57 protein-coding genes and 2 pseudogenes (1 of these 59 running past the window's edge) are annotated in these 57044 nt (G+C 52.4%); 12 read left to right on the top strand and 47 right to left on the bottom strand.

Annotation, left to right across the window (positions count from 1 at the left end):
* Window positions 1-141: 141 nt before the first annotated feature.
* Entirely contained in the window at window positions 142-1389 is a 1248-nt protein-coding gene (locus tag KI367_RS22320; RefSeq protein ID WP_212952205.1) for a DUF4073 domain-containing protein, read from the bottom strand.
* Window positions 1390-1650: 261 nt separating this feature from the next.
* Between KI367_RS22320 and KI367_RS22325 the strand changes: the two genes are divergently transcribed.
* Both KI367_RS22325 and KI367_RS22330 read left to right on the top strand, forming a co-directional pair.
* Window positions 1651-2061: a hypothetical protein gene (locus KI367_RS22325; RefSeq protein WP_212952206.1), complete on the top strand. Its 411-nt coding sequence runs from the start codon at window positions 1651-1653 to the stop codon at window positions 2059-2061.
* A gap of 1 nt (window position 2062) precedes the next feature.
* Window positions 2063-2209 carry an FAD-dependent oxidoreductase gene (locus KI367_RS22330; RefSeq protein ID WP_212952207.1) on the top strand — a complete coding sequence of 49 codons (147 nt, stop codon included), beginning with the start codon at window positions 2063-2065 and terminating at the stop codon, window positions 2207-2209.
* An 829-nt stretch (window positions 2210-3038) separates the two neighbouring features.
* On the opposite strand, the gene KI367_RS22335 is transcribed toward KI367_RS22330, so the two are convergent.
* From KI367_RS22335 to KI367_RS22375, 9 genes are all read right to left on the bottom strand, one after another.
* Window positions 3039-3659 carry a TVP38/TMEM64 family protein gene (locus KI367_RS22335; protein ID WP_212952208.1) on the bottom strand — a complete coding sequence of 207 codons (621 nt, stop codon included), beginning with the start codon at window positions 3657-3659 and terminating at the stop codon, window positions 3039-3041.
* 148 nt (window positions 3660-3807) lie between these two features.
* Window positions 3808-4311 (bottom strand): DUF3600 domain-containing protein, encoded by a 504-nt coding sequence (locus KI367_RS22340; RefSeq protein WP_036714803.1) that lies wholly within the window; start codon window positions 4309-4311, stop codon window positions 3808-3810.
* A complete protein-coding gene (locus tag KI367_RS22345) occupies window positions 4301-4864 on the bottom strand; it encodes a sigma-70 family RNA polymerase sigma factor (RefSeq protein ID WP_036714805.1) in 564 nt (187 codons plus the stop codon). The genes KI367_RS22340 and KI367_RS22345 overlap by 11 nt, the downstream gene beginning before the upstream one ends.
* A 210-nt stretch (window positions 4865-5074) precedes the next feature.
* Window positions 5075-5836, bottom strand: coding sequence for an ABC transporter permease (locus KI367_RS22350; RefSeq protein WP_212952209.1), 762 nt, complete (start codon window positions 5834-5836; stop codon window positions 5075-5077).
* 3 nt (window positions 5837-5839) lie between these two features.
* Window positions 5840-6598: an ABC transporter ATP-binding protein gene (locus tag KI367_RS22355; protein WP_212952210.1), complete on the bottom strand. Its 759-nt coding sequence runs from the start codon at window positions 6596-6598 to the stop codon at window positions 5840-5842.
* Window positions 6599-6613: 15 nt separating this feature from the next.
* Window positions 6614-6964, bottom strand: coding sequence for a DUF1048 domain-containing protein (locus KI367_RS22360; protein WP_212952211.1), 351 nt, complete (start codon window positions 6962-6964; stop codon window positions 6614-6616).
* Between the two features lie 9 nt (window positions 6965-6973).
* The gene (locus KI367_RS22365) at window positions 6974-7321 is read right to left on the bottom strand and encodes a DUF1048 domain-containing protein (RefSeq protein ID WP_036714812.1); all 348 of its coding nucleotides are present in this window, start codon (window positions 7319-7321) and stop codon (window positions 6974-6976) included.
* Window positions 7318-7626: a PadR family transcriptional regulator gene (locus tag KI367_RS22370; RefSeq protein ID WP_281422527.1), complete on the bottom strand. Its 309-nt coding sequence runs from the start codon at window positions 7624-7626 to the stop codon at window positions 7318-7320. The genes KI367_RS22365 and KI367_RS22370 overlap by 4 nt, the downstream gene beginning before the upstream one ends.
* Window positions 7627-7870: 244 nt before the next feature.
* The gene (locus KI367_RS22375; RefSeq protein ID WP_036714827.1) at window positions 7871-8203 is read right to left on the bottom strand and encodes an iron-sulfur cluster biosynthesis family protein; all 333 of its coding nucleotides are present in this window, start codon (window positions 8201-8203) and stop codon (window positions 7871-7873) included.
* A 168-nt stretch (window positions 8204-8371) separates the two neighbouring features.
* Between KI367_RS22375 and KI367_RS22380 the strand changes: the two genes are divergently transcribed.
* Window positions 8372-8974 carry a TetR/AcrR family transcriptional regulator gene (locus tag KI367_RS22380; protein ID WP_212952212.1) on the top strand — a complete coding sequence of 201 codons (603 nt, stop codon included), beginning with the start codon at window positions 8372-8374 and terminating at the stop codon, window positions 8972-8974.
* A 5-nt stretch (window positions 8975-8979) separates the two neighbouring features.
* Window positions 8980-9726, top strand: a complete 747-nt coding sequence (gene map / locus KI367_RS22385; RefSeq protein ID WP_036714817.1) for a type I methionyl aminopeptidase — start codon at window positions 8980-8982, stop codon at window positions 9724-9726.
* A 244-nt stretch (window positions 9727-9970) separates the two neighbouring features.
* On the opposite strand, the gene KI367_RS22390 is transcribed toward map, so the two are convergent.
* From KI367_RS22390 to KI367_RS22415, 7 genes are all read right to left on the bottom strand, one after another.
* Window positions 9971-10834: a pentapeptide repeat-containing protein gene (locus KI367_RS22390; RefSeq protein WP_212952213.1), complete on the bottom strand. Its 864-nt coding sequence runs from the start codon at window positions 10832-10834 to the stop codon at window positions 9971-9973.
* A 14-nt stretch (window positions 10835-10848) separates the two neighbouring features.
* On the bottom strand, window positions 10849-11178 hold the full coding sequence (locus tag KI367_RS22395) for a PadR family transcriptional regulator (protein WP_036714822.1): 330 nt from the start codon (window positions 11176-11178) through the stop codon (window positions 10849-10851).
* A gap of 252 nt (window positions 11179-11430) precedes the next feature.
* Entirely contained in the window at window positions 11431-12009 is a 579-nt protein-coding gene (locus KI367_RS22400; RefSeq protein WP_212952214.1) for an MBL fold metallo-hydrolase, read from the bottom strand.
* A gap of 15 nt (window positions 12010-12024) precedes the next feature.
* Window positions 12025-12549 carry a DUF5946 family protein gene (locus tag KI367_RS22405; protein WP_212952215.1) on the bottom strand — a complete coding sequence of 175 codons (525 nt, stop codon included), beginning with the start codon at window positions 12547-12549 and terminating at the stop codon, window positions 12025-12027.
* A 379-nt stretch (window positions 12550-12928) separates the two neighbouring features.
* Window positions 12929-13222, bottom strand: a complete 294-nt coding sequence (locus KI367_RS27305; RefSeq protein ID WP_246537188.1) for a hypothetical protein — start codon at window positions 13220-13222, stop codon at window positions 12929-12931.
* Window positions 13192-14151 carry an MFS transporter gene (locus tag KI367_RS22410; RefSeq protein ID WP_246537191.1) on the bottom strand — a complete coding sequence of 320 codons (960 nt, stop codon included), beginning with the start codon at window positions 14149-14151 and terminating at the stop codon, window positions 13192-13194. The genes KI367_RS27305 and KI367_RS22410 overlap by 31 nt, the downstream gene beginning before the upstream one ends.
* A 514-nt stretch (window positions 14152-14665) precedes the next feature.
* Entirely contained in the window at window positions 14666-15103 is a 438-nt protein-coding gene (locus KI367_RS22415) for an Rrf2 family transcriptional regulator (protein WP_212952216.1), read from the bottom strand.
* A gap of 242 nt (window positions 15104-15345) precedes the next feature.
* On the opposite strand from KI367_RS22415, the gene KI367_RS22420 reads away from it, so the two are divergent.
* Complete coding sequence (locus tag KI367_RS22420) at window positions 15346-17520, top strand: catalase (protein WP_212952217.1); 2175 nt, start codon at window positions 15346-15348, stop codon at window positions 17518-17520.
* Window positions 17521-18110: 590 nt separating this feature from the next.
* Here the strand turns inward: KI367_RS22420 and KI367_RS22425 are convergent.
* From KI367_RS22425 to KI367_RS22475, 11 genes are all read right to left on the bottom strand, one after another.
* Window positions 18111-19610, bottom strand: coding sequence for a DHA2 family efflux MFS transporter permease subunit (locus KI367_RS22425; RefSeq protein WP_246537197.1), 1500 nt, complete (start codon window positions 19608-19610; stop codon window positions 18111-18113).
* Between the two features lie 34 nt (window positions 19611-19644).
* Window positions 19645-21840, bottom strand: coding sequence for an ABC transporter ATP-binding protein (locus KI367_RS22430; protein WP_212952218.1), 2196 nt, complete (start codon window positions 21838-21840; stop codon window positions 19645-19647).
* A 15-nt stretch (window positions 21841-21855) separates the two neighbouring features.
* On the bottom strand, window positions 21856-22752 hold the full coding sequence (locus KI367_RS22435) for an ABC transporter permease (RefSeq protein WP_212952219.1): 897 nt from the start codon (window positions 22750-22752) through the stop codon (window positions 21856-21858).
* A 19-nt stretch (window positions 22753-22771) separates the two neighbouring features.
* Window positions 22772-23698 (bottom strand): ABC transporter permease, encoded by a 927-nt coding sequence (locus KI367_RS22440; protein ID WP_076174964.1) that lies wholly within the window; start codon window positions 23696-23698, stop codon window positions 22772-22774.
* A gap of 19 nt (window positions 23699-23717) precedes the next feature.
* Entirely contained in the window at window positions 23718-25373 is a 1656-nt protein-coding gene (locus tag KI367_RS22445; RefSeq protein ID WP_212952220.1) for an ABC transporter substrate-binding protein, read from the bottom strand.
* A gap of 83 nt (window positions 25374-25456) precedes the next feature.
* Complete coding sequence (locus KI367_RS22450) at window positions 25457-26785, bottom strand: LLM class flavin-dependent oxidoreductase (RefSeq protein WP_212952221.1); 1329 nt, start codon at window positions 26783-26785, stop codon at window positions 25457-25459.
* Between the two features lie 391 nt (window positions 26786-27176).
* Window positions 27177-27377 (bottom strand): DUF2188 domain-containing protein, encoded by a 201-nt coding sequence (locus KI367_RS22455; RefSeq protein ID WP_212952222.1) that lies wholly within the window; start codon window positions 27375-27377, stop codon window positions 27177-27179.
* A 328-nt stretch (window positions 27378-27705) separates the two neighbouring features.
* On the bottom strand, window positions 27706-30885 hold the full coding sequence (locus KI367_RS22460; RefSeq protein ID WP_212952223.1) for a bifunctional cytochrome P450/NADPH--P450 reductase: 3180 nt from the start codon (window positions 30883-30885) through the stop codon (window positions 27706-27708).
* Between the two features lie 504 nt (window positions 30886-31389).
* The gene (locus KI367_RS22465; protein WP_212952224.1) at window positions 31390-33255 is read right to left on the bottom strand and encodes a M56 family metallopeptidase; all 1866 of its coding nucleotides are present in this window, start codon (window positions 33253-33255) and stop codon (window positions 31390-31392) included.
* Between the two features lie 3 nt (window positions 33256-33258).
* Window positions 33259-33666, bottom strand: a complete 408-nt coding sequence (locus KI367_RS22470; RefSeq protein WP_212952225.1) for a BlaI/MecI/CopY family transcriptional regulator — start codon at window positions 33664-33666, stop codon at window positions 33259-33261.
* 146 nt (window positions 33667-33812) lie between these two features.
* Window positions 33813-34550 (bottom strand): hypothetical protein, encoded by a 738-nt coding sequence (locus KI367_RS22475; protein ID WP_212952226.1) that lies wholly within the window; start codon window positions 34548-34550, stop codon window positions 33813-33815.
* A gap of 342 nt (window positions 34551-34892) precedes the next feature.
* Between KI367_RS22475 and KI367_RS27310 the strand changes: the two are divergent.
* Window positions 34893-35056 (top strand): annotated as a pseudogene (locus KI367_RS27310) (class I SAM-dependent methyltransferase); the annotation flags it as partial.
* A 94-nt stretch (window positions 35057-35150) separates the two neighbouring features.
* Here KI367_RS27310 and KI367_RS22480 read toward each other — a convergent pair.
* The 3 genes and pseudogenes from KI367_RS22480 to KI367_RS27320 form a co-directional block, all read right to left on the bottom strand.
* Window positions 35151-35435, bottom strand: a pseudogene (locus KI367_RS22480) (CD3324 family protein).
* A 71-nt stretch (window positions 35436-35506) separates the two neighbouring features.
* Window positions 35507-35764, bottom strand: a complete 258-nt coding sequence (locus tag KI367_RS27315) for an MmyB family transcriptional regulator (RefSeq protein WP_246537201.1) — start codon at window positions 35762-35764, stop codon at window positions 35507-35509.
* A complete protein-coding gene (locus KI367_RS27320; RefSeq protein ID WP_246537198.1) occupies window positions 35692-35991 on the bottom strand; it encodes a helix-turn-helix domain-containing protein in 300 nt (99 codons plus the stop codon). Before KI367_RS27320 ends, KI367_RS27315 begins: the two co-directional genes overlap by 73 nt.
* Before the next feature lie 211 nt (window positions 35992-36202).
* On the opposite strand from KI367_RS27320, the gene KI367_RS22490 reads away from it, so the two are divergent.
* Both KI367_RS22490 and KI367_RS22495 read left to right on the top strand, forming a co-directional pair.
* Entirely contained in the window at window positions 36203-37621 is a 1419-nt protein-coding gene (locus KI367_RS22490) for an MFS transporter (RefSeq protein ID WP_246537202.1), read from the top strand.
* 6 nt (window positions 37622-37627) lie between these two features.
* Window positions 37628-38002, top strand: coding sequence for a VOC family protein (locus KI367_RS22495; RefSeq protein WP_212952228.1), 375 nt, complete (start codon window positions 37628-37630; stop codon window positions 38000-38002).
* Window positions 38003-38167: 165 nt separating this feature from the next.
* Here KI367_RS22495 and KI367_RS22500 read toward each other — a convergent pair whose 3' ends face one another.
* Window positions 38168-39559 carry a family 4 glycosyl hydrolase gene (locus KI367_RS22500; RefSeq protein WP_246537199.1) on the bottom strand — a complete coding sequence of 464 codons (1392 nt, stop codon included), beginning with the start codon at window positions 39557-39559 and terminating at the stop codon, window positions 38168-38170.
* A gap of 175 nt (window positions 39560-39734) precedes the next feature.
* Between KI367_RS22500 and KI367_RS22505 the strand changes: the two genes are divergently transcribed.
* A complete protein-coding gene (locus KI367_RS22505) occupies window positions 39735-40586 on the top strand; it encodes an AraC family transcriptional regulator (RefSeq protein WP_212952230.1) in 852 nt (283 codons plus the stop codon).
* A 138-nt stretch (window positions 40587-40724) separates the two neighbouring features.
* Here KI367_RS22505 and KI367_RS22510 read toward each other — a convergent pair whose 3' ends face one another.
* From KI367_RS22510 to KI367_RS22540, 7 genes are all read right to left on the bottom strand, one after another.
* Window positions 40725-41108, bottom strand: coding sequence for a cupredoxin domain-containing protein (locus KI367_RS22510; protein ID WP_212952231.1), 384 nt, complete (start codon window positions 41106-41108; stop codon window positions 40725-40727).
* A gap of 57 nt (window positions 41109-41165) precedes the next feature.
* The gene (tatA, locus tag KI367_RS22515) at window positions 41166-41360 is read right to left on the bottom strand and encodes a twin-arginine translocase TatA/TatE family subunit (RefSeq protein ID WP_212952232.1); all 195 of its coding nucleotides are present in this window, start codon (window positions 41358-41360) and stop codon (window positions 41166-41168) included.
* Between the two features lie 71 nt (window positions 41361-41431).
* Window positions 41432-43111: a GMC family oxidoreductase gene (locus tag KI367_RS22520; protein ID WP_212952252.1), complete on the bottom strand. Its 1680-nt coding sequence runs from the start codon at window positions 43109-43111 to the stop codon at window positions 41432-41434.
* 67 nt (window positions 43112-43178) lie between these two features.
* Window positions 43179-43964 (bottom strand): gluconate 2-dehydrogenase subunit 3 family protein, encoded by a 786-nt coding sequence (locus KI367_RS22525; RefSeq protein WP_246537200.1) that lies wholly within the window; start codon window positions 43962-43964, stop codon window positions 43179-43181.
* A gap of 434 nt (window positions 43965-44398) precedes the next feature.
* Entirely contained in the window at window positions 44399-45667 is a 1269-nt protein-coding gene (locus tag KI367_RS22530) for a cytosine deaminase (protein ID WP_212952234.1), read from the bottom strand.
* Window positions 45636-46913 carry a cytosine permease gene (codB, locus tag KI367_RS22535; RefSeq protein WP_212952235.1) on the bottom strand — a complete coding sequence of 426 codons (1278 nt, stop codon included), beginning with the start codon at window positions 46911-46913 and terminating at the stop codon, window positions 45636-45638. The genes KI367_RS22530 and codB overlap by 32 nt, the downstream gene beginning before the upstream one ends.
* A gap of 406 nt (window positions 46914-47319) precedes the next feature.
* Window positions 47320-48036: a MerR family DNA-binding transcriptional regulator gene (locus KI367_RS22540; RefSeq protein WP_212952236.1), complete on the bottom strand. Its 717-nt coding sequence runs from the start codon at window positions 48034-48036 to the stop codon at window positions 47320-47322.
* Window positions 48037-48189: 153 nt separating this feature from the next.
* Here KI367_RS22540 and KI367_RS22545 point away from each other — a divergent pair, with 153 nt between their 5' ends.
* Together KI367_RS22545 and KI367_RS22550 are read left to right on the top strand one after the other, a co-directional pair.
* A complete protein-coding gene (locus KI367_RS22545) occupies window positions 48190-48873 on the top strand; it encodes a DUF6273 domain-containing protein (RefSeq protein ID WP_212952237.1) in 684 nt (227 codons plus the stop codon).
* Window positions 48874-48928: 55 nt separating this feature from the next.
* Complete coding sequence (locus tag KI367_RS22550) at window positions 48929-49126, top strand: RCC1-like domain-containing protein (RefSeq protein WP_212952238.1); 198 nt, start codon at window positions 48929-48931, stop codon at window positions 49124-49126.
* 60 nt (window positions 49127-49186) lie between these two features.
* Here KI367_RS22550 and KI367_RS22555 read toward each other — a convergent pair whose 3' ends face one another.
* The 3 genes from KI367_RS22555 to KI367_RS22565 are packed head-to-tail and all read right to left on the bottom strand — an operon-like array spanning window position 49187 to window position 50373.
* Window positions 49187-49531: a hypothetical protein gene (locus KI367_RS22555; RefSeq protein ID WP_212952239.1), complete on the bottom strand. Its 345-nt coding sequence runs from the start codon at window positions 49529-49531 to the stop codon at window positions 49187-49189.
* A gap of 6 nt (window positions 49532-49537) precedes the next feature.
* Window positions 49538-49969 (bottom strand): SHOCT-like domain-containing protein, encoded by a 432-nt coding sequence (locus KI367_RS22560; RefSeq protein WP_212952240.1) that lies wholly within the window; start codon window positions 49967-49969, stop codon window positions 49538-49540.
* Between the two features lie 38 nt (window positions 49970-50007).
* The gene (locus KI367_RS22565; protein WP_212952241.1) at window positions 50008-50373 is read right to left on the bottom strand and encodes a DUF2089 domain-containing protein; all 366 of its coding nucleotides are present in this window, start codon (window positions 50371-50373) and stop codon (window positions 50008-50010) included.
* A 970-nt stretch (window positions 50374-51343) separates the two neighbouring features.
* On the opposite strand from KI367_RS22565, the gene KI367_RS22570 reads away from it, so the two are divergent.
* Complete coding sequence (locus tag KI367_RS22570; RefSeq protein ID WP_212952242.1) at window positions 51344-52138, top strand: SDR family NAD(P)-dependent oxidoreductase; 795 nt, start codon at window positions 51344-51346, stop codon at window positions 52136-52138.
* A gap of 178 nt (window positions 52139-52316) precedes the next feature.
* On the opposite strand, the gene KI367_RS22575 is transcribed toward KI367_RS22570, so the two are convergent.
* The 5 genes from KI367_RS22575 to KI367_RS22595 all read right to left on the bottom strand — a co-directional run.
* Window positions 52317-53897: a DUF4179 domain-containing protein gene (locus KI367_RS22575; protein WP_212952243.1), complete on the bottom strand. Its 1581-nt coding sequence runs from the start codon at window positions 53895-53897 to the stop codon at window positions 52317-52319.
* The gene (locus KI367_RS22580) at window positions 53878-54450 is read right to left on the bottom strand and encodes an RNA polymerase sigma factor (protein ID WP_212952244.1); all 573 of its coding nucleotides are present in this window, start codon (window positions 54448-54450) and stop codon (window positions 53878-53880) included. The genes KI367_RS22575 and KI367_RS22580 overlap by 20 nt, the downstream gene beginning before the upstream one ends.
* Window positions 54451-54666: 216 nt before the next feature.
* Entirely contained in the window at window positions 54667-55521 is an 855-nt protein-coding gene (locus KI367_RS22585) for a stalk domain-containing protein (RefSeq protein ID WP_212952245.1), read from the bottom strand.
* A gap of 247 nt (window positions 55522-55768) precedes the next feature.
* Window positions 55769-56536, bottom strand: a complete 768-nt coding sequence (locus KI367_RS22590; RefSeq protein ID WP_212952246.1) for an ABC transporter permease — start codon at window positions 56534-56536, stop codon at window positions 55769-55771.
* Window positions 56536-57044 carry the 3' portion of an ABC transporter ATP-binding protein gene (locus KI367_RS22595; protein WP_212952247.1) on the bottom strand. The gene runs 262 nt beyond the window's last position, so the window shows 509 of its 771 coding nt (coding positions 263-771); its start codon lies off the right edge, out of view; its stop codon occupies window positions 56536-56538. The genes KI367_RS22590 and KI367_RS22595 overlap by 1 nt, the downstream gene beginning before the upstream one ends.

Raw genomic sequence — 57044 nt, forward strand, 5'->3', positions numbered from 1 at the left:
CTACTGAAGGTGGCAGGCATCCGCCTCGCTACTTTCCTGCAAAAGCGACAGAACAAAAAAAGTTGGACGGAAAACATGACGTTTTTCCGACCAACTTTTTATTTTGGGGACTTATTGGACAGCCCCTGCTCTAATCAGGCATTATTTTTTGAAAGTCACCTTTTTAGACAGTCCATCCTCCAGATTCATTTCACCCTTGTGGCGAACGAATACCGTTTGGTTCCCTTCAAATTTTGGCGGGTTCTTCGGATCATAGTCCACCCAGCGGCTATTCCCATTTCCATTTACAGAATATTCCATGTATTGCGTAGCGCCAATGAGCTCGTTTTTTTCATCGTCAGCTTCAACATTGGGCGGTAATTGGACAATCGTACCATGATGCACGCCCAGTTCTTTTATGACCTTGTCCGTTTTGTAGTCATACGCTTTGATTTTCACGTCATTTCCGTTCACTTCAACCTGAAGACCCTGTTTAAAATCAAGGCCTGTCGGCACTTCGCCCCCATGAGGACCTGCCGATGCCCAGCCCATTTGAATACCAGCCGTGTTCACGACAGTAAAACCGCGCCGGTCGTCCCCTCCTTTTACCACCTTTTTGCCGGCCCAATCCGGAAGATTGAGATCCCAGTGACTGTGGCTTGTAAAAAGAATGACTTGCGGATAATCCTTCAAGATGGCTTCCAATTTTTCTTGCTCTAAGTAATCACCGGTATAAGGGGATTGATTGGAGCCTGAAATACTGTCCTTGAGGATATGATGGCTAAACAGGAAAATGGGTTTATTGGGATCTTTTTTATCATATTCTTCAAGATTTTGCTTTAACCAATCAAGCTGCTCAACGCTAAGGTAAACCTCATCCCACAAGGATTTGTCATGGTAGTGCATGTATTTTTCGGTTCCTAAGAACAGGAACGGATATCCGTCTAATTCTTTTTTGTGATAGACTTTCTCCTCACCCGTGAAGTTATAAAAATTTTGGAACATTTCGGATTCCGGCGTCTGATTCGGCCACGTATTTTGCGCTAATTGGGCAGGGGATGCCCATTTCGGTTTATAAAACTCATGATTTCCGATGCTGTACCAAACATGTTCCGGATGGGGGTTGCGATCCAACACTTGTTGTACGGCTTGGTATTCAAAATCCCACCCTCGGTCTGTAATGTCGCCATTCACGATTAATGCTTTGGAAGCAGGGTTTACCTGTCTCATATCTTGAAGCACATGCCTAAAGTCGTCGATATCCCCTTGAATGTCACTAATAACATCAAAAGCAAGGCCTGGATTTTGGGAAAATGCATGTTCATCCGGTTGTGCCTGAGCTGATCCTGAAAATGCACCTATGCTGCAAATAATAGATGTTGCCATGATGCTTGTTAGTAACTTCTTCACAATGATTCCTCCTAGTTATTGTCATTTTCAGAATATAATCTGCAAACGTTGCAAGCTTCTATAAGAATAAACCGGAAATATGAAGGTAATATTCTCCCGGAGTAAATCATGAACGAAAAAATGTAAACAAACCCAAAACCGGGACATCGATTTATTGACACTTAAGGGGAATTCGGCTAGGCTTGCGGGATCGCCAAGGGAACGTTTTATGATTATTTTCCGAGAAAAGATACGATTTTGCTTGAATTAGGAAGCTACCAGATGGAAACTGTCCATCAAGTGATCAGCCTGACGTCGGGTTTCCCGGGAATGAAGGAACGGTTGCAAGCCATATTTAAAGAACTGATCGGCTTCGAAAAAAATCGCGATTTGGCAAAGGTCGTTTACTTTGAGCTCTTCCACTCGCCCGTGCTTATGGAACAGGAAGGCAAGCAAGTCAAAGACTTTCAAGCTGCGCTGGTACCGATCATGGAGGAAGGCATGGCTAAAAAAGAATTAAAAGGACACATGAAACCGGAAAGCTTGTCGTCCCTCCTGATTTCCGTTTATTTTCAAACCGTTATAAGCTGGCTCTCTTTCCCTGATCAAGTGGAGAACCCGCTTTCGGTTTTCTTGGATCGGTTCGAAATGATTTGGGAAGGAATTGGCGTTCAGCAGAGGGGAGAACGATGAAATGGCAAAAGTCGTCATTATAGGAGGCGGAATCGGAGGGCTATGTACAGCTTACGCCCTGCAGCAAAGAGGGCATGACGTCACGCTGTATGAAGGTGCAAGCACTTATCAATCCCCGGGAGCGGGCCTCGGGATCGGGACAAAATAGGGTTTAAAGAACAAGTGATGGAACACAGTAAAATCCTGAGCAAAATGATCATTCTGTCCGAAACAGGAAAGCCCATTACCGAAACGGATTCGCTGATGATCAGCGAACGGTTCGGCACGGACAATGTCACGATTCATCGAGCAGACCTTCTGCATGTCCTAAGAAATGCATTAAAACCTGGAACGATCGTCTTAAATAAGCGGTGCGTGGATTTCGTGCAGGATCAAGGCAGAGTGACGCTTTCATTCGAAGATGGAGAAACGATACAATCGGATGCCGTAGTAGCCGCGGATGGGATCAATTCCATTTTCCGCAGAAAGTTAGTCCCGGGCTCCACGCCTCAGATATGCCGGCTATACATGCTGGCGCGGTGTGATATGTGACCCTGGTATCGAGATCAATGAACTGGCGGCCATGGAGACTTGGGGACCGTCAGGCCGATTTGGCATTGTGCCGCTTGCCGGCGGTCGAATCTATTGGTTCGCCTGCGTGAAAGCGAAGCCGCTCATGCAACCACCCCCAATCTGGGGCAAGGCGCCGGGCAAGCGATGGAGGACGCCTATGTCTTGGCGAGAAGCTTGGAGACAGCCGGTGACACGGTTAAGGCATTTAAGGATTTTGAAAGCAAAAGAATAAGCCGAACGACGAAAATTATAAAAATGTCTAAACAAGTCGGTCAAATCGCCCAACTAGAGAACAAAGCGCTTGTCCAGTTAAGGAACTTCGTTCTCAGGAAACTTCCTCCATCTGCGAACATGAAACGGTTTGAGTTTCTATACGCAATAGATTGGGATTGAGTCCGGTTGATGAATATGCTCGCTCCCCGGCTTTATTCCATGGGATCCGCGGCCGCCGCGGACATAAAATAGGCCTGCAACTTCCGGTTCAACCATAGGGAAGCCGCAACAAACAACGCTACTCCGATGAACTTAACGGGCTGGTCGATAAAGTCGGACAGATGCGTTCCGATATAGGAAACGCAATATACCATGACGCCCTTCCCTAAAGCGACGGCTGCCGCAAAAGAAACCGTCGGCATTCGCGTTAATCCCGCTGCCATGTTAATGACGACGAACGGACCGATCGGGAGCAGGCTTAAGAGAAAAACGAAGCTGAACCCGTTCCTTTGCGCCCACACCATGGCTTTTTGTACTTTCGGCTTGGCCGCCCAGCGACGAATAAAGGGTGTATCCGCTGCTTTGCGAATCAGCCCGAAGGTAAGCAAGCTGCCCATAACGAGGCCGATCCAGGAATATAAAAAACCCAGCCACAACCCATAGATGGCGGCGTTCGCCCCAACGATCACGATGGTAGGCAGCGGCGGTACAAACGATTTCAGAAAAGTTAACAGCACGCCGGGCAGCGGTCCCAGCGAGCGGAAACGCTCCAAAAAGAGTTCGATGTTTTGCTCCGTAAAATACTCCATGATGCTCAACTCGGCGCCTAACATAAAATGCGATCCCTCCTATAACTTGCAAGTGAATTCATTATACTACAGGATCGCCTGGTTTCCTGATGCATAAATTCGATGATTTCAAAAATCACGTTTAAAGCTGGAGGGACCTCATCCACCTCGGACGGGTCCCCGCTTCATTTGATTACGGCTTGGCGTTTCCGTTGATCTTCTCGAAGAACGGAGCCAGCTTGGAGACAAGCTGCTCAAACCGCTGCTTCTCTTCCTGGGTCAGCTTTTCCTCCAGTTTGATTCCTTTTTCATCGGTCATCTTCAGCTTTAATTGCACCATCTCCTTGAACAGCTCCATAAACTCCTTGAATTCGGCTTCCGAGAGCTTGCTTTTTGCTGTTTGAAGCATTCCCTCAATCTCTTGGTAACTTTCCTGCGAACCGCCGTGCTGTTCAATGGTTTTGACGGAACCGAATATTTCATCGGCTAGATAAGAAGAAGCAAATACGGCAGACGGAATCAGGATTGCTACTGCGGCAATGCCTGCAAGCAATCGTTTTTTCATAGGGGATCTACCTCTCTTTTCGTTAACATATTGTTGATAGGACTGCTGGACACGTCCGTACAAATCGGGTGGACAGTGCATCGAATCTGCAACCTGGCGAAGCTCTTCGCGCAATTCCTGGTCAATAGACATACTCGTTTCCTCCCGTCATTTCGATTCTTTTCCGGAGCTCATGAAGTGCCCGATGATGCCTGGATTTCACTGTGCCAACGGGGATTTGCAGAATGTCCGCGATTTCTTCCAGATCATAGTCGTGAAAATAGCGCAGGATGACGACCACACGCAGTTTGTAGGACAGCTGGCGGACTAAGCCGAACAGCTCGTGCTGCATTTCGGACTGCAGGAAAGCTTTGTCCGTCCAGTTGAACGGTTCGCAAGCCATCTGGCGGTTTCGTTCAAAAAGGCGAATTCGCCGCCATGCTTTTCTTTTCCAATCCTGGACAAGATGGATCGTGATCCCATGCAACCAAAACCGGAACGGCCTGTTCGCGTCGTATTGATGAAACGACCGCCACATGCGCATGTAAACTTCATTCACGATATCCTCAACGTCCTGTTTGTCGTAGACGAGAAAAGCAACCGTCCGATAGACGTCTTGATGAGTCGCCTCATAGACCAGCTGAAAGGCCGACTCGTCGCCGAGCGTCGCTTGTTCAAGCCACGATCGTAACTCTTTATCATTCATGGGGGCCCCTCCTGAACGTGTTACACCCCTTAATTCGCTCCAATGGGGAAAAAGGTTCCGTAAGAGAAAAAACGTATTTGAATAAAAATATACATCACCTGTGGCACGCCTGGATATAAACCAAAAAAACCTTGGTCGGCAGAAAGGCCGAACCAAGGTTTTTTGAGTGTTGAATAGCGACAGTGGATTGATATCCGAATTGTCGGGTGGTTAAACGGCTCTCCGTTTATACGCCCGCATCGCAAAGACATAAGCGACGAGCATAATTCCGACGCACCATGCAAGCGCGATCCAGATGTCATTGCCTACCGGTTGACTTGACAACAGGGCACGGATGGTTTCGACGATCGAGGTGACCGGCTGGTTTTCGGCAAAAGCGCGAATGACTTTGGGCATGGAATCGGTCGGCACAAAGGCCGAGCTGATGAACGGCAGGAAGATCAGCGGATAGGAAAATGCGCTTGCCCCTTCGACCGATTTTCCTGACAATCCGGCAATCGCCGCGACCCAAGTCAACGCCAGCGTAAACAGCACGAGAATACCGGTTACGGCGAGCCATGGCAGAATCCCTGCGGTCGAGCGGAAACCCATGATGAGCGCTACGAGAATGATGACGACGAGGGAAATCATATTGGATACCAGCGAAGTTAGGACATGCCCCCACAGCAGTGCTGAACGCGAAATCGGCATGGAGTTGAACCGCTCAATGATCCCCCGCTGCTTATCCATAAACAGGCGGTAAGCCGTATAAGATATCCCGCTTGCGATCGCAATCAGCAAAATGCCGGGCAACAGGTAGTTCACATAGTTGTCCGTACCGGTTTGGATGGCGCCGCCAAACACATAAACAAACAGCAGCATCATCGCAATCGGGGTGATACAGACCGTGATGATGGTGTCCATGCTGCGGAAAATATGGCGCATGGAACGTCCGAGCATAACGCTCATATCGCTGAAAAAGTATCGATTCATCGATTATTTCCCCTCCTTATTACCGATGATGGCGAGGAAGATCTCCTCCAATGAAGGTTGTTTCTCCACATACTCCACCTTTGCGGGCGGGAACAGCTGTTTCAGTTCCTCAAGCGTGCCGTTGGTTATGATCCGGCCCTCATGCAAAATGGCAATCCGATCGGCAAGCTGTTCGGCCTCATCCAAATACTGAGTGGTGAGAAATATCGTCGTGCCGCCGTCGGCCAGCTCCTTGACGGTCTTCCAAACCTCGATGCGAGCCTCGGGGTCCAGCCCGGTGGTCGGCTCGTCGAGGAAAATGATCTGCGGATTTCCCACAAGGCTTAGGGCGATGTCCAGCCTGCGGCGCATGCCGCCCGAATAGGCAGATGCCTTGCGGTCCGCAGCTTCTGTCAGGCCGAAGCGTTCAAGCATATGATCCGCAACCTGGCGCGGGTTTTTGAGGTGCCGCAGTTTGGCGATCAGGATCACATTTTCCCGTCCCGTCAAAATCTCGTCCACGGCGGCAAATTGTCCGGTCAAACTGATGGATTGCCGTACTTGGTCGGGCCTTGCAGCGACGTCAAAACCGTTGACGGTGGCGGTGCCTCCGTCCGGATTAAGCAGCGTGGTGAGGATTCGGACCATCGTCGTCTTGCCCGCCCCATTCGAGCCTAGCAAGGCGAAAATCTCGCCTCGCTTCACTTCAAGATCGACACCCTTTAGGACATCCGTGTCCTTGAAAGATTTTCGCAGACCGTTGACTACAATTGCTTTTTCCATCCGGACATCCCTCCTTTACTTTGTTTTATCCTTAGCCTTTTTTGGTATCTTGTTCACTTCCTTTCCGATGGACTCTTGATAAATATCAGCGTAAGTTTTGGAATCTTTGATGAGATCGTCGCAGAATGCCGCTACGTTCCGCCCCGTCACTTCGAGCACGCCTTTCCCCATGGCAGCGCCCTCCTCAAAAAGATCGACAATCCCCGAGAGCACCCTCGTCCCTTCGGTCAGCTCAACAGGGCCGACCTTAAAGAGATATTTTTGGATCTCTTTATAAACGATCTGGTAATCTCGCGGGAGCGCTTTGACACGCGCCACGTGCGCCCGCCATTCTTTTTTGCCTTCGATGATATCCCGTATTCTCATGTTCTCCTCCTACTTGCCTAATTTTTTGGCGATGTTATGGTTGAGTTGCTCGCGCCACTTGTCGCGAAAAGACTTTGCCCCATCGATGCCGGCCAGCGCTAAACAAAAACCTTGGATATCATCACCCAGCACCTCTTCGACACGCTGACCGTCCGCCGCCGTTTCTTCGAGGAGACCAAGCACGCCGTCAAGAATCGGCATCAGATTGCGGCCGGAGAAGTCGGAGTGCGGCCAAAGATAGGCATTAATTTGTTTCCAAGCCGCCTGATAATCGGCCGGCAGTTTTGCGGCTCGCGATTCAAAACTTTTCATTTCTTTGGTCAAGTCGCTGCCGGTGATTTTTTCCCAAAAATTCATTGGTTTTTCTCCTTTAACTCGTTTATTTTTGAGGATACGAACTCCCATTTGTCCCAGAACCTCCGCAGCTCTTCGCGCCCCGCGTCGTTGATCGCGAGAAACTTCCGCGGCGGTCCCATGTCGGAGGGTTTCTTCGTGATCGTCACCAACTTGTTTTTTTCAAGACGGATCAGGATCGTGTATACCGTTCCCTCCACAACGTCTGTGAATCCGAGGGCATTCAGCTGCCGCGTGATTTCGTAGCCGTAGGTTTCTTGGCGACTTATAATTTCAAGGACGCAGCCCTCAAGCACGCCTTTGAGCATTTCCGTTAAGTTTTCCAACACAATCGCTCCCTGCTATTCTGTGAGACTGGTATGAAGTATTACTAAGTACTGCTATAAAGTAACACGTAGTAGTTGGAAAGTCAATGCCATTTCCTCATCAACGTTAAAAATAGGCTTCATTTTGGCTCTCGATATCAATAGTTGCACACAAAAAGCCGCAACGATGCGGCTTATAAGCGTGTATGTTTTTGTCGTTTTAGATTCTTCGAACCGAGTTGGAGCGCTATTTTGAAGCCATGTCCCTGGCGTCCTTGATTCTGACATTGGTACTGTATAATGCCGAATCGCTGCTCACCTTGAACGACGGGTATGACCGGTCCGCTTCCAGCTTGAGCGCGTCGTCGAACAAGCTTTCCTGCTGCTTGTCGACCAGAAAAGTGAAGTTTTTTACAGAAATTCGAATGTCGGTGTCAAGCGGCTGATCCAAAATCTCGATGGCGAGCACCCCGTTGCACCCGCAATTTTCTGTATCATAAAAAAGCTTGAAATAGCCGGGACGCCCTGCCAAGCTGTTCGCGAGTTTCTCTTCCGTATAAGAATCAATGAAAATGATCATGTTTCGACCTCCTCCTTGCATCGTCTTCTTTACCATATCATGCTTATTATACTGGTAAAAAATCAGTTCCGCCATGATGGAGGTTCCCTGTCCGGATTGCGGAAATCCGTCGCATGATGTATATTGGTTTTACATTGACATTACAGCAGGTCTAAAAAAGGAGGAGCCATGTCACCACGTACCAAAGAACAGAATGACGCCATCCGGGAGATACGCATGAACCAAATTATGCAGGCTGCTGCGGAAGTATATTTGGAAAAGGGCATTCAATTGGAAATACGCGATGTTGCGGTCAAAGCAGAGCTCGGATACGGAACCGTGTACCATTACTACAAAAACAAGCACATGCTTCTGGAAGATTTATTGTGGGATGCCTTGTATCGAACGGAATCGGCAGTACAGCCCGCTATGACGGGGGACGGCGGCAGCTTGCATAAAGCGGAGTCGTTCTCCAGGCTGCTTCTGCAGAAGTGCGTCCAGGATCCTTCCGTATTTATATTGCTTAAAACGGTTGCGGATAATTTTCATCACTTCCCGGGAAACCGGTTCAGCAAGCTGTCTGACCATTTTCAGGAACGGATCTATTTGCCGTTTGTGCACATGATTCGCGAAGAAATCGATTCCAAGTCACCGGATAAAACGGCTAATCTGATATTCGGCTCGCTGATCGGCTGCACAGCATTGAACATCCACCATCAAATGCGACATGAGATGGATGCGGACGGCATCGTTGACATGATTTTTTCAGGCCTGCAGACAAAGGAGAGATAAACGGAATGATCATCCTGAAATCGAAAGCGGAAATTGAAGAAATGAGAAAAGCCGGCCGCATCGTCGCCGCTTTTCACAAAGCCATCTCAAGTATGATCCGGCCGGGTGTCACGACGCTTGAGATCGAGTCGTTCGCGCTGCGGTTCCTGAAAGAGAATGGCGCCAAGGCGTATACGATCGGCTACAACGGCTATCCGTACGCGACATGTGCTTCGGTTAATGACGTCATTGCGCATGGTTTTCCGAACCGGACCCCGCTCAAAGAAGGCGACATCGTCACTATCGACATCGTGGCGGAAAAGGATGGCTGGATCGGCGATTCTGCCTGGAGTTATGCGGTCGGCGAGGTATCGGAGGAGGCCCGTAAACTGATGCGGGTAACGAAGGAATGCTTGGATCTGGGCATCGGAAAAGCTGTCGTCGGAAACCGGATCGGCGATGTGATGCATGCGGTTCAAACCCATGCCGAGCGGAACGGATTTTCGGTGGTGCGCGATCTGCTCGGTCACGGCGTAGGCCGGGAGATGCACGAGGAGCCTAACTATCCCCACGTCGGGAAACCCGGCAAAGGATTCCGCTTGAAGGAAGGGATGGTGTTGACGATAGAGCCGATGATCAATGCGGGAAAAGCCTTCATGACGGTGGATGCCGACGGATGGACCGCCAGAACTGCCGACGGCTCGCTTTCCGCGCAATACGAGCATACGATTGCCATTACTGCGGATGGACCGGTCATATTGACCGCGCAATAGAAATCAATCCTTGGTTTGTGGCAATATTGATCCGGAAGCTGAGTGGTGATCCCCTCTTCCTTCCGAATTTCAAGCAAAAAATCGGCCGCGATTCGCATGTCTGCGAAAAGGCCGATTTTTATTTTTACGTTTTCCTTTTACCGTGGTGTGTTTTTGCAGCAAAAAGACAGCCGATCCCCGCGCCGGCCGCCTACTTAACTTACCTATATTATCGCACGAACTGCATCCGCGTGTTTCACTCTTTTTAGATCACGGTAACCTTCGACAAATCCGCCTTCATGCCCTTGAGCGCGGCAAAGGTCAACTTATCCATCCTAGCGCCGTCAAAGCAGACGGTTTGGATGGCATGATAATATTTCTTGGACAACATAGACCCTTGGAAGGACACGTTTTTAAGCGTGGCGTCCTTGAACGAAACTTCTTTCAACCCCGCTCTGTCGAATTTGACGCCGATGAAGATTTGACCGTCTAAACGCTGCCCGCTCAGATCGGAAGACGTGAAGTCCACCCCGTCAAAAACACAGTTTTTGAAGACGGTTTTGGTGAGAGCGGTCATCGACAGGTTGACGTCGGTCAATTGGACGTCCACGAATGCGGCTCCGGCCAGCCCCGACTTGCTGAAGTTGGTTCGCACAAGGATGGATTTATTGAAGCTTGCATTCGCCAGGTCCAGGGTGGACAGGTTGCAGTCCGTCAGGTTCGCGCCGTCGAAACGGGCATCCCGCACGTCGCTGTTCTTAAAAGAGCTGCCGCTCAAGTCCGCGTTCGTGAAGTCGGAGCCCCGCAGCGCACTTGCTGTAAAATTCCCCTTATGGGCGGTAACGCCCGCAAAGTCGCTGTCAATCAAGTTGCTCGCGCTGAGGTTGGTCAACACCTGCCGCTCCAGCGAACGGGAGAGGTTGGCCACCTCTAATACGGTTTGCTCAATGTCGCCGATGCTGTCGATGGTCATCTCAAAATCCGTTTCGTCGTCCTTGCCCTCCGCTTTCAGTTCACGGTAACGCTCCTGCAAGTCGGAGTGAAGGTCCGACTTTAATTCACTGACGCTTTTCACTCCGTCATATGGAGCAAAAACCCCGTTCAGATAGTTCGTCAATTTCTCGTTCATCCCATCGATTCTCCTTATAACAAGTCTTCGAGCACGCGCTTGGCGTATTCCCAGTTGCTTTTGTTGCGCTCATAAGTTTCCTTGCCCTTCTCGGTAATTCGAAAATACTTGCGCCGTCCGCCCTGCGATTCGTCGCCCCAATACCACTCGATATCACCGTCCCCTTCGAGCCGCCGGACGCTGGAGTACATCGTGGCTTCCTTTAACTCATATTCACCGCCCGAACGTTCGGCAATCAGCTTGACAATTTCGTAACCGTAGCGGTCCGCTTCGGATAATAATCGTAAAATCATCGTGTCGGTATGGCCACGCAGCAGGTCGGATGTGATTTTGTTGTCGCTCATGCAATCACCTCCATATCTGCATAATACGATATACTACTATGACTGTCAATGTAATTTATTGATTATAACAATGTATTGAGCCATCCGCATGATGAGACAAACTCTAATCCGATCTAATGGTTTACATAATTATTTTATCGTTAACAACTTTTGTTTATTCTATTCGATTGTGGCCTATGTCCTCATCCTAAAAACACAAAAAGCCGCAACAATACGGCTTTCGCTGCAGGGGGCTTGAATCTCCGGATGAATTCAAAGGATGGCATGCGGACCGTGCCCGGGGAACACCTTCCGTTCGTTGGTGCTTCTTAATAGCGCCCAGCTTTTATCAACCATTTCATTGGATTCAGCGAACATAGGGTTCATCAGAGGCAGATCACCCGTAAAAATACCCAACCCTTCGATAACAATGCTAATGGAATCATCCGAGTGACCCGGAGTATGAAGAATATATCCTGGGATGACCAATTTTTTAATGAAGCTGGCTTTATCACTTTCATTGATGATGTTATCGGCCTCCACCTTTATTTCTTTGAAGCCGGGGAATTTTTTCATCGACTCATTCGCTGTTTCAAGAAAATCCGATTGCGTTCTGCTGATCATAAGCGCTACGCCCATGGATTGCAGCTCTTGCACGATTCCGCAATGATCCGGATGAAAGTGGGTAACCATGACATAGGGAATGTCCTTCCAATCGATTTGATATTTTCGCAATTGGCTCGCCATCTTACCAAGCGTACCAGGCAACCCCGTATCGATGAGAAGGTATTTGTTTTGGCAGTCAATCGCATAATAATTCGTCGAACCGTAGCCAATGTTAATGACATTCATAAGTCCGCCTCCATCTTATCGTTCATATTCGTCGATATAGAGATCGCCCACAATTTTTGCACTCGAATGATATCGATCATACGACCGGTATACGTCATTCGCCCATTTTAATAACATCGATTCCAGTTTTTTCTCCTTCAGTCCGATGAGGTCCATAACCGTTAAACATCCTCTTTCTTGAACGGGCAATGCAGGAATCAAAATTTCCGGATGGGACGATTTGTATTGATCCAAAACATGGCTCAACCGACTTGTCTTGGCGTACTTCCATTCGATTTCTTTTTCAAGCATCAAATACATTCTGGTGAGATGCAAATTGTTGTTCCACTTCCCATGAACCTCCGAATGCTGCAAACAATGGGCGTCGGCAAAAATAAATTGGTTTACTCCGCTCCCATCCATGAAATGAATTTGCATATCATTGAAAACGTCAAAACATTCAAAGACTCCACCCTCGGTGCGTGATCCACAAAATTGACATCTTCCGTAATCCTTTAACTCTAAGCCCTTTTTTTGGGCTTGTCGCACTATGTTCTGCATAGCCCCCACCTTCCCTTCAGGAACCATGATTGAATCATTATTGAATCCGAATCCCTTAGCGCCGTCTTAACGTTCCGCACCATAATTCTGTAAATAACAGTTCATAGGAAATCATTCTTTGGGTAATGCCGGTTGCCCGCTCCAACTGTCCCGTAGGTAAATTCGGATCGCCCCCTATAGAGCCATATTAAGGGCTAACGTTACGTTAGAGTCAATATGCAAATGAGCCATTGCAACAACGTCAACGCGTTCCCCCCCGCCATTTTGATGATGGGAAGCGGCAGTGCTTCTTGTGCGACTGGCGGATCGACAGGACGCGGAGCTTGGGCTTCGGCATCTTGTTGCGGATGCGGTCAATCAGTTCCGGATGCCGTCGGGTTTAGCCTGCGGCACCCGTCTCGTCTGCGGAGGACGAGTGTCCCGGAACGGCCGCCCCCTGTTTTACGCGCCGCTCGAGGCGCAGGCTCGCCGCAAACACGGCAAGCGACAACACCGTCATCGCGCCTGCAAAATAGCCGATTTGCCCGACGGTAGCGAAGCGCACGACTGCTCCTCCGACCGACGCGCCCAACGCGCTTCCCACGTAAATGACGGAGGACTGCAGCGACAGGACGATGCCGGACGAAGGCCCCGACAGTCCGATCAGCCGATGCTGCTGGGCAGGATTAAACATGTAGCCGCTGAAGCCCCGTACAGAGCCATGGCAGCAATCGCCACGGCAAGAATGCCGGGCCGGCCGGCAAAGCCGTACAGCGCCGACATCAGGAACAACGAGGCGGCGAGCAGTATCAACGCCAGCGGAATCGCCCGATTCGGGCCGATCCGGTCCGCGGCGATGCCCCCCGTCCGGACCCCGATAAAGCTGGCGATACCGGAGATGCACAGCACGATGCTGATCATCCGGCCTCCAGCTCCGTATCCGGCAAACAGTTCGGAAACGTACGTAAAGAGCGCAAAAATTCCGGTGGCCCAGGCGAGCGTTGTCAGCAAGGCGGATAGCAGCTCCGGCCGCTTCAGATACGACAGGCGCTCCCGCATGCCGACGGCCCCGGCCGGCGCCACCTGCGGGAACAGCAGCCGAATGGCTAGCGCGGCGAGCAGCGTCATGCCGCCGACGATCCAAAACGTCGTGCGCCAGTCGAACGCCTGGGCGACCCACGTCCCGAACGGAACGCCAAGGATCAGGGAAACGGTCTGCCCAGCAATGACAATAGACATTGCGCGCCCCCGTTTCTCAGGCTCGGACAGCGTGGAGGCGACAGCGACCGCCCCCGGCGAAAATAGTCCCGCTCCCAGCGCGGCGACGATCCGCCCGGCCATCATCAGGCCGTATGAGGAAGCAAGACCGCACACCACGTTTCCGGCGGCGAGCAGCAGCAGCGCACCGAACAACAGCTTCCTGCGCTCCATCCTTCCGGTCAGTGTCGTCAGTATCGGCGACGACATGGCATAAACGAGCGAGAATGCCGTCACCAGCTGTCCGGCAAGCGCCGTCGAGACATGCAACGCCGCCGCCAGCGTCGGCAGCAGACCGCCGATCATGTACCCTTCCGTGCCGATCGCAAACGATCCGAGCGCCAACCAAAATATCCGTTTGTCCATGAAATCCTCTCCTCATTTAATTTCGACTTTTCAATGGAACTGAATGAGTTGCATTGAATGATATAAAACACTCTCTTTTGCGGCTGCACACTGAACTGTTCCCCTCCTCAAAGTAACCGTAACGGTTACATTGAATGCCGAGATGATCCCTACTGCCGGCCTTTAGACGCATACAGCGGACAAGCCGCAAGCTGAAATCGGATATCCAACATTTTCTTAGATCATTTCCGATCAGGCAGATTAAAAGCGGATATCGACCTGTTCTGCCGCTTCCATCCTAACCTGAATCAGGAAAGCCAGCCGACTCCCTCCTTTCATTGAAACTGAATCAGTTACATTGATCGCCGCAGAAAAAACGTGGCTCGCGGATCGGTCTTCATCAAACAGCCAGCAGCATGCCTCGCCGGTTCATCGACGGGCCGGAATCCGAGCCGACAGCTGTTTCCGATCGGCCCGCTTACCTAAGATCTTCCGGCGACCGGCTCCTTGCGGATGCCTGCCGCTTCCTGCGGCATCAACGCTTCCCGTGCTCCAGCGATGAACCGACCAGATCCTTGATCGTTTCCTGAGCCAGCCGGCGCTTTAATGCTTCTTCGCTGTCTTCGTAGATCTCTTGCAGAGCCGGCTGAATGCCGTTGCCGATGATGCAGCTCGGGTTCGGCTGGCTGTGGTGAAGCTCGAACAGGGGCGTCTGCACAACGGCTTCGTACACGTCCAGCAGGCTGATCTCTTCCGGTCGGCGCGCCAGCTTCCAGCCGGCTCCTGTCCCGCCGTGCTGCACGAGCACCAGGCCCGCCTTTGCAAGCTGACCAAGAATCCGCCTCAGAAAAACCGGGCTCGTTCCCACGCTGTTTGCGATCCGGTCGGAAGGGAAAAATTCGTCCTTCTCCGCCCAAAAGGCCAGCCAGGTCAAAATATGAAGCGCAATGGTATAACGGCTTACGATGGCCATGTTCGGCATCCCCTTTCAATAAAACCATTATAGTTTCATTGAATCCCCCTCGTCAACGAATCCCTTTCCCCTTTTCAGCGGAATGGTATAAATCAGCGTCTTAGACACATCACCTTTTTGCGGCCTGTTCACCTCGAATCCGCCGCCCCCGTTCATCTTCCCGTTTGGACGTATTTTGATCCGGGTAAATAAACTTGTGAAATACTCGGACACCGTCCGTAACCAACAGGAGGGATTCATTGATGGACCATAAGAAGGGACAGCAGCCGCATAAGGACATGAAGGACAGCCAGTTGGAGGAATTCCGCGTAAGCGATGCGGGCGAACCCATGACCACCAATCAAGGCGTTCGAATTTCCGAGGACGAGCATTCGCTCAAGGCCGGCGCACGCGGTCCGACGTTAATGGAGGATTTTCATTTTAGGGAGAAGTTGACCCATTTTGACCATGAGCGCATTCCTGAGCGCGTCGTTCACGCCCGGGGCTTCGGCGTTCACGGTTATTTTCAGGTATACAAGCCGATGACAAAGTACACGAAGGCCAAATTTCTGCAGGATCCGTCCATAAAAACGCCGGTATTCGTGCGTTTCTCCACCGTGGCCGGTTCGCGGGGTTCGGCCGATACGGTGCGGGATGCCAGGGGCTTCGCGACCAAGTTTTACACGGAGGACGGAAACTTTGACCTTGTGGGCAATAACATCCCCGTATTCTTCATTCAGGATGCGCTGAAATTCCCTGATCTGGTGCATGCGTTCAAGCCGGAGCCCCACAACGAAATGCCGCAGGCATCCACGGCGCATGATACCCACTGGGATTTTATTGCCAACAATACCGAATCGGCCCACATGGTCATGTGGACGATGTCGGACCGGGCGATCCCGCGCAGCTACCGGATGATGGAAGGCTTCGGCGTACATACCTTCCGGTTTGTCAATGACAAGGGCGAAGCGCATTTTGTCAAATTCCATTGGAAACCGCTGCTGGGCGTGCATTCCCTGGTCTGGGACGAAGCGCAGAAAATCGCCGGCAAGGATCCCGACTTTCACCGCCGCGACCTGTGGGAAGCCATTGAAACGGGCAACTATCCGGAATTTGAGTTTGGCGTGCAAATGATCCGCGAGGATGAGGAGTTCAATTTCGATTTCGATATTCTCGACCCGACCAAAATATGGCCGGAAGAGCTCATTCCCGTCCAGCGCATCGGAAAAATGACCCTGAACCGCAACGTGGACAATGTGTTTGCCGAAACGGAGCAGGCTGCCTTTCACGTAGGCAACGTGGTTCCGGGAATCGATTTTTCCAACGACCCGCTGCTCCAGGGGCGCCTGTTCTCTTATACAGATACGCAGCTGATCCGTTTGGGCGGACCGAATTTCCATGAGATTCCGATCAACCGGCCCGTGGCAGAGGTTCACAATAACCAGCGTGAAGGATACCATCGCATGACGATCAACCGGGGGCAAACCAGCTATCATAAAAACTCCCTTGGAAACAATGACCCCCGCCCCGTTTCGCAGCTGGACGGCGGATACGCCCACTATCAGGAAAAGGTGGAGGGACGCAAAGTCCGGGCGCGCAGCGACAGCTTCAAAGACCATTACACCCAGGCTAAACTGTTTTGGAACAGCATGTCCGACGTGGAAAAGCAGCATATCATTAAGGCTTTCCGGTTCGAGGTGGGCAAGGTAAGAAGCAAAAGCGTGCAGCAGCAGGTCGTCGACATGTTCGCGAACGTCGATTTGACGCTGGCCGAGGAAATCGCCCTTGGCGTCGGCGTCACCCCGCCGAAGGCGAAGGCCGGTGATGAAGCATCCGGGACAACGATGGCCGGAGGTGCCGAAACCAAGGCTTCGCCGGCGCTGAGCCAGCTTCGAACCGCCATGTCCCCGGCCACCCGCAAGGTGGCGGTGCTGGCCGCCGACGGATTCGACGCCGACGAGATGAAGGCCGTCCTTGCCGCCTTTGCCGAAGCGAAGGTCGTGCCGGAAGTCGTCAGCGAAAATCTGGGGATGATTGCCGGAAGCGACGGCAGCCGGCTAGAGGTTATGCATACCTTCCTAACGTCAGATTCCGTGCTGTTTGACGCGGTCTATGTGGCCGGCGGGGAAAAAAGCATAGCCAAGCTCCAGGGGATCAAGGAGGCCGTCAACTTTGTAACGGAAGCTTATAACCATTTTAAAACCGTGGGGGCTTCTGCCCAGGCTGCCGGGCTGCTGTCCGGCTCAGGCATTCATCTCGCCGATCCGGCCGCTACTTCGGGCTATCTGACGTCTCCGGACGAGGATACCGGGCTGGTCATCCGAAAGGAGACGGAAGACGCCGGCGTCTTCGCCCGGCAGCTGGTCGACGCAATTGCCATGCATCGCCACTGGGGCCGTGAAATGCAGATGATTCCTCCAGCGAAGCGAACCGATTGAAATCGGATCGATATGAATGATGATCCTGTCCCGCTTTTTGCGGGGCAGGATTTTTGAATTTCGGACCGTTTAGAAACTTAGAAGTAAATGACGACGCCATGATTTCGTTCGACGAATATCTCCGAAGCTGATTGCTGCTTGAACAACCTTCCGTTCTCAAGCGGTAAGAGCAGGCGCCTGTAACCGTTGGCTAATGGCGTTGCCTGCCTGGTCCACGAACCGGAGCCGCTATTATCATTCAAGTAAATATCGGAGGTGTTTTTCTTGATTCAAAATCATAGACAAGGTAGGTGCCAGCTATCTATCTCAAAAAAGGATGGCCCAAATATCAAGAATTTAGGCGTTTTTGCCGTATAGCACTAAGAACATCGGGCCCTGCGTCCCACTTCAGATCCGGGTTGTTATCGAATTGCTTTTTCACATTCAGGAGCCATTGCTGTACCTTGCTTTGTATGGTGTAGTGTGTTCCTTCGATCCCGAAATTCGCAAGCAATCGGCCTTCTTCGCTGTTTACTTAATCAATGTATCGTAATGCCGCATCGGAATCTTTTCTAATCGCGCCTGAGATCTGGCCTCCTATCCATTCAAAATCAGTTGAGTTCGGTCGGCTGCTCCAGGCGTGGTCCTGCACCCGCCGCTTCCTTCCGTTTGCGCAGAAGGAGCGCCAGCGGAATGGCCAGCGCCACCAGCGCGCTCGCGAACAAAAACGCATCGTCGATGCTCCGCGTATACGCCTCGCGGCGTATCCATTCCGTGCCCTGCGCCGCATAGTTAGCGTGCAGACGGGACTCGTGCACGCTCATCCGCGCATAAAACACCGACGTAAACATGCCGAGCGCTCCCGCGCTGAATAGCTGCCGCAGCCAGTTGATCAGGGCCGACGCATGGCCCGATTCGGACTGCGGAACCGCCGCCATCGCCGCGCTGGTCGCCGGCGTCAGCGACAGCCCCGTACCGACGTTGCGGATCGCCAGCCAGATCATGACGGAGACGAGCGTCGTTTCCGTGCCGAGCCGGCTGAAGCGAAACGTCGTCACCAGCAGGATCAGGCTGCCCAGGGCAATCAGCGCTGCCGGCCCAAAGGTGCGGTAACCTTTCCCCGACAGGAACGTGGCCAGGGTCAGACACGCGGCCGCGGGAAGAAAGAGCAGCCCGACCTGAAAAGACGACAGCCCTTGAACTTCTTCCAGGAACAGCGGGACAAAGTATACGCCGGAGTAGAGGGCAAAGGACAGGATCAGCGATACACCGAGGCTCGCGGCGAACGTGAAATTGCCGAACAGCCTGAGGTTCAGCAGCGGCTCCTTCGCGCGCAGCTCGACCCGGATGAAAAGAGCGGTGCATGCGCCGCCGATCAGGAGGCAGCCCCACGTCCAGGCCGACGTCATGCCCCAGGCGTGCAGATTGCCGAACAGCAGCAGAATGGCAAGGCTGCCCACAGTGGCCAGCAGGAGTCCGGCGGAATCCAGACGCTTTTGCGGACCCCGAACGTCCTTCGGGAGCAGGATACGGCCCGCCAACCAGGCCAGAATACCGGCCGGCAGCGTCACGAGAAAAATCAGGTGCCAGTCGTGCTGCTGAAGCCACCCGCTAACCGAGGGGCCCACCGCCGTGCCAAGCACCGTCGAAAACGACCAGACGCTGACCGCTAGAGGCTGTCTTCCTCGCGGCAGCGTCTGATAAATCATGGCCAGGGACACGGGCTGGATCAGTCCGCACCATAAGCCCTGCAAGATGCGGAAGAAAATCAGCGCATGAATATTCCAGGACAGGGAACACATCACGGAACTGACGGTGATTCCGGCCAGCGACAGCAGAAACATCCGCCTGCCGCCGAAACGGCTGGAGAGATAGCCGCTGACGGGAGCAATCATGCCGAAGGCCAGCGTAAAGCCCGTAATGATCCACTGCACGGTCCCGAGGCCGGTGTGAAAGATGCCGATAAAGCCGGGCAGCGAAACGTTTAAGGAAACCATGGGATACATGCCGACAAAGGAACCGCAGAACAGGGTGAGCAGAACCGGCCAAAACGGCAGACTGCCCTGCCCCTCTTCGGCCTTTGCCGCGGCAGCATTCATCGTGACTGACAATTCATAACCTCCCGTTCAGGTGGCGGCCATCCCGTCACAGCGCATAATGGCAGGCCGCGTGGTGACCGCTGTCCAGTTGGCGCAGCGCCGGCTCCTCCTGCCGGCAGCGGTCTGTCGCAAACGGACACCGGGTATGAAACCGGCAGCCCGAGGGCGGATTGGCCGGTGAGGGAATTTCCCCTTCCAGGCTTCCGGCCGGCTGGCCTTGGCGGGGCGTGGTCTGCGGTATGGCCTCGATCAGAGCCTGGGTATACGGGTGGGCCGGGGCGAGAAACAGCGACTCGCTCGGTGCGATCTCCACGAGCTTCCCGAGGTACATCACGCCGAGCCGGTCCGACAGATGCCGGACAACCTGCAGGCCATGGGCGATGAACAGGTAGGTCAGCCCCAGCTTTTGCTGCAGGTCCTGCAGCAAATTGATGATCTGGGCCTGAACCGATACGTCCAGCGCAGATACGGCTTCGTCGGCGAGAATGAACCGCGGGTTCAGGGCGATCGCGCGGGCGATGCCGATCCGCTGCCGCTGCCCGCCGGAGAACTCGTGCGGATACCGCTGCGCCCACGATGGGTCGAGCCCCACCAGCTCCAGCAGCTCGCTGACGCGGCGGCTGATGTCGGCAGGGGAGCGCTGCCCCTGACCGTGCACCTTAAGCGGCTCGGCGATGCTGTCGCCGATCTTCCAGCGCGGATCCAGCGATCCGTACGGATCCTGGAAGATCGTCTGCATATGCTGGCGGGCAGCGCGCAGTTCACGTCCTCCCAGATTTGTCAGGTCCTTGCCGTCAAAAAGAACCGTCCCTGCTGTGGCACGCTCCATCTGGAGCAGCACCCGGCCAAGCGTCGACTTTCCGCTGCCGGACTCGCCGACCAGGCCGAAGGTTTCGCGCTTGCGGATCGTAAAGCTGACGTCGTCCACGGCGCGGATCAGCTTCTTCACTTTGCCGATGCCTCCGCCATGCACCGGGTAATACTTTTTCAGGTGATCCACGGTAAACAAAGCGTCCGCCGCTTCTTCCGCTGCCCCGACTGAGCCGGCTTCGCCGTGTCCTTCAATGTTCTCTTCTGCGCCGCCTTCCCGTGTAACGCGTAAAGCAGCCGTCTCGCTGGAAGCCGCCGGGTCGCCAGAACCTGCAGCTGCTGCACCCGAAACAGCCCTCGCATTGGATGCTGCCACCGCACCGAAACCCTCAGCTGTACCGGAACCCTCAGCTGCACCGGAGCCCCCCGGCACGGCAGGGGCCATCCAGCCCTCTGACTGAACCAACTCCTCCGCATGCCAGCAAGCGCTCCGGCGCTCGCCGGATCCGGTTAAGACCGGCGCTTCCTGCGTACAGCGCTCCGTGGCAAAGGGGCAGCGCGGGTGAAAGCGGCAGCCCTGCGGAAGTGCGGCCAGGCTCGGGATCGACCCTTCGATGGAATGCAGCTTCGTGCCGCGGACCGTGTCGAGCGTCGCGACGGAACGGAGCAGGCCCCGTGTATACGGGTGGCGTGGAAGGCGGAACAGCTCGGAAGCCGGCGCCTCCTCGACGATTTCGCCGGCATACATGACGACCACCCGGTCGGCAATTTCGGCGGCGATCCCAAGATCATGGGTGATCAGCAGGATCGACATGCCGAGCTCGGCCTGCAGCTCTTTCAGCAGGCGCAAAATTTGCGCCTGGATCGTGACGTCCAATGCGGTGGTCGGCTCATCCGCAATGAGCAGGTCCGGCCCGCAGGACAGCGCCATGGCGATCATGGCCCGCTGCAGCATTCCGCCGGACAGCTCGCCCGGATACTGCTTCAGCCGCAGCTCCGGCTCCGGAATGCCGATCCGCTTCAGCAGCCGGACGGCACGCTCCCTGGCCTCCCGCTTGGAAACTTTCTCATGCTGCAAGATGGTCTCCTGAATTTGCTGCCCGATCGTAAAGACCGGATCGAAGGCCGCCATCGGCTCCTGGAACACCATCGCCATCCGTTTGCCGCGAATCCGGCGCAGTTCTGCCTCCGGCAGGCCTGCCAGGTCCGTCCCGTCCAGAAGAAGGCTTCCTCCGCTGATGCGCCCGTTCTCATGGTCGATCAGACGCATGATCGCTTTGGAGGCCACCGTCTTGCCGCTGCCCGACTCCCCGACGAGGCAGACGGTTTCCCCGGCTTCGATCGACAGCGTCACGTCCCGGATCGCCTGCAGCGTCCCTTTTCGGGTCGTAAAATCGACGGACAGCTCCCGGATATCAAGCAATGTGCTCATTGATGCTTCCCTCCTTTAGCGCTGGGTGACTTTCTTTGGATCGAAATGGTCCCGGAGCCGATCTCCAATAATGTTGACAGACAACACGAAGGCGGTGATGGCCAATCCCGGGAAGGTGCAGATCCACCAGGCCGCGGTCAAATAGCCTCTGCCTTGGGAGAGCAGCGTCCCCCAGTCCGGAACCTCGCGCAGAACCCCGAGGCCCAGAAAGCTCAGGCCCGATCCCGTCAGAATGGACGTACCGATACCGATAGCCGCCATGACCAGCAGCGGAGACAGGCTGTTCGGCAGCACATGCTTCCAGAACACACTCAGCGGCGAAGCGCCGATGGATACCGACGCTTTGACGAACGTCCGGCTCTTGATGCTCAGCACCTGCGCCCGCATCACCCGGGCATAACCCGGCACGGAGGATACGGCTACCGCCAGCACGATGTTAAACAGGCTCGGACCGAGCGCGCCGGCGATGGCCAGCGCCAGCAGGATGCCCGGGATCGTCATCAGCACGTCATTGAGACGCATGATCGCCGTGTCGATCCAGCCGCCCGCATAACCGGACAGCGCCCCGATCGTTCCCCCAAGCAGGCCGCCGACGAGAACGGAAGTAAAGCCGATAAAGAGCGAGTCCCGGCTCCCGTACACGACCACGCTGAAAATATCCCGGCCGAAATAGTCCGTGCCGAACAGATGCGCGCCGCTTGGCGCCTGCATGATGCTGTCCGTCCGCATCTCCGTCGGGGCGTAGGGCGCAATCCACTGCGGCACGATGGCACAGGCCGCCACAAACAGAATGATTAATCCGGCCGCCACCAGGAACAGGTCGCTTGCCGTAAACTTACGGATTTTCGGTGCGGCCGCGGCCGCGAGCTTCCGCTCGCGCCAGACCGTCTTGGCGGATACCGCCTCCCTCATAACTGCTCCCTCCCAAGGTTTAAGTTGAACGTCTCACGCGCGGATCGATCAGCGTATAGGACAGATCCACCAGCAGGTTAACCAGCGTATAGATGATGGCTGAGAACAAAATGACGCCCTGGACCACCGGGAGATCCTTGGCCATGATCGCATCCGAAATGATCCGGCCGATGCCCTGGCGGGAAAACACCGTCTCGACGACAACCGTGCCGGCCAGCATGTCACCGATCAGCATGCCCGTCATCGTGACGGCCGGTATCAGCGCATTGCGCAGCGCGTGACGGTACATGACCGCCCGCTCCGCCAAGCCCTTGGAACGAAGCGTCACGATGAACTGTTCGCTGATGACCTCCAGCATGCTGTTGCGGACCATCCGGATAATAAAGCCGCTCCCGACCGTGCCGAGCGCCAGTGCGGGCAGAACCAGCGTCCGCCATCCGTCCGATCCCATCGCCGGAAACCAGCCCAGCGTAATGGAGAAAATCAGGATGAGCAGGATGCCCGACCAGAAGGTTGGCATGGAGATGCCGAACAGCCCGATGACGCGGGCGATGATGTCAATCGCCCCGTTCCGGTGAATGGCAGACAGTACGCCCAGAAGCAGACCCACGGTTACGGACACCAGCACGCTGGCTCCGGTCAGGGCCAGGGTGGCGGGAAAGCTCTCGGCGATTTTGGGCAGCACCGGATCGGAATTCAGCAGGGATTTGCCGAAATCCCCCTGCAGGATGCTCCCGAAATAATGGAGCAGCTGGATGTGAAACGGCTGGTCCACACCCAGCTGATGCCTTAAGTTCGCAATGACCTCCGGCGTCGCCATCGAGGGGTCGACCATGTTGTCGGTCGGATCCCCGGGAAGAACGTAGAGGATCGTGAACACCAAAACGAGCGAGCCGATAATGACGAGGAGCGACGTTAAAAGGCGCCGGGTTACCATCCACAGCATGCCGCCTCAAGCCTCCTTTCTATTTTTGCAAAGATACGTCGTTGAACAGCGGATACCCGAGGGAATCAAAGGTAAGTCCCTGTACCGATTTGGAAGCGGCCACCGTATACGGGAAGACGTAAATCGGCAGAATGACCGCATTATCGATGATATAATGCTGAATTTTATGGTACAGCTCCTCGCGCTTGGCATCGTCCTTCTCGACCCGTCCCTCTTCCAGCCACTTGTCGACTTCCGGACTGGCGAGTCTCGGCAGTGTCGGCCGGCTCTTTGGATCATAGGAATGGTAGAAGGAGTACAGCGCGTTCGGATCGGAGTTGACCTGGCTGTTGCCGTACAAATCATAGTTTCCGTTGGTGTAGACCACAGTGCGGACATCCTTCGTGATCTCGACCTCGACGTCCACGCCGATCTGCTTCAGCTGCTGCTGCACCATGACCGCGATGTCGTTGCGTTTCTCCCGGTTTGGCGTGCCGTCGACGTAGTGCAGAGTCAGTTTCTTCCCGTCCTTGGTCCGGACGCCGTCCGCTCCCTTGACCCATCCCAGCTCGTCAAGCAGCTGATTGGCTTTGGTGATATCCGGTTTGACCGAGTTTTCCAGCGACGGGTCATAACCGAAGGTGCCCGGGGTCAGCGGAGACCAAGCCCGCTCGTACGTGCCCAGGTACAGCGTTTTGACGATGGCGTCCACGTCCACGGCCAGCTGCACCGCCTGCCTTGCCTTCAGCTCGTTCCACGGCGCGCGCTCCTGGTTGAAGAACAACGTGTACGGCAGGCCGAGCGTATTTGCCTGCAGCAGCTGGAAATTCGGATCCTTTTTCAAGGTCAGGATGTTCTGAGGCGGCACCGTCTCGGCGGCCAGCACCTGCTTGCTCTGCACGCTGCCGATCCGGGTGGCCTCTTCGGGTACGATTTTAAAATCGATGCCGTCCAGGTAAGGCGCCCCCGTATTGGTCACGATCTCCGGCGCCCAAGCGTAGTCCGGATTGCGCTCGACCTTGATGTCGGCATTCTCATCCCACTTGACGAATTTGAACGGCCCCGTGCCGACCGGATGCTGCCCCAGCTGATCCCCGTATTGCTTGGCTGCAGTCGGCGACACCATGCCAAGCAGCGCCTGGCTCAGGTTGCCCAGAAAAGCCCGTGAGGGCGTCGACAAATTCAGCTTGATCGTGTACTCGTCGATGACCTCGGAGGACTTGTAGGGCTGAAGCAGGGCGGCCGCATTCGCCGCCTTGGTGGCGGGGTCCAGAATCCGGTCGAAGTTGAACTTGACCGCCTCGGCGTTAAACGGCGTTCCGTCCTGGAACTTGACGTCCTTCCGCAGCTTAAACGTGTAGCTAAGCCCATCGTCTGAAATGGTCCATTCCGTCGCCAGCCACGGCTTGATCGTATTGTCCGGCAGCTGAACGACCAGGCTGTCGTAGATGGTGCGGATGACGCGGACCGCGACGGCCAGTCCGGTGCGGTGCGGGTCCAGCGTATCCGGCGACGTCGCCAGCGCATAGGTGAGCTCCCCGCCCTGGGCGGATGCTCCCTGTACGGCCGGTGCCGCCCCGCTATCCGTCTGCCCTTGGGAGGCCGTCTGCTTGCCTCCGCAAGCGGACAGCAGCATAACGATGACCAGCAGAGCGGCTGTTGCCGATTTACGCCTGTTTTTCGAATCAAACTTCATCTCTCTCAGACTCCCTTCAGATCCAGCTATCATTTGCATATAAGGTGCAGGGACTTGGCAGATTGGCAGAGCCCACGTCCCGTTTAGGACAGCGCTTTTTGCTTCGTATAGCGGTTCTCCGGCACCGGCAGACCCAGATTTCCCCGCAGCGTGTCTCCCTCGTATTCCGTGCGGAACAACCCCCGATCGCGCAAGATCGGCACCACCAGCTCGACGAAATCGTCCAATCCGCCCGGCACGCCCGAACCGATAATGAACCCGTCGGCAGCCTCTTCCTCAAACCACTGCTGCACCAAATCCGCCACCTTCTCCGGCGTCCCGATAAACCCCGTCCGCGGCGTCGCTTCCTGCAGCGCTATTTCGCGCAGCGTCAAGTTCTCCTCTTTGGCGCGTCTCTTGATACGGTCGGTCGTGCTGCGGAAGCTGTTCGAGCCAAAGTCACCCAGATCGGGAAACGGCTCATCGAGCGGGTATTGGGAAAAGTCGTGGTGCTCGAAGTAGCGTCCAAGGTATTCCAAAGCCTTCTCAATCGTCACCAACCCGGCGATTTCCTGGTATTTGCGCTCGGCTTCCTCTTCCGTGCGGCCCACGATCGGCCCGATGCCCGGAAAGATCAGAATTTCCTCCGGAGCGCGCCCGAGTGCGGCTGCCCGCTGCTTCACGTCCCGGTAAAAAGCCTTGGCCTCCTCGATCGTCTCCGGGCCGGTGAACACGGCGTCCGCCGTTTTCGCCGCCAGGCTGCGGCCGCTGTCCGAGGAGCCCGCCTGGAACACGACCGGCTGCCCCTGCCGGGAGCGCGCAATGTTCAGCGGCCCCTGCACAGTGAAGAACTCCCCTTCATGGTTCAGCCGGTGCAATTTGTCCGGATCGAAGAACACCCCGCTCTCCTTATCCCGCACAAAGGCATCGTCTTCCCAGGAGTCCCACAGCCCTTTGACCACCTCGAGGTACTCTTCCGCGATCCGGTACCGCTCGGAATGGGCCGGATGCGGCCGGCCGCCGAAATTCAGCGCGGTTCCCTCCAGTGGTGAAGTCACGACGTTCCACCCTGCGCGCCCGCCGCTGATGTGGTCGATGGAGGCGAACTGCCTGGCGACCGTAAACGGCTCACTGTAAGAGGTCGACAGCGTGCCGACAAGCCCGATCCGGGAAGTGGCTGCGCCGAGCGCGGACAAGATCGTAATCGGCTCAAACCGGTTCAAAAAGTGCGGGATCGACTTTTCGTTGATATACAGGCCGTCGGCAATGAAAACAAAATCGAACTTGCCCTCTTCGGCCTTCTGTGCCTGCTGTGTATAGAACGAAATGTTTACGCTCGCATCCGAAGGAATTTGCGGATGTCTCCAGGCGGTGTGGCTGCTGCCCACGCCGTGTATGGTGGCCCCCAGTCGAAGCTGTCTGTTTTTGCCCATCGTTCACTCACTCCATCTTTTTTTAAATTTGGGTTGATGCTTGAAATGACTCCAAAAATGACCCTCGACGGTTTCAATATGATTTATTTTTTCCAATGTGTATAGTCGGGATTATTTATTGCTGATACTGTACCATTGATGCCTTTCCGGCCACAATATCGTATTAAAATCTTCTATTCCGGCTTTTCCATTCTCTATAAGGGGTTACACTGCGGGCTTCTCCCGGTATGAGAAAAACCGCGGTCCGTGCTTGGCGGACCGCGGTTTTCAGGGTTGTTTCGGGCAGCTCTGTATTATATGTGGAGTACAGTAGGTGTGAAATAGAGGTCACACGGCCCTTTTCTACATTATAGTTGCCTGGCCGTCGGTGCTGAACGAAATGTTCATGAGGTTACTTATGCTTCGAAGGCTTTTCTTCGCCAACCGGATGGTCCTCATTCCACTTTTCCGCCTGGGCGGTGCCGATGGCAATGGCGCGCCCTTCCTCATAGCCTTCTTCGAGCAGCGCGTTTGCGATTTCGACCGCTTTATTCCGCACGCGGGGCTCCAGATTTTTCATGGACACAGGGTAATCATGCTTATTCCAAGGCATTGCGAATCCCTCCAAACAAGTTCTCGTTTATCCTATATTACCCGGCGTCACGCGAATCAAACGATGGTAATCCGCCCGGCGAACGTTTGCCCGTCTTTTTCCCGGTCAAAACTTCGACCACCCGAACACCGGCCTCAACATCTTGCGAATCCAATAAGCGATGATCATCCCTGCGGTCCATGAACCGGGATGCTGCAAGCACTCCATCTCTTTTTGACCTTGCTAACTCCTTTCCGAAAGACTTGTGCCTCTCTCTCCAACATATTTGTCTACAGCAAGTAAGCAAATCCAGATCATGTGACTTACCAGACACATGGAAGCTTGTGGTTCAACCGGCCCATACGTCTTTCGCATAGTTGCCTGCCGCTTCAAGCGCGGCAAGCCATTCAGCCGCTTCTTCGCGGCTCGCCCCGCTTTTTTCCCGATAAGACTCCATGATCGTTTGTTCCACCTGCGGGGCCATCCGGGTGCCGTCGCCGCAAACGTACAACTTAGCCCCGGTTTCGAGCAGCGACAGCAGCAGCTCCCCGTCCTGCTTCATAAGATGCTGGACATAGCACTTATTTGCGCCTTCCGCTCTGGAGAAAGCCGTATGAAGTGTGACCAGGCCGTCCCTTTCCGCCTGCTCGAACTCCGCGCGGTATAGGTAATCATGTTCCGGATTCCGGCAGCCAAAGTACAGATGGGCTTCACCCAGCACCTTTCCTGCCGCTTGGAGTGCCCGTCTGGCCTGGATAAAACCTCTGAACGGAGCCACGCCCGTGCCGGGACCCACCATGATCAGCGGTGTGGCGGAATCCTCCGGAAGTACAAAGCCGGATTCAGGGGACCGGACGAATATCAGCACCTCGGCTCCCGGTTCAAGTCCGGCCAAGTAGTTGGAGGCGATGCCGCGGTACTCTCCCTTGCCGTTCCATGCTTCCCCCCGGACCACGCCGACCGTGATACAGGCCGTATCTTGGCTGACTTGAGGCGAGCTTGATATGGAGTAATATCTCGGCTTCAGTGCCGGCAGCAGTTCCAGAAAACGCGCAAACGGCAGCTCACAGGCATCATACTTCTCGAGCAAGTCGAGCATCGTAACCCTCTTCGCCCGAATGTCCGTCTGGTACGTCTCTTCTACGAGCAGCGCCTCGAGTTCCCTGGCATGCGGCGGGCAAACCGTGCACGCGGTCATCTCCCGGATTTGGGCACGGGTCGCCGGCTCCTGCAGCTCGACACTGCGGGACAGCAGTTCGTCCAGTCGGACCGGAACGCCTGCCTTCAAGTGGGGAATGTTTTTCCCGCCCGATTCCAGAATCAGGTGAGCGGAGCCATCCAGCCGGAATCGGCGGAGTACCCGCCGTACCAATGGGTCAGGGTTGACCGGGAGCACGCCCAGATGATCGCCCTCGCAATAAGTCGTGCCTTCCGGCAGCGCAATTTCGATGTGCTGCGTGACCCTTCCGCTGTCTGCATGCTGAAGATTGTAACTGCGCACAATCCGGCCGGACACGGCTCCGTAGGTTTCCGCCAGCGGAGCTTCGGCCACGCCCTGGACAAAACGAAGCGACAGCGTGCTCCGTTTCGGCTCGCGGTTGGCCGCGACCGGCAGTCCCAGCGCCTGCATCAAATCCGGCCATAATCGCTCCGTCCAGTCGTCAACCTCCCGTTCAAAATCGCCGCTGGCATCGCACTCCCCTAGCGGGATAAGCCGCTCGGCGCCTTTGTCTGCCAGCAGCTCATCGATCAGGCGCGGGATCCGCTGGTACGTGCTGGCCCAATTATGATCCCCGCAGCCAAATACCATGTAGCGGACATCCCGGACGGCCGAATTGTCGGCGGATTCCAGCCATTCAACGAAAGCCTTCGCGTTGGAAGGAGGCTGGCCGTTATAGGAAGCCGTTACAATGATCACCGCTCCCTCCTTGGGAAGGGCGCCGACGTAGTCGTCCAAGGTACCGACCTGACTGCTGAATCCCTGATACTTGGCGAGATCGGCTAATTCTCTGGCAATGCCTTCGGCCGTGCCCAAATTGGAACCGTACAGGACGAGCAGCGGCGTATGGTGCGCGTTTTCCGCCAATGAAGCCGGCTTGCCGGATTCGCGAGCAGCGGTATCCAGCGGTTCGGAGCTGCCGGAACCCATCGGGATCACGGCTCCCTTCCGACTGCGAACCCGAATCCGGAACCCTTCAGGTTTCAGTGTCAACGTCTCTTTTACCTTGAGTTCGTAGTGGTCGGGATCCGTCAGCTCAAAATACTTCAGAACCATACCCAGCACCAAGGTGGCTTCCTGCAGGGCGAACTGCTGCCCGATGCACGCCCGCTGGCCGTTGCCAAACGGCTTATACGCGTCATGGGGCACTTTGCTTGGATCTTCAAAACGCTCGGGTCTGAACGCCTCCACATCGTCCCCCCAGACGCGTGTATCCCTGTGAAGTCCCGGAATGAGCACGGTCACGCTGTCACCCTTTTGGAGCGGATAGGTTCCCCCGATCCATGTATCTTCTTTGGCATACAGCGAGAAAGCCGGCGCAGTCGGCCATAACCGCAGGGACTCGCTAAGTACCATTCGGACATATTTCAGGTCCCGCACCTGGTTATACGTCGGTACCGGGTCTTTCAGGACGCGATCCACCTCTTCCACCGCTTTACGCAGCTTTTCGGGGTTTTTCAACAGAAAATAGATCGCAAAGGAGAGCAGGCCGCTCGTCGTTTCATGTCCTGCGATCAGAAATGTGATGATCTGGTAGCGGATATTTTCTTGATCCAGACGCTCACCTGTATCCGGATCGACGCCTTCCAGCATGTGAGCGAGCAGGTCATCCTCATTCCCGCCATGCGCCTTACGTTCCCGGATCAATTCGTCGACAAGAGAGAACATCGTCTGAATATCCTCTTGAAACTGCCGTTTCTTCCGGACCATAAACATATCCTGGATGCCCAGGCGGTGAAGCTGGTTCATTCCTTCGTCAAGCGCCCGCACCATCGCATCGATAAAGGGATGGTTGCCTTCCCGGTAAAAACTGTTGAAACGGTAACTAAAGCCGCACAGTCCGATCGTATCGAGCGTCAGCCGGGTCATGTCCGCAGGTACGTCCACCGTTTCGTCCGGATTCAGCCGCCCCCATTTTTGAATCAGCTGCAAGGCAATATCCAGCATTTTTGCGTGGTACCCTTGCATGGCCCTTTGGCTGAAGCTGGACAGCAGAATGTTATGCGCTTTTTTCCAATTCGTTTCCTGGGTCGCACTCGTAAACAAACCGTCGCCCGCAAAAGCGCGTACGTTTTGCAGCGGAGCCCAGATCCGTTTATCAAAGCGCTTTTCGTCGCAAGCGTCCTTCACATATTCATGGCCGGAGACGTAGAGCTCCTTGCGTCCGCCGGGATATTGGAACTGAAAGATGGGCCCAAGCTCCGAGGCCAACTTCACCAACGATTGCACCGGTGCGGAGGAATCCAGCAGCGGCAGATTTCCTAAAGGTCCATAAGTTTTGGGTTGAGGCACCGGAATATTTTCTGTCATGGTATTTCCCTCCATCATCCTGTTTGCTTTTCTTTAAAAGAAACCACTTGACCAAATTGGTAATTCGGTCAAAATATTAGAAAAAAGGAGGATTTGACGGCTGCTTGGCTGTTACGCCTGACAATACCGTCCTATCCTACCTTTTACCTTAACATGATATGAACGTCCCGCACATCAGCCAGAGGTCCGGAATTCATCGGTCAGGCCGAGGGCTGCCTGTTACTTTTCAGCCAGGATTATTTCAGTCATGCACGACTTCCGTCCTGGCGATAAAGCCATGAATCGATCGTTTATCCCCACGCATCCCTGCTATTTGACCGCACAATAGAATTCAATCTGTTTATGGGTTCAAATTTGATTTCGAGCGGTGAATCTATAGTATCTCCCCGAGCACTATTTGTTCCATTTCGTGGCGTGTTAGGTGCCGGCAACAAAAAAAGAACCCATGCCATCCTGTGTCAACAGGACGACATGGGTCGATGCATAAAACGGATCGCCTGACGCTTATTTTTTTACCGCAGCCTTCAGAATTTCAATTTTCTCTTTACGAGGGATATCCGAAGTGGCAGAGACCCCGTATTCGTATTTGCCGCCGTCATACCAGAATACGGATTTTGGATAGATATGCTCAGGAAGCGTATCGTTAAAGAAACCTTCCTTTTTGCTTCCCTCCGGATCTTTTGTATACTTTGAGAAAGTCAGCGTGTCCTTTCCGTTCGTATACTTGAGACGGATATCCGCCGCTTCCTTCCACTCTATTTTCTTCGCATAGATGGGTTTGCCGCTTTTCTTGCCTTCAGCCTTTACTTCATCAACGAATTTCCCTTTTGTTGGACCTTCGATGGTCGCTGACAAGAATTTATACCCCTCCGGCAAGTTGGCAGGCTGCTTCAGGATCGAACCCTCCAATGCGGAAGCTCTTCTCAAGTAGTCCTCGTAAGTAGAGAATTCTTCTATCCCTCCCCAATAACTGAGGTCGAGTCCGCTATTAAGATCCTTATATTTATGATACAGAACGTACATATCGCCTGTCTCTTTGCTCAGTTCCTTCACTCGATTCGTCTCATCTTCGATATACTTCTTTTCCTCTGGAGTTAAAGCCTTGGCTGCCGCTTCAGCTTTTTTTTGAATCTTCTCCAGTTCTTTCTTGTAGAGCTCGCGGTCTATGTTTCCCTCGGGATAAATAACGTCATTCTCTTTGTCCACGGCAACTTTTGAATTCTGCTGCAATTTTTGCGGTGCGCTTTCCGCGCCGCTTTCCTTCGCGTTAACCAATGTCACGCTGCCAAGCGCGAGAATCATCCCCATGCCCAGAATGGACAAGCGGTAGGATTTTTTATTAAAATGTCGGATCATCATAAGTCTCCTTTTCATTTCTTTATGCGTGGCGGACAAGCCGGCAAGACCAGGCCGGTAATGACTGACCGACAAATGCTCCAACACATGAATAATCGTTTGCCCGTATGCATTTTTTTGCTGCGGCATCATCCGGTCCAAGGCGCATGCATCGCAGGCAATCTCCTGATCCTGCCTTGCTCTATGTATCGCGAACCATAGGAGCGGATTAAACCAGTGGAGAATCAAGATCATGTGCATCATCCAGTTCACTGCCACATCCCGCCGCCGAATATGCGCAAATTCATGCGCCAAAATCAATTGAAGCTGATCCTTTTGCAACGTAACGAGCAGGCTTGGCGAAATTACGACTGCAGGTTTAAAAAAACCGACTACGGCTGGTCCGGGAATCCGTTCCGATGCGACAAACCTCACATTGCGCTTGATGCCAAATAGATGCTTCGTTTCTTGAAAGACTGCCGATAAAAAAGGAGTATCGATGGTTCGCCCTGCGCGCAAGGCTTGTTTCAATCGGTTCTGGTCAAATACCGTTTTCGCCGAAAAGAATAACACGCCCGCAAGCCATACCGCTAACAGCATATGGATGAAGCTCATATTTTTGATCTCGCTCCACCAAAAACCGCTTTTCTGCACGCTTCCCGGTTCATGGGATGAGGCAGGCACGGTGGCTCCATTCAATTCCGGGCTTAAGGTCCGATTCCTTTGAACCGCCGTCTCCCCTGCGATCACCGCATTCTTAAATGCCGTGGGATCCTGGGTCTTCTGATGAAATCCGGGCGCTATGGCCTCCAAAGACAAAACATTGTACAAGCTAAGCGAAGATTCCGGCGCCCAAGGAAGCAGCAAACGGATCGCTACAGGCAGCCAAATCAAATATTTCCATCTTGCTTCAAGCTTGTTTTTGAATAGAAATTGCACGATCAGGACAAGCAGAACCAAAATGCCGGCCATAAATGATCCGCGAATCACCCAGCCAAAAACAGACAATACATTCGCTTGCAATGTTGGACTCATCCGTTATCTCTCTTTTCCCGGTTCGCCGACGCTGCGGTTTTCGTCAAATAAAGCCTTCAGATCCTCGACTTCCTGTGCGTTCAGCTTTCTATCCTTTAATAAGTTGGCCAGCATCGGCTTTAATGCCCCGCCATACAGCTTTTTCATAAAGGATGTGGTTTCGGACAGCAAAAATTCCTGCTCGCTGATGATGGGATAATACAGCTGGGTGCGCTTTGAACCCTCTTCCAGCTTGGCCCCCGCTGCTTCCTTCTGCACTAATCGGTTCAAGAGCGTCCGCGTCGTATTCGGGCTCCAGCCCATTTTGTCTGCGAGTTGCTTTACAACTTCACTGGAAGGGCAATCGGGATTTGCCCATAACACCCGCATAATTTCCAGTTCTGCATCCGTAACCGATGGTATTTGTTTCATGCATGTAACCTCCAAAGTTCATTCGCCTTAACTACATACGTAGTATAGTTCATGCTACATTTGTAGTTTGGTGATGTCAACATTTAAGAGAGATAAGATTCCCTATTTTTGTTACATGCACAAATCCGCGCCGCTTCCCAAACATATTATTTCTTTACCGCAGCCTTCAGCATCGCGATTTTCTTTTCTCTAGGGATATCCGAAGTGGCAGAGACACCGTATTCGTATTTGCCGCCATCATACCAGAATACGGATTTTGGATAGATATTCGCAGGAAGCGTATCGTTAAAGAACCCTTTCTTTTTGCTTCCCTCCGGATCTTTTGTATACTTTGAGAAAGTTAACGTGCTCTTTCCGTTCGTATACTTGAGACGGATATCCGCCGCTTCCTTCCACTCTATTTTCTTCGCATAGATCGGTTTGCCGCTTTTTTTGCCTTCGGCCTTTACTTCATCAACGAATTTCCCTTTTGTTGGACCTTCGATGGTCGCTGACAAGAACTTGTATCCGGCCGGCAGGTTTGCGGGCTGCTTCAGGATCGAACCCTCCAAAGTGGAAGCTCTTTTCAAGTAGGCTTCGTAAGAAGAGAACTCTTCCACCAGTCCCCAATAGCTAAGTGAAAGTCCGCTATTTAACTGAGGATATTTGTGATATAGGACATACGACTCGCCTGGCTTTTTGGATAGCTCCTTTATTCTGTTGATCTCGTCTTCGATAAACTTTTTGTCCTTTTCAGGTATAGATTTGGTCGCCTCGGCTGTTTTTTTAACGGTTTCTTTCTGAGCTTCCTTATAAGATTTCGTTTCCGCCGCAAAGCTCGCCGAGGAACCCAGCAGTAATACACTGCTTAATGTTACGATTGCCGCTTTTGATGCTACATTCATTTTGTAATGCTCCTTTCCTGGTATGGTTTAGCAAACTACAATTGTAGTTGACATTAATCTATACTACAGTTGTAGTTGAATGGTGTCAACCCTTTTTATAAAAATACATCTTGCTATTTAAGATTCCCCTTTCAGCCACTAATCCGTTTGGATGTATCAATTATTCCGGCAGTCCGGACGGGGCAGCGTGCTCCGAAGAGGTGAATTTACTGATATCATGCTTCATTGACACACGATAGGTCGTTCATATCCGAGGGATTAAATAGACTGTTCTATGAATAATTTGGGTAGATTTGTCCATAGACTCGTTTAGGCTCATATTTTTTACATTTGGGAGGGCGCGATGTCTCGGGAAATAGGATGCTGGAGATCGGCTGTGGCACCGGTCATTCCTTGCAATATCAGGGGGAACGCAATGCATCTGACTATGGGCTCTGGATATATCCGAAAAACAGATCGAAAAAGCAAAGCAACATTTGACGGCATGCGGCCTTTCGGCAACAATAGCTTAGAATTGTATTCGACATAAAACAATATCTATCGACGTCATTCAAGGAAGATACTTTCTAACGCTAAAAAACACTGACGAAGAAGCCTTCATCAGTGTCGTTCGCTACTTTTATTTTCCGAATAAACAATTTTCTTAATGGTTTCAATGGAGAGAAAATAGTCTTTAGCAAGCTGCCCAACACTGCTATTATTCTTAAAAGCGTGACTAATAGCGGCATTTCGGCGATCTAACCACTGTCTTCCGCCACTCAAGCTTCCCCAATGTTTATATTCCTTCTTCTGTTTAGGAATGTAAATGGTCTCTCCCTGCACCTACTGTTGGATTTCTGTAATAAGTTTTTCGGGTAATATTTTTTTGCATTCGTATATTTCAATTCGCTTCACTCTTCATTCCACATGCTTCATACACTTTCCTGGTTCATGAATTTTGATGCTTGTGAACAACCTCACTTAGCCGCCTGAACCGGGATATATACCGTCATCTTTAAGTCTGGGCAATCCGCAACCGTAAGCGACTGATGCTCGAACATAAGTTCACCGAGCCTTGGGTGATTGAACCTTTTAAGCCCAAGCGGGATACCTAACACTTCATGGTGTTCCCACCATTGCTTGAATTTTTCGCTCGTGTTCTTCAGCAAGTCAACCAACTCTTCAAACGAAGGATCGCCAATGTGCTGACCGTAGCTGGTCCGAAATTGGGCCAGGAGGCTCTGTCCAGAACCTGCGCGGAAGGCCGGACGTCCCGCCCTTGTTCCAGCCACGTATACCAAATGTTGCTCACACCGGCGATGTCCGCCACTTCTTCGCGGCGAAGCCCTTTCGCCCGCCGATGCGGCGCGCTTTGAATACCAAGCTTGGACGGGGATATGCGCGTTCGGCGCGATTTCAAAAAAGCTCCTAATTCCTTGCGGCGTTTCAAATCATCTTCCACAATCGTTACCTCCGGTCATCTGGATTGAGCTTAAGATATGATATTATCCGTTCATTCGATCCGGGTATTATTTTTTATAATCGTATAAACGGTATGCTTACGAAAAAAAACTTTTCATCTAGGATAGGGATATAACTTGTTGAGAAGGGTGATTGAAATGACCAAGACAAATAGGGAGCTCATCGATCCTCGCAGGTGGTGGGCATTGGCGGTGGTGTTGGCAGCGACATTTATGGCTTTGCTTGATTCTTTTATCGTCAATGTTGCGATTCCCTCCATCCAATCCGATTTAAGGGCGAGCGCCTCGGACATTCAGTTTATTCTAGCGGGATATACCTTGGCCTATGCCGTTCTGCTGATTACCGGGAGCCGTCTCGGCGATATGTTTGGGCGTAAACGTCTGTTTCTTACGGGGATGTTAGGATTCGTTGTCGCTTCGGCGCTATGCGGCGTTGCTCCCTCGGCGCCGTTTCTGATCCTGTTTCGCGTACTTCAAGGCGTAACGGCGGCGGCCATGATGCCGCAGGTGCTCGCCATGATACAAGTGAGTTTTCCCGAGAATGAAAAAGCGAAAGCCATTGGTTTGTACGGTGCGACCATCGGTATCGCCACCGTATCCGGGCAACTGCTCGGGGGTTATCTAATCAGCCAAAATCTGTTCGAATTGGGATGGCGATCCGTGTTTCTCGTGAATGTCCCGATCGGTGTGGCTGCGTTATTGGCCGGAATCCCGCTGCTCCAAGAATCACGCAATCCTGCAGCCAGACGTCTTGATCTGGCCGGAGCGCTCCTATTAACGATAAGCCTGCTGGCGCTTGCATTTCCTCTTGTTCAAGGCCGTGAGGCGGGTTGGCCCGTATGGTCGTTTATCCTGCTCGCCTGCTTCCCGGTAGGTTTGACACTGTTTATTATATATGAGCGCAAAATACTTGAAAACGGAAAATCGCCGCTTCTCGCTCCTTCGCTTTTCCGCGATCGTTCCTTTAGCCTTGGCACATCGCTCATTCTCGTCTTTTATGCGATCGCTTCGGCACTTTTCTTCACGTTGGCCGTGATGCTGCAGCAGGGCTTCGGCTACTCTGCTTTGACTTCAGGGTTAACCTATTTGCCGCTTGGAATCGGCTTCTTCCTCGCTTCACTGGCATCCCCAAAGCTCGTGAGCAAGTTCGGACCGGCCGTTCTATTAGTTGGAGCCATAATTACTGTCGGCGGCATCGGTTACACATTGGAAATTGTCCATCATGACGGCGGCCATCTGGTTTGGATGGCGCTTTGGCCGAGCTTGTTCGTCATTGGCGTAGGGCAAGGCGCCTGCGCGGCGCCGCTGATCGGCACCATTCTGTCCAAGGTCCGTCAGGCAAACATCGGGGCGGCTTCCGGGGTGTTGACGACGGCAACCCAGCTCAGCACCGCGCTAGGCGTATGTTTTGTCGGAATCTTTTTCTATCGGGCTTTGAATATTTCCGATTTGCCCGGTACTCATGCCCGCTACGCACACGCCTTTACCGTTGCACTGGTATTTGTTCTTATCTTGTCCGTCATTTATGCATTCCTGCTGATCTTCCTAATGAAAGCGGGACAGCGGCGGCAACCGGAGAAAGCTGTCAGCGCTTCGGGACAAAGGGGGTGATTCGTGATGGCCGGCTACCTGAATCAAATACGTTTCCACGATATCGCTGTGGCAAATCTGGAGTATTCGCTTGCATGGTACCATTCATTTCTCGGCTTTGAAGTTCGATCTAAGAATGATCAAATAGGTGTACTTAGCTTGGGGCGAGGTCCGGATTTGATTCTCACCGCGCCTGATTTCAGGTCGTCTATGGGGAAGCTAAGCATGGATGAGAGGGCTGTTCCTATCATCGGATTCGAGACTCATCAAATTGATGAGTTCTATCGCTTCCTTCGTTCAAAAGGCGTTCCGGTTACGCCCCTTCGCGATGAGTACATTGGCCGTTACTTTGGATTTATTGATCCTGATGGAAACATGTACTCTGTACTGAAAGGTAATTAGGCCCCTACTTTCAAAAATTTATTAGCCACCATTCCACAACTCCCGCGGAAGCATTGGAGCAAATCCGAGTAATCCCACAACAACTTTCTTATTAGACTCGAAAAATAAAAAAACGCTCACCGCCGATTCGGCGGTTGAGCGCCTGTTCCAACAAATCCAGTTTAGTCAATCCATGTACCAAGCGTCCGGGATCATCTCGCGTTCCATCGCCAGCAATTCTTTGATGATCTTGTCCGCGTCGCTGATGGAATTTACGAGCGGATCCGTCAACATCGCTCTCCTCAGCTTCTCGTAGCTCTGCTCCACGACCGCCTCCGCCGTAAGCTCATGCGTATCGAGCACAAGCTCCTGCATGCCTCGAATTCCCCGCGGCATCTCGCCTACGTGAACCGGCTTCGCCCCGTCCATGCTCACGTCGCACAGCAGTTCCAGGAACGAGTCGTCGCTCATATTCGTCACCGCGCCGCGGTTAAGCGTGTTGATGAAGAATCGTTTCCCCAGGTTTCCCACCATATTTTCGATAATGTCCGTCGCATGATCCGGGCCGAAGGTACTCATGTAATCGGCGATCGGAAGGTTCCCCAAGAGGAAGTCGTCCACCTGCCGCCACATCTCATCGTGACGTTGATACCGGTCCTCCGTCTCCCAAATCGATAAAGGCGGGATGGCGTCCGGCGTCTTGCCCAAACCTTGCCAATAACGAACGTATTCCTTCGTGTGGGCCGTGCAGGTAGGAATACACCCGAATATATCGTAAAGTTCATACGTGATGGCGTCGTTATGGAGCGCTTTCGCGCCGCGGTCCCCGCCGTTGTTCTCCTCGCCGGCTGCCTTACGCATGGCCTCCGCGATCGCGGGCATGACATTTTTCCCTTCGTATTCTGCTTTCAGCAGCCACGTGAAATGATTGACGCCGGCAACACGGAAATCGAACTTCCGATTAATCTCTTCGGTGAACTCGCTTATGTCCGCGATAATTCCGGCTCGTATTGCGTAATGGGCCTTCTTATGCGGCATATGGTGGCTGTCGCATAATGCGAACGATTTCAAGTTCGGCGCATAACGGTGCAACGCGATACCATGGACGGTAGACGGATTGATATAGTTGATAACCCAAGCGCCGGGGCACAGCTCTTCAATGTCTTTGGCGCATTCCATAATGACCGGCAATTCCCGCATCGCCCGAAAAATACCGCCCGGTCCGATCGTATCACCGGAGCACATGCGGATGCCGTATTTTAAAGACACCTGGCAATCGATGCCCCGATATTTCACCGATTGCTCCGCAAAGCTGAGAACGACGAAGTCGGCCCCGGAAAGCACCTGTCTCCGGTCCGTCGAGCCCTCCACCTTCAAAGATACGTTGTTTTCCCGGGCTACCATTTCCGCAAGCCTTACCATTTTCGATAACCTTTCTTCGTCCGTATCCACCAAAGCAAGCGTCCCTTGATTCAGGTATGGGGAGTGGACCATCTGCCAAATCGACTGACGACCGAAAAATAGACTGCCTGCTCCGATGACGACAACCTTCGGCTGCTGTATGTTCGAAACGTTCACGAAAAAACCCCTCCTTATAGGATATAAATCCATTATAGGAGAACGGCTGGGAAGCGGAATGTGCGGTAGTTTTGAATACATGTCATATAGTACGATCAAGCACATCCTATATGTTCTTTGATATACTAGTTAAAAATGACGAATGTCATACGGTAGAGGTGATACGGAGATTCCTATGAATGAAAACATGATGAACATGAGTATAATCAACGATCTCTCGGAGTATATTACTCTCCGCATGAGCTCCTATTTGGAGCAGAGTCACGATAAGCACTGGATCGAACACAAGTCCCATCCCGATTACGACCTCTGGTTCATTCAATCGGGTTCCGTGAAGGTGACGATCGACAAGTGCGAACATACGGCGGTCCCGGGAGACGTGGTGTTTTTTTATCCCGATATGCCCTATATCGCATCGACGACCGAAGACGTATGCCGGTTCATTTACATTCATTTCGAGTTCGGCATCGGAGAACAAAAGCGAATTCTGGGCGAGTTTCCACTCCCGGGTATCGTGCCGGGCGAGCTGATCCGGGAAGAAGCGGCGTTGTTCACCAAAGCTTATCGTCGGTTGAAACAGGGCAGCGGCATCCCGGGGAACCGACTCTATTTAAAGGCTTGCCTCCTCGCCGTCATCGCGAAGATCGTCGAGCTTCACGGGCAAGGCGCTTACACCGGTGCGTTTCTCAACGGCAGGAAACCGAGAAAAACCGAAGGAAGCTTGGATGTGCTGCAGGATGTATTCCAATACGTGGATGCGAACTTGCACCGTTCCATACGGATGAACGAACTCGCGGCGATTGCCGGCGTTTCCGAAAAGTATTTTATCTCCTATTTCAAGAAAAACGTGGGCATCACGCCGGGGCAGTATATTTCCCAAATCAAAATGAATCGGGCAAGAGACTATCTCTACGAAAAAAAATACACGATCCAACAAATTGCAGGTTTCCTCGGCTTTCCTGATCCGTTCACATTTTCGAAAGCTTTCAAGAAATATTACAACGTGCCTCCTTCGAAATTCGAGTAGCCGCGTTTCATCGGTACAACGCATCTCATCCCGTGATCATTGCCGTTTTTGCGTTCTCCCGTTGCATCGGAAAATACAAATTGGTATAGACCATACAAAAAAGCCGCAACAATGCGGCTTTTAAGCGTTTAAGCATGCTTATTCAACAATCAGGGTTCCCTTCATGTCGCTGTGTCCGGCTCCGCACATGACGGAGCAGTGGAATTCATGCTCCCCGGCCTGATCGGCGGTAAATTCGGCCGAGCCCGGCTGCTGCAGGTCCACGTTGAAATCCGGAATGGCCAGGCCGTGGTTTCCATCTTTGTTCTCCAGCGTAATTTTGACTTTCTCGCCTTTTTTGACTTTGATCTCCGAAGGCTCGAACTTAAAGTTTGACGCCGTCACCTTGATTTCTTTCACGCCGTCCGATCCGCCCGAAGACGAGGACCCGTCCGACGAGCCGCCTCCTTTTCCGCTGCTTCCGCAGGCGCTTAGTACCAGAACAAGCATTAACGTAAGTCCCATCAGCATCCATTTTTTCATGTTACATCCCTCCAGATGAAATCATTAAGTTGCCTTTGTCGATGCATACAAATCATTCTAAAGCTCTTGCCGGGTGCGCCCCGCTTCCTGCTTCTCATCCTCCTCTTCCGTCAGCTGCCGGGCGGAACTGCGGAATTCGTGAAGCGTCGTTCCCACCGCCCTGCCAAGCTGCGGCAGCTTGGACGGCCCGAACAGCAAGAGGGCGAGCAGCAGCAACAGCAACAGCCCCGGTATTCCGATCGTTGAAAGCATGGTCCATCCCTCCTTTCCAAGGACGTTATATCAATTCGTAAGACGATCGGAAGCATGAGGCACTGAGCCGTTCAGACAAGCATGCCTCCCTGTTTCAAATATTTCTGGATCCCTTCTGCCGCCCTGTAGGCGAGCGCGCCGACGGTATCGGTCGGATTGTATCCGCTGTTGTGCGGGAATGCCGAAGCACCCACGACGAACACGTTTTCCGCTTCCCACATCTGCAAATAGCTGTTCACGGCGGACGTGTCAGGGTCCGAACCCATAATAACGCCGCCTGTGTTGTGGGTAGATTGGTAAGGGACGATATTATACGGGTCCAACTTATCCTTGATCTCCATATGGGAAGGACCCATCTCCTTCATGACCTCACCCGCCTTGCCGGCCACAAATTTCGTCAGCTCCCGGTCCTGGTCCTCAAAGTCAAACGTAATCCGCAGCAGCGGTTTGCCGTAAATGTCTTTATAGGTCGGATCGAGATCCAGGTAATGGTGCTTCCAAGGGAGGCTGGCCCCCTGCGTCGCGACGGTCAGCACCCGGTTGGCATATTTCAGCGTGGTTTCCTTCCACTTCTTGCCCCAGGTCGGCGTGCCTTGCGGCGCCGGATTGTTCTCGATCGGACGCAGGCCGTTTTGGCTGATCCGGATGCCTGCCCCGTGCAAAAACTTCAAATCGGAGTGATCGAAATTGTCCCCGTTGAAGTCGTCGAACTCCATGCCGAGCGCTCCGGCTCCCATGAACGTGCTGAACTCTTCGTCATCGTAAAAGCCGACTGCATGCCCGGAGTTGACCTGATATGCGTAATTCCGGCCGATCGTTCCCCGTCCGGTCTTTCGGTCGTAGGGCGTCCCGAGCTTGGAGTTCAGCAGCAATCGCACGTTGTTCAGCACGAAGCTGCCGAGAATGACCACGTCCGCCGGCTGGGTCACCTCTTCCCCGGTCACCGTGTTGATGTACACCACGCCGGTCGCTTTTTTGCCGTCATGAAGAATTTCCGTCACGTTCGAAAACGTGCGCACTTCCAGCTTGCCGGTGGCCATCGCCGTCGGGATGACGGTCACGACAGGGTCGGCCTTGGCGCCGTATTCGCACCCGAACCGCTCGCAATAACCGCAGTACTGGCAGGCTGCCCGGGAGATGCCGTCGGGATTTTTATAGTTCTCGCTCAGGTTGGCCGAAGGGATCATATACGGATGGTATCCGAGCTTCTTCGACGCCTCTTCGAACCTTTGCAAAATCGGCGTTTTCTTCATCGGCGGGGTCGGAAACGGATTGGACCGTTTGCCAAGCATCGGATTGGCTTCCGATTCCCCGGAAATGCCGGCCATCTGCTCAAACTTGTCGTAATACGGTTCGATTTCGTCATACGTGATTCCCCAGTCCTGCAGCTGCATGCCCTCGGGAATTTTGCCTTTTCCATACCGCTCCACCGTCTTGCTGTAGATCTCAAAATCATATGGAAGAAAGCGGTGCGTCTGCCCATTCCAGTGCGTCCCGGCACCGCCGAGCCCGTCCCCCAGCAGAAAGGAGCCGTAGCTGCGCATCGGCAGCGCCCTCATGGATTCCGAATTGCGGAACGTGATCGTTTCCTTGGACAGATCCTGCATCAATTCAAAACGCCGCGCATACCGGAGCTCGTCATGATCCATGAAATAATCCTCCGTGCTCCGGCTCTTACCGCGCTCCAGTCCGACGACCTGGATGCCCGCTTTGGTCAGCTCGGCCGCAATAATGCCGCCGACCCAGCCCATTCCAACAATAACCACAGGTACTTTAGGTAATTTGGCCACGTCTGATGTCCCCTTATATCCGTGAAATTTATTCGCTCATGTGAGCCTGCAGGCTTTTCGGCTGGATCTTGACCAGCCCTTCCTTCGTAATCTGCTGAGCATAGCTCATTTGGTTGCCCGGAAAATTGCGCATCTTCCATCCGTTCATATTCCGGTTGCCGCCATAGAGCGGATCCGCGTAGACCCCTTCGATCGTCAAATTCCTCAGCATGTTGAAGAAACTGCTGCTCGTTACCCCGCGCATGGGGAAATGGTCTCCTTTCTCCATGGCGGCCAGCACTTCATCCTGCTGCTGGGCCTCAAGCTCCGTAAAATCCTTTTGATGCTTTTGCCGGCAGTAGCTTTTCAGCCCTTCCAGCCCCAGCGTGAACATTTCGTTGCGCTTCAGGCGCGACTGTTCTCCCTGCGTTGCCTGGGCTTGGACGAAAGGACCCATCATATAGTCCCTCGCGTTATAACCCCAAGGGCCTGCAAGCTGATGATCAATAAAAAAGGCCACGCCCAGCGCCTTGGCACCGGGACCGTTCTCATCTTCGGGATAAATCCGTTCCACGGCCGCTTCGGTCATTTTAAACTGCTCCTGATTAAAAAACATCAGCGCATCCTGCAGCGAAGCTTCCGGCTTGTTGCTGGCCGGCGCGGGCGCGGGGGCATGATTTTTCTCCAGACTGTCCGTCAAGACGCCCCCGAACACGCCGCCGACGACCAAACCGCCCAGCGTCATGCCCGAGGCTTTCAAAAATTTCCGCCGGGATTCATCCAGTTGTTTTGACCGGGCCGGCTTGCTGTTTTTTCTCAGTTTCAGTCCTGGCAACATGATCCCTCCGATTATGAATATTGTGGATACAATAATTAACACCACTGCGAATGAGTTACCCAAAATTTCTCTGTATTAAACGGCAGCATCTGACATGAGCTGTCATATCGGGACCAAATGCCTAGCAAGACGCCGCCTGCGATTTTCAAAAAACGCCCTGCTCTGCGTGAATGAGCGCGCACGCCGCCTGCTTCGGTTTCGGCAAGACCCGTCCCGTTTAGGACGCAAAAAAGGCCGCAGTGATGCGGCCATTCAACCCGTATGCTTCTCATCCGAAACGAATGTATTTATCCGTTTTTTAACGCACTAAAAATCCCCTCATGCGTGACAGGAGGATTTCGCGTTCACGCGATCCTTGTTACCCTGTCAGCCATGAGGGGATGTTGGTTTAATGCGAAGGCTCTGCTTGATGCAACCCGCGCTTCATTCGGTTATTTATTGAAAGTGATTTTCTCCGGACCGCCCTCAAGCACGATCGACGTGTCCCGCGGCTTCGTTTCCGCGATTTTGCGGCCGCCTCTGAACGAATAAAGCACTGCCGCCTGTTTGCGTACGGCTTCATATTCGTTTTCTGCTTCGAGAACGATGAAGTTGGCCGGCTTGCCTTCTTCAATGCCGTACGCATCCTCGATATGCAACGTTCTTGCGCTATTTTTCGTAATAAGGTCGATCGAATTCACGATTTGATCGTAACCGAGCAGCTGCGAAGCATGGATGCCCATGTGCAGCACCTGGAGCATGTTGCCCGTGCCTAGCGGATACCATGGATCAAAGATGTCATCGTGCCCGAAGCACACGTTGAGCCCGGCTTCCTGAAGCTCTTTGACGCGCGTCAGCCCTCTTCTTTTCGGATAGGTGTCGAAGCGGCCCTGCAGGTGGATGTTAACCAAAGGATTGGAGACGAAATTCAGGTCCGCCATCTTCAGCAATCTGAACAATTTGTACGTATAAGCATCATTGTAGGATCCCATCGCCGTCGTGTGGCTTGCGGTCGTCCGGGAGCCCAGCCCGCGTTCGTAGGCTTCTTTGGCGACGACTTCCACGAAACGGGATTGCTCGTCGTCGATTTCGTCGCAATGGATGTCGATGAGACGGTCGTATTTTTCAGCGAGATCAAACGCGACCTTCATCGAATCCACGCCATACTCCCTCGTGAATTCGAAGTGCGGTATGCCTCCGACCACGTCAACGCCCATTTTCAGCGATTCTTCCAGCAGTTCCGCGCCGTTCGGGTAGGAGTGAATGCCTTCCTGCGGAAAAGCGACGAGCTGGATATCGATGTATGGCGCCATCTCTTCTTTGACTTCAAGCATCGCCTTCACTGCGGTCAAGCTTGGATCGGTGACGTCCACATGCGTCCGCACATGCTGGATGCCCTGCGCGATCTGCCACTTCAGAGCCGTTTTGGAGCGCGTTTTGACGTCTTCGTGCGTCAGGAACGCCTTGCGTTCCGACCAGCGCTGGATGCCTTCGAAGAGCGTTCCGCTCAAATTCCATTCCGGCTCGCCGGCCGTCAGCGTAGTATCCAGATGAATATGAGGTTCAATGAACGGCGGCAGTACAAGCGATCCGTGAACGTCCATGATTTCATCGTCCGCCGTTGGTTCCAGCGATTGCGTGATTCGTTCAAACTTCCCGTCCTTCACGACGATATTCCATAAGCCTTCTTTACCCCGCAATTTTGCGTTCTGTATAATCATTTGAATTCCCCTTTTCTTTTGATTCTTTGGCAGGAACGATCAGCATCAACACGATGTAAACCACCGCCGTGCCGATCAGTGCGTTCAATGGCGTTACTCCCGGAGCCAGCTGGGCGAAAGCTACGCCGATGGCCCAAGCGGCCATCGCTATCCAGTTTACCTTCTTAAAAGCCATATCGGCAAAAGGTTTATAGTTTCTCCGCTTCACAACGAAGTAGTCGGCGACGATGATCGCCCCGATCGACGGGATCGCTGCGCCCAGCACATTCAGAAACCCGACGAAATTGTTGTACATCCACATGGCAAATACGGTACCTACGATGCCGTTCACAACGACGAAAAACTTTTTCGAAATTTTCGTGATGTTGGCGAAGCCCAGCCCGGAAGCATACAGGGCATTATCGTTGGTCGTCCAGATATTCAGCCCCAGAACGATGATCGCCGGAACGATCAAACCTTGCAGGAACATGACCTCCGAGATATCCGCCAGGTTATAAGCCATTGCGCCCACCGCACCGAACAGGAACATGAGCGAGTTCCCCAGGAAAAACGAGATGACCGTCGCGATCACCGCCTGCCGGGACGTCCGGGAAAACCGGGCGAAATCGGGCGTCAGCGTTCCGCCGCTAATAAATGACCCGATACAAATGGTCAACGCTGCCGCAACCGTCAGCGACTGCGACGGCGTGTAATCGAGCAAGCCTTGCAGGCCGCCCAGTGAATTTGCTCCCTCGAACATCGAATACCCGCCGAGAATGGCAATGGCCGGAACCGCAATATAGCCCAAAATGACGAGCGACTTCATGCCGAAGATGGCGGACGCCGTCATGGCGAGACCAAACAAGAAGATCAGCAGGTATACGTTCCAATCCATCGCCCTCGCGACCGGAACCGCGAACATGGCCACGCCGACGCCGAACCATCCGACCTGCGTGAAGCCAAGCAGGAACGAAGGAAGGTACGACCCTTTCTCACCGAACGAATATTTTGCCAGCAGATGCGTTGAGAGGCCCGTTTTGGCGGCGATATGTGCCAGCGCTCCCGTATAGATGCCGAGAACCAAATTTCCCGCAAGCACAATTCCGATGAACTCCATGAACGTCAAGCTGACTCCCAGCGTCCCTCCTGCCAACATGCTTGCCGAGAAGAACGTGAACGCCAGCATGACGGAAAATGTCTTCAAAAAATTGTTTCTCTGCGTTTTCGGTACCTCTTGCCACGAAAACTCTTGATCTTGTTTGCTCATCAGAATACCTCCAGCTTCAAGTTTCCTGATACCAAAAAAGCAGAAAAAAGAGGCTACTCGTCAAGTTTCAAACTGACAAAGTAGCCTCTTTTTTTACATCATAACCCGCGCGAAGACACAGAGCATCCCCCTGACGGAACATGCACCGATTCACGCGTGATTATAAACATCCGCTGCCCTTGCCAGCCTCTCTGGACTGATTTAAAGGTACCAGTATTCAATTACATTCTATTATTTTGGAAAAACCCGCGGATGTCAATGTCATTATTATCCAATGGTACTGTAAACGAAAGTGACCTGCAAGCTCTCAAAGCAATTTAATAACAAATGCCCCGGGCCATCCTCGGAAAATCCTCCGCAAACTTGTCGCAGCTTCAGAGAGCAAATGCGGCCCTTTTATAAGTATTCAATTTTCGTCTCTTCTTTGCAAAACGTCGATATATTTCATCATTTCGGATATGCCGTTCATTTGATTTTTCAATTGGTCATCCAGCCGTTGCAAAGCCATTTTGAAGGAGCGTTCAATTGCGGCGAGATCGTGCGTCTCTAGAGCTTCAAGCAATTGCTTCATGCTTTCGATAAAATAAACGGTTTTTCTTAAACTGCTTAGCACAATAATCTTTTTTAACTCTCGGGACGTAAAGGCCCTATAACCGTTCTCCGGATTCCGCATAGAGCGGATAAGCCCTTCCTTCTCCCAATGCCGGATCGCGGATGGGTTGACGCCTGCGATCGCGGCGACCTCCCCGATTTTCATCTCTTCCGTGACCTGCACATTCCTGTACTTGGAGAAGTCGGTTTTTTGAACCAGGCTCATGATCTCTTCCAATCGTTGTTTCTCGGCTTGGATGTTGTGCTGTTGTAAGTTGATTTTCCACAAAGCCTGTTCGACGCGTCCCTTTTTTAACAACCCCATGACGTCGTAGCTGACGGGAATGCCGAACCCCTTTTTTAAGGCACGCAAAGCTGTAAATGCCTGAACATGGCACGGCGTATAGCATCTCCGATTGCCGGCCGTCCGTGGGACGTCGGGCACCAAGCCGAGTGTTTCATATCTTCTCAATGTGGTGGTGCTGACATGAAGTCTCGTGGCCATTTGTTTCGGCGTAAAGTTTTGGTCCATCGGCTGCACCTTCCTTAAAGTCAAACCCTAAAGTACAGCAACAATATTATAAGGAATCCCCTCCCTCCCCACAAGGACGATTGGCATATAAACCGAAATCTTGCATGAATGTTGTATGATCGGAGTCGGATAGAAAAATCAAGGAGGGAACTTATGGAAAAGGATCTTTTGGCCTTAACCTGCGGGAACACAAAGCCCGGCGAATTCATTACGTTCGGCAAGTATCCACAGACCGCAGACGGTATAGAACAGGAGATTGTATGGCGCGTACTTCAAAATTCAGGAAACGAGCTGTTTGTTTTGAGCGAATCGATTTTGGACTGCAAGAGGTACCACGGCCAAAGCACGGAATTGAAGTGGCGGGATTGCACGGAAACGACGTGGCATGACTGCGATTTGCGCGAGTGGTTGAATCATGAATTCTATGATGCGGCGTTCCATGCGGCCGAAAAGCGGCTCATCAAGACGACTTATTGCGCGGGTAACGGAGAAGGCTGCCCGGATACCGGGGACAAAGTCTTTTTGCTAAGCGTTGACGAGGTCAAAGTTTTAACCGAAATTCACGGCAAGGGTTTGCTGCGCGCCGTCGGAACCGGTTTTGCCAAGACGAAAAAGCCCGACGGATGCAGCTTATATGTGTATGATAAAACAAACAAAGATAACTATATCATGAAAGACGGCGAAGAACTCGGCTGCTCGTGGTGGTGGCTGCGAACGCAAGGCAACAAGCCGACGCGTGCGTGTTTTGTAGGAACAGGCGGCAGTATTCGCAGTTATGGGAATAACAGTATCGGCGGTTATGGGGTGCGTCCTGCTTTAAGGATCCATCTTTCATGATAAAGATGAGGCATGAAATGATATAAACCAAGTCTTCTTTTCTAGGAGGTTAAACATGGATAATCGTTCACCGAAAGAAACCGCGTTAACAGTGAAACGGTGGCCTAAAGCTCCCCTGGCGGCGGGTCGTCGCCACACCGTCGGCCTGAAAACGGACGGCACGGTGGTGGCTGTAGGCGATAACGAATATGGCCAATGCGATGTAACCGATTGGCATAGCATCCAACGGCCAGGCCATTCGTTTTCAAGGTGATGAATCTATATGGACATGAGAGCCATGCGCCGATGTTCCCTCGCATGGCTTATACGGTCACTACAATTTAATAAATACTTTCGTGCCGTCCTTCGCTTGAACATCAACCAGGACCGTTCCTTTGCAACGTTGCAGCTCCTGGACGAGCTGCCTGATTGCTTCCTTCGTGTTTCGGTCTTCGAGAATCGACAGCAGCAGCTCGATCCCGAACCGGCTGCCGTCCGGATCAAAATCTTCCTTTTGACTTGGGTGCGCACCCGAATGCCCGCCGTTTTTGTTCAGCCATCCCTTCATTTTGCGCTGGACAAAATTGGAGGTCAGGATGCCGCTCCCCATGCGCAGCACGGTATATGGGACTGGAATCGTAAGAGAGCCCTCTTTGCTCTTCACCTTCACAATCATCATGACTCATCACTCAATTACTATGGAGACGGTATCCTTTTCACCGGAACGGACGTCCACGATTTGCCCGTCGAGCTCGTTCTCGATGGCATCGATCAAGAGATGGATATCGATATCCTTCACATATTTCGCGGCCTGCGGAATATTGGAAGCGATGCTGTGCCCCGCTCCAAGAAAAGCCTTCAGCAGTTTAATCGGCAAATTGATGCTGACATTATCGTTATCTTGGGTTGTTACCCGTATTTTTAACGTTTTGTCTAAATAAGCGCCGGATGAGGACGACGGTTGCGTTGCATAGTCGGCTTTCCCAAGCACCTGCATGCTTGGCGAAGTAAGGGGCATTTGCTTTTCTTTTAGCGCGCTAATCAACTCTGAAGCCTTGTCTGAATCAATTTTGCCTTCCTGCATCATGGACAGCACTTTGCTGATTTCTTCTTTCATCGTTTTTTCCTCCTGAACGTTTTTTGGGCGCGATAGGCTTATTCGTCCTTCAACATTTTGACGGCTTCATCGGCGGTAATTTCGCCATTTTCCAGCATGGAAATGACCTTCTTCTCATCGACTTCCGGCTTCTTCCGCGTATCGTATCCGAGGGCCGCAATGACATCATTAAGCTTGCCGCGGACCGTCGGGTAAGATATGCCGAGCTCTTTCTCCACTTCCTTGATGTTGCCCCTGTTCACTAGAAAAGTGATGACAAAATGGAGCTGTTCGGGCGAGAGTAGAGCCAGCTTCGACAATTCGAACTTGTTCTCGATTGTCGTCCGGCAATGCCCGCATTCCAGCTTGACGGCGTGCAGCGGATGGTCGCATACGGGACACTGTGTGATGATGGGATATTTCATACGCTACTCCTTTCTTTTTTTGAATTATAAACCAGTAAATACCATTTGTAAATATAAGAAATCAATTTTATTAATCACGAAATTAATTTTGTTGATTTTACATGTTGCTATGATAAACATTTTAAAGCATTTGATTAAAAACAAAAATGTCCGAATCGGTCGTCTACCTCGCATAGTAAATAAAAAAACACTAAAGCAATACATGCTTTAGCCAGGCTGTCGAGAAACCCCCTGTTTTTTTGCAGGGGGTTTAAAATTGCCTCGTCGGTCACTGAAGTAGGGTTCTCAGAGCGCTTTAAATCGATTTTTATTTTAAAAGATATGATTCCCCATATAAAAAATAGAGTGTCGAAAAGTCCGTTGGACTTTCTCGACACTCTGACTAAAGCAATACATGCTTTAGCGTCATTATGGAACAAACAGGCTCTCAGCGCTAATTCATCATATGAAATTTGTCATAAACATTTGATCGAAGAAAGAAAAGGAATGCCTTGCTTTTCCAGCACGGAAAAGTCTGCATGTTAAAGCGAACGATGTTCCCAATCGAGCTGCCCCTTCCTCATTTTTGCAATCGGCCCCATGATGCTCATCATCGGTAAGACGTTAGGCGCTTATGTCCTTCCGGGACTTAGCCGCTCCTTCGAGTCGTGGCTTGTCAGCGTTCAAGGTACCGCCGCCACGGGCTGTCTGTACCAGAGCCAAGTTTTGCTTCAAAATTCATAGGCTCCTGGATCGGAATGTTGACTGCCTGCATTCACACGCCCGTTCGAGGTTTGTTTGTCTTGCCCAATAGAACCTTTAGGTGTCTACGGCACTTCAAAGTGCCTACTTTTCATAATTATCCCTAGATCTCATAATAAATTTAACGGTTATTAACCACATTTTGGAGTATGATTCGGTTTGCGGTTGGTAAAGCTACTGCCAGCACAAATCTCGGCTTCTAAAAACATAACATCCAGGAGGGATATGCATGGATTTGGAACTGAAAGGAAAAACGGCACTGGTTACCGGGTCTACGTCAGGAATCGGAAAAGCCATCGCCATGTCGTTGGCGGCTGAAGGCGCCACCGTGCTCATTAACGGACGTCGCGAGGAAAAGGTGAATCAGACCATAAAAGAAATTCAAGAACGGTATCCTGAAGCCGTCCTTCAATCCGCTGTCGCCGATCTAGGAACGGAGCAGGGATGCGAAGAGGTTATCGGAAAATACCCGGAAGTAGACATTCTTATTAACAACTTGGGCATTTTTGAGCCTGTAGAATATTTTGATATTCCTGATGAAGATTGGTTCAAACTGTTTGAAGTCAACATCATGAGCGGTGTCAGGCTGACTCGCCGGTACCTGAAGCAAATGATTCATAACAAGGAAGGCAGAGTCATCTTTATCGCCAGCGAGGCGGCGATTATGCCCTCTCTGGAAATGGCTCACTATAGCGCGACCAAGACGATGCAGCTCTCGCTCTCCCGCAGCTTAGCCGAATTGACCCAAGGAACGAACGTGACCGTAAATACGGTGATGCCTGGTTCCACTTTAACGGAAGGCGTCGAAACCATGTTAAACAGCCTTTATCCTAACGAGAATATGACCATGGACGAAGCCGAAAAGCGATTTATGAAAGAAAACCGGCCGACCTCCATTATCCAAAGGCTTATTCGACCGGAAGAAATTGCACATCTTGTCGCCTTTTTAAGCAGCCCGCTTTCTTCTGCAATCAATGGTTCCGCGTTGCGAATCGATGGCGGATTAGTGCGCAGCGTGTTTTAATCAACCACATGGAAGCCATATAAAATCCCGATGCTTTCAACGCAATACGGCCGGTGCTTCCCGTAAGAAAAATCCTGCCGGACTACCGGCAGGACATCGGCCTAAATACATATTAGCAAAATAGCATATCTCTTTCGTGTCATGATCCGCAGATCTATCCGCCTCCACTTTATCGTGTTCATTTCCCCGGCATATTTTCCCAGGGAAGCTGCGTATCGTCCCACAAGTCCACACTCCAGTCGACATCCTTGAACACGCGGTTAACCACGGTGCGCGTAAGCGTCAGCCTGGAAGGCACATGATCCATTCCATCGATCCGAAACTCGGAATCATGGATGATTTTTTTATCCCCGTCCGGTGCCGAACCATGGCCGACGAAAACCGGGTATTCGCGCCCCTTTTCGTCGATGGCGATCCATTTTTCATTCATCTCCTGATTCACGTAGGTTCCGTTTGCCGTCAGAATCAACACTTGTCCCCCTTTGGAGTCGTATGATCCAAGTTTATACGCGGAAAACGCCAACTCATCGCCCGATCCATGAAATACAGCCGGTTTTGCAGACAGCTCGGCGGGCTTCATGCTGATGGATTCCTTCACGTGGACCGGCATATAAAAGCCATCCAATACGAAACGTATATTTTTGCTTTCGGGCGGCATGGCAAGAGGATGGATGATGTTTATAAACTCCTTGGTTCCCTCGTTATGGGCATCGGCTCGCTCGGATTGAATCAAAGGCTCGAAGACCCCCGGCTTGCCAAAATCGTAACGCCCCCTTTTCCCTTCCCCGTCAACCGTCTCCAAGTGATAGAAGATCTTCAAGTGTTCCGCACTGGCATCGCTCGACTGTCTTTTTAGTTTTTCGCCAAGGGATGCCGCATAATCCAACCGTATTCCGCTTGGTGTCCGGATGATTTTTTTGAAATCAAGCTCCAACCCGTCCGGGGACGTGTAATGCTTGTCAATTTGCTTTTCGGCAGAGAGCTGTTTGGCCTTCCGCGTATCGAGCTTGAATTGAAAATGCCAATTGACCTTCACCGGTTTTCTGTCGGGCATGGTCGCCGTGAACCGTTCAATTTCGCCGATTTCGCTCGTCACCATTACCACATCAGGCACGGGTCCCGTAAAGACATAGGCGTATTCTTCGATTCCCGGATAGGAGTTTAGGGTGACGGGCACGCGTTTTGCTACTTCGTTGCCTTCCAGGTCCGTGATTCGGAAATCGTCCGTTTCCCGCAAAGGAGACTGCAGCACGCTTCCATCCGGCGCGGTCTGGCGGGCGGAAATGACGATTCGCGAGCGGTCGATAAGGACATGCTCAATTTGAATGGCATAACCTTGATCCTCGGCTTTGACTTCCGGTTTTACCAACAATCCAAGGGGTCTCGATCGTTCGTAATCGTTGTACCAAAACCAGTCTTTCATGCCGGGCGGTACCGTTTCTTCCGGAATCGTCGGTTTCGGCTTGTATGTTTTGAACACGCCTGAAACTTTGTCTCTTAGTTCCGGCTGCTGCCATAAAGTCAAAGCCGACCCGAACACGATGACTGCCGCCGCCGCTCCCCCCATCCATTTTAGTTTTCTCCATCTTCTTTTCGCCGAAGCATAAGCGTTCAGGTTCGGCAGCTTTTCCTTGTCGTTCACCATCTGGACGTTGTCCAATTTATCCAAAACCCGTTGCGTAAAATCGGCATCCATATGGAGATCGGAGAACAGGGCATCTTTCATCGTTTGGTCATCTTTATTGGAAAAAGGTTTCATGGGCCAATCCTCCTTTCTTTTCCATCTCTTTTTTCAGTCGTTTTTTTCCGCGATGCAGAGCATTCCGAACCTGGATGCTGCTTAAGCCGGTAATCTCCATGATCTCCTCATACGATAGTTCATTCGTGTATTTGAGGAGCAAAACGAGCCGGTAGGTATCGGGAAGAAGGTTCAGGTACCGGTATATGTCCCGCTGCATTTCTTTGCGGATGATGTGCTGTTCGGGCGTGGCCGCCGGATCGGACTCTTGGGCATGCCCATCCATTTCGGCGGGGATCGGGCGTCGTTTGCGCACATGATCTTTCATGACGTTAACGGCGATCGTATAGACCCAGGCGCTGAAACGGTTTCCTTCCTGATGCCGGGGCAAATACTTGTACACGCGTATGAACGTTTCCTGTGCCAAATCCTGCGCATCCTGATGGCTTGCCCCCATTCCCCGGAAGATTCCGTAAACGTTGTATTTGTACTTATCAACGAGCACGGAAAATAACTGCTTGTCATTAGCAATGATGCGGCGGATCAGCTCCGTCTCTTGCTGTGAATCCATCATGATTGTCCTCCTGACTTGTCATTCACCCTATAGACCTTATCTCGCTGCCAAACTTCTCACTTTCATCGCTTTTTTTGTTAAAGCTTATCAGAAAAAAAATCAGGGCATCGTCTTGGATCATGTGAGTTGAGTCCGTCCTCCGACAGGTTACGAACAAAAAAGCCGCATACCCAATGCGACTTTTTTGTGATTCCGTGTATTTTTTTCGTCCGCCGTTCAGCGTGAGATCACTTCAAGCACTTGGCCGCTGCCATCTTCGATCATGCGTATGTTTTGGTCATCGATGAGTTGAATGGTTCCGTCCGACTCGAAGCTATCATGCTTCTCTTTTAACCCGTGGGCAACGGATTTTCGTATCAACCCTTGATTCTTAAATACCAACGTATACAGGTCATAATCTCCTGTCTTTCGATTCGTGTATTCAATGAATAAAACCTGCAAATGCTGGGGTGTCGATTCGAAGTTTAAGGTAAGTTCATGGGTGTTCACGTTAATGTCCTTCATGCCTAGCGGAATCAAATTCTTTTTTCCCGTATACAAATCAGTAAACTCGAGATTCCCGTTTGCTGCCTGAATCCTAAAGCTGTATCCCAACATGCTTCCATAAAAAGTGTCCGTATAATTGTTGAGTCCCGTCACGGTGACCTTTCCCGTCTTCGGGTCCCTGTCGGCCACTTCCCCGTCCAAAGCGGATGCCAGGAATCGAATCGGTACATAAAGGTGACTGATATACCATACAGGTTCTCTGCCCATATCCACTTCCCGGCCGTCAACTTCGGCAATGCTGCTCCCCATATGTACGACAATGCGTTTCTGATCCCTCTTCAGTACCGCCGTATTGTCATTTTCCATCCCCCACAGCAGGCCTGATCCGCTGCCGAGCGAGAACAAACTTCCGTAAGTCACTCCGTCTTTATGAAGCGTCTGGATATGAGCAGCTTGACCGTCTTCCCATTGGGCTTCGAGCTCCACGTACTTGGATGCCGCCTCTGTTTCTTGAGCGCCCAACGGCAAAATCGCTGATGACATCAATAAAACGGCGATCGCAGTTTTCCACTTCTTGAGTTTCACGACCAATATCCCCCACTAATTGTAAATTAGATTACTACAATACTAACGTTTATTTCTTGTGAAAGTTGCTATCACCATGCAAATGCGCAGAAAGTGTATGGATTACCGTGTCTTCAACAGCCATGGCGGAACCGCGCTCGCATCGTCTCTTGAATGGCGGCGCGGTTCTATTCTCATTGCTCATTTACAACCTGTTTCCAAAATCAAGGGTCTTTTATTCCATCGTTTCGATTCATTTTTAGCTATTTTACCCCCGCTTCTTATACGCTCGCATCGCAAAGAGATAGGCCACGAGCATGATTCCGACGCACCAAGCCAGAGCGACCCATATTTCATTTCCCACCGGCTGGTCAGACAGCAGCGCACGAATAGCTTCCACGATCGAGGTCACCGGCTGGTGTTCGGCAAAGGCCCGGACGACGCGCGGCATCGAATCGGTCGGCACAAACGCCGAGCTGATAAACGGCAGGAAAATAATCGGATAGGAAAAGGCGCTTGCTCCATCGACGGATTTGGCGGACAGTCCGGCAATCGCCGCAACCCAAGTCAACGCCAGCGTAAACAGCATGAGTATGCCGGCTACGGCAAGCCATGGCAGCACCCCCGCCGGCGAACGAAAGCCCATCAGGAGCGCGACGAGAATAATGACGACAAGGGATATGGCATTGGATACCAGCGAGGTCAGCACATGCCCCCACAGTACGGAGGAACGCGCAATCGGCATGGAATGGAACCGCTCAAAGATGCCCCGCTGCATATCCATAAAGAGGCGGTAAGCCGTGTAAGATATGCCGCTTCCAATAGCAATTAACAAAATACCCGGCAGCAGGTAATTCACATAGTTTCCCGTTCCCGTCTGGATCGCGCCGCCAAATACATAGACAAACAGCAGCATAAACGCAATAGGCATGATGGTCACGGTAATAATCGTGTCCATGCTGCGGGAAATATGGCGCATGGAACGCCCGAGCATCACGCCCATATCGCTAAAAAAATGTTTTTTTATCGTTTCCATTACCTTTCCTCCTTTTTGCCGACGATGGCGAGGAAGATTTCCTCCAACGACGGCTGTTTCTCGACATACTCCACTTTGGCGGACGGGAACAGCTTTTTCAGCTCCGAAAGCGTGCCGTTCGCAATAATCCTGCCCTCGTGCAAAATGGCGATTCGGTCGGCAAGCTGCTCGGCTTCTTCCAAATACTGCGTGGTCAGGAATACGGTCGTGCCGCTGTCGGCCAGTTCCTTAACGATCTTCCAAACCTCGATGCGCGACTCGGGGTCAAGACCGGTCGTCGGCTCATCGAGGAAAATGATCTGCGGATTGCCCACAAGGCTTAGGGCGATGTCCAGCCTGCGGCGCATCCCTCCCGAATAAGTGGACGCCTTGCGGTCGGCTGCGCCTGTCAGGCCGAATCGTTCAAGCATGTGATCCGCCACCTGATGCGGGTTTTTGAGGTGTCTCAACTTGGCAATCATCACCAGATTTTCCCGTCCGGTCAAAATCTCATCCACGGCCGCAAATT

It is taken from the genome of Paenibacillus cookii, from assembly GCF_018333375.1.
In the GTDB taxonomy this organism is placed as follows: Bacteria; Bacillota; Bacilli; order Paenibacillales; family Paenibacillaceae; genus Paenibacillus_AQ; species Paenibacillus_AQ cookii.

Excerpts from the sequence above, each read along its gene's own strand:
- KI367_RS22325 (WP_212952206.1), top strand. The coding sequence starts at position 1,651 with ATGGAAACTGTCCATCAAGTGATCAGCCTGACGTCGGGTTTCCCGGGA.
- KI367_RS22330 (WP_212952207.1), top strand. The coding sequence starts at position 2,063 with ATGGCAAAAGTCGTCATTATAGGAGGCGGAATCGGAGGGCTATGTACA.
- KI367_RS22335 (WP_212952208.1), bottom strand. The coding sequence starts at position 3,659 with ATGTTAGGCGCCGAGTTGAGCATCATGGAGTATTTTACGGAGCAAAAC.
- KI367_RS22340 (WP_036714803.1), bottom strand. The coding sequence starts at position 4,311 with ATGTCTATTGACCAGGAATTGCGCGAAGAGCTTCGCCAGGTTGCAGAT.
- KI367_RS22345 (WP_036714805.1), bottom strand. The coding sequence starts at position 4,864 with ATGAATGATAAAGAGTTACGATCGTGGCTTGAACAAGCGACGCTCGGC.
- KI367_RS22350 (WP_212952209.1), bottom strand. The coding sequence starts at position 5,836 with ATGAATCGATACTTTTTCAGCGATATGAGCGTTATGCTCGGACGTTCC.
- KI367_RS22355 (WP_212952210.1), bottom strand. The coding sequence starts at position 6,598 with ATGGAAAAAGCAATTGTAGTCAACGGTCTGCGAAAATCTTTCAAGGAC.
- KI367_RS22360 (WP_212952211.1), bottom strand. The coding sequence starts at position 6,964 with ATGAGAATACGGGATATCATCGAAGGCAAAAAAGAATGGCGGGCGCAC.
- KI367_RS22365 (WP_036714812.1), bottom strand. The coding sequence starts at position 7,321 with ATGAATTTTTGGGAAAAAATCACCGGCAGCGACTTGACCAAAGAAATG.
- KI367_RS22370 (WP_281422527.1), bottom strand. The coding sequence starts at position 7,626 with ATGCTCAAAGGCGTGCTTGAGGGCTGCGTCCTTGAAATTATAAGTCGC.
- KI367_RS22375 (WP_036714827.1), bottom strand. The coding sequence starts at position 8,203 with ATGATCATTTTCATTGATTCTTATACGGAAGAGAAACTCGCGAACAGC.
- KI367_RS22380 (WP_212952212.1), top strand. The coding sequence starts at position 8,372 with ATGTCACCACGTACCAAAGAACAGAATGACGCCATCCGGGAGATACGC.
- map (WP_036714817.1), top strand. The coding sequence starts at position 8,980 with ATGATCATCCTGAAATCGAAAGCGGAAATTGAAGAAATGAGAAAAGCC.
- KI367_RS22390 (WP_212952213.1), bottom strand. The coding sequence starts at position 10,834 with ATGAACGAGAAATTGACGAACTATCTGAACGGGGTTTTTGCTCCATAT.
- KI367_RS22395 (WP_036714822.1), bottom strand. The coding sequence starts at position 11,178 with ATGAGCGACAACAAAATCACATCCGACCTGCTGCGTGGCCATACCGAC.
- KI367_RS22400 (WP_212952214.1), bottom strand. The coding sequence starts at position 12,009 with ATGAATGTCATTAACATTGGCTACGGTTCGACGAATTATTATGCGATT.
- KI367_RS22405 (WP_212952215.1), bottom strand. The coding sequence starts at position 12,549 with ATGCAGAACATAGTGCGACAAGCCCAAAAAAAGGGCTTAGAGTTAAAG.
- KI367_RS27305 (WP_246537188.1), bottom strand. The coding sequence starts at position 13,222 with ATGTTTAATCCTGCCCAGCAGCATCGGCTGATCGGACTGTCGGGGCCT.
- KI367_RS22410 (WP_246537191.1), bottom strand. The coding sequence starts at position 14,151 with ATGGACAAACGGATATTTTGGTTGGCGCTCGGATCGTTTGCGATCGGC.
- KI367_RS22415 (WP_212952216.1), bottom strand. The coding sequence starts at position 15,103 with ATGGCCATCGTAAGCCGTTATACCATTGCGCTTCATATTTTGACCTGG.
- KI367_RS22420 (WP_212952217.1), top strand. The coding sequence starts at position 15,346 with ATGGACCATAAGAAGGGACAGCAGCCGCATAAGGACATGAAGGACAGC.
- KI367_RS22430 (WP_212952218.1), bottom strand. The coding sequence starts at position 21,840 with ATGAGCACATTGCTTGATATCCGGGAGCTGTCCGTCGATTTTACGACC.
- KI367_RS22435 (WP_212952219.1), bottom strand. The coding sequence starts at position 22,752 with ATGAGGGAGGCGGTATCCGCCAAGACGGTCTGGCGCGAGCGGAAGCTC.
- KI367_RS22440 (WP_076174964.1), bottom strand. The coding sequence starts at position 23,698 with ATGCTGTGGATGGTAACCCGGCGCCTTTTAACGTCGCTCCTCGTCATT.
- KI367_RS22445 (WP_212952220.1), bottom strand. The coding sequence starts at position 25,373 with ATGAAGTTTGATTCGAAAAACAGGCGTAAATCGGCAACAGCCGCTCTG.
- KI367_RS22450 (WP_212952221.1), bottom strand. The coding sequence starts at position 26,785 with ATGGGCAAAAACAGACAGCTTCGACTGGGGGCCACCATACACGGCGTG.
- KI367_RS22455 (WP_212952222.1), bottom strand. The coding sequence starts at position 27,377 with ATGCCTTGGAATAAGCATGATTACCCTGTGTCCATGAAAAATCTGGAG.
- KI367_RS22460 (WP_212952223.1), bottom strand. The coding sequence starts at position 30,885 with ATGACAGAAAATATTCCGGTGCCTCAACCCAAAACTTATGGACCTTTA.
- KI367_RS22465 (WP_212952224.1), bottom strand. The coding sequence starts at position 33,255 with ATGAGTCCAACATTGCAAGCGAATGTATTGTCTGTTTTTGGCTGGGTG.
- KI367_RS22470 (WP_212952225.1), bottom strand. The coding sequence starts at position 33,666 with ATGAAACAAATACCATCGGTTACGGATGCAGAACTGGAAATTATGCGG.
- KI367_RS22475 (WP_212952226.1), bottom strand. The coding sequence starts at position 34,550 with ATGAATGTAGCATCAAAAGCGGCAATCGTAACATTAAGCAGTGTATTA.
- KI367_RS22495 (WP_212952228.1), top strand. The coding sequence starts at position 37,628 with ATGGCCGGCTACCTGAATCAAATACGTTTCCACGATATCGCTGTGGCA.
- KI367_RS22505 (WP_212952230.1), top strand. The coding sequence starts at position 39,735 with ATGAATGAAAACATGATGAACATGAGTATAATCAACGATCTCTCGGAG.
- KI367_RS22510 (WP_212952231.1), bottom strand. The coding sequence starts at position 41,108 with ATGAAAAAATGGATGCTGATGGGACTTACGTTAATGCTTGTTCTGGTA.
- tatA (WP_212952232.1), bottom strand. The coding sequence starts at position 41,360 with ATGCTTTCAACGATCGGAATACCGGGGCTGTTGCTGTTGCTGCTGCTC.
- KI367_RS22520 (WP_212952252.1), bottom strand. The coding sequence starts at position 43,111 with ATGGGCTGGGTCGGCGGCATTATTGCGGCCGAGCTGACCAAAGCGGGC.
- KI367_RS22530 (WP_212952234.1), bottom strand. The coding sequence starts at position 45,667 with ATGATTATACAGAACGCAAAATTGCGGGGTAAAGAAGGCTTATGGAAT.
- codB (WP_212952235.1), bottom strand. The coding sequence starts at position 46,913 with ATGAGCAAACAAGATCAAGAGTTTTCGTGGCAAGAGGTACCGAAAACG.
- KI367_RS22540 (WP_212952236.1), bottom strand. The coding sequence starts at position 48,036 with ATGGACCAAAACTTTACGCCGAAACAAATGGCCACGAGACTTCATGTC.
- KI367_RS22545 (WP_212952237.1), top strand. The coding sequence starts at position 48,190 with ATGGAAAAGGATCTTTTGGCCTTAACCTGCGGGAACACAAAGCCCGGC.
- KI367_RS22550 (WP_212952238.1), top strand. The coding sequence starts at position 48,929 with ATGGATAATCGTTCACCGAAAGAAACCGCGTTAACAGTGAAACGGTGG.
- KI367_RS22555 (WP_212952239.1), bottom strand. The coding sequence starts at position 49,531 with ATGATGATTGTGAAGGTGAAGAGCAAAGAGGGCTCTCTTACGATTCCA.
- KI367_RS22560 (WP_212952240.1), bottom strand. The coding sequence starts at position 49,969 with ATGAAAGAAGAAATCAGCAAAGTGCTGTCCATGATGCAGGAAGGCAAA.
- KI367_RS22565 (WP_212952241.1), bottom strand. The coding sequence starts at position 50,373 with ATGAAATATCCCATCATCACACAGTGTCCCGTATGCGACCATCCGCTG.
- KI367_RS22570 (WP_212952242.1), top strand. The coding sequence starts at position 51,344 with ATGGATTTGGAACTGAAAGGAAAAACGGCACTGGTTACCGGGTCTACG.
- KI367_RS22575 (WP_212952243.1), bottom strand. The coding sequence starts at position 53,897 with ATGAAACCTTTTTCCAATAAAGATGACCAAACGATGAAAGATGCCCTG.
- KI367_RS22580 (WP_212952244.1), bottom strand. The coding sequence starts at position 54,450 with ATGATGGATTCACAGCAAGAGACGGAGCTGATCCGCCGCATCATTGCT.
- KI367_RS22590 (WP_212952246.1), bottom strand. The coding sequence starts at position 56,536 with ATGGAAACGATAAAAAAACATTTTTTTAGCGATATGGGCGTGATGCTC.